This window comes from Nitrospira lenta, assembly GCF_900403705.1.
Classification (GTDB): Bacteria; Nitrospirota; Nitrospiria; order Nitrospirales; family Nitrospiraceae; genus Nitrospira_D; species Nitrospira_D lenta.
Genome location: NZ_OUNR01000003.1, coordinates 1 through 57,671 on the forward strand (window position 1 = coordinate 1; position 57,671 = coordinate 57,671).

Sequence of the window (57,671 nt, forward strand, 5' to 3'; positions counted from 1 at the left end):
CATGATCTCGTGGTTATGTCGTACACACATCTGCGACTTCTAGTGCTGTGTTCAGAGCTCTACTGCCTGAGGGTGTTCCGGGTATCCGGATCCAGAGTAGCACACTCAGGACCCGGGTGGCCCGGCCTCCACATCGAACTCTACACCTTGATCTTAATGTGCTCGCCTTTGAGCCACTTGATCATGAACTCGTTTTCCTGACCCGGCGTGAAGCCGGTCCGAACCGGTTCCCACGGACCGCGTGCCCCGATGCCGCCGTCTTCCGCCTTGGTGATGCGGATGAGACATTCCTTCGGGACCGTGTTGATCGCGTGGTGGTCGACCTGATAGCCCCACTTAAACTTCCAGGCAATCGCGTGCTTGCCCGGGAGTGAGTCGGTTTGGTGCATCGGCATCAACCAGTTCCGGGTAAAGGACTGTTGGGCCCCATACCGGAAGTTGGATTGATAGCCGGTGTCCACCGCGATGGCGCGTCCGTCCGGACGTGTCTCGTGGCCCTTCACCGACTTCGGCGTCGACACGTACGGGGCATGCTTTGCCATCGTGACGTGGTACGGATAGGAGGGGTTGTACTTCGCCCGGATCATCAACCGCGCCACCTTGTAGTACGGATCCGAGGGCTTCCAGCCGCGATACGGCCGGTCCACCGGGTTCCCGTCCACATAGACGTAGTCGCCGTCGTTGATGCCGCGGTCTTTCGCGGCCTGCGGGTTGATGTGCAACTGGTGTTCGCCGACCCCTGGCGTCCGCTTGTCCATGCGGTACGGATCGCCGAAGTTCGACTCATAGATCTGCACCCAGTCATTCACCGACCACTGGCTGTGCACCCGATGCCGGGTCTTCGGGGTGACGCAGTAGAACTGGTACCCTTTTTCCCACAACGGGTTGCTGTGCCGCTTGATCTCATCCCACGACAACTTGATGTTCCGAACGGTCTTGTCATCGTGATGTTGCGCCGTGATCGGAATCCCGTAGTCATCCGGACGAACATAGGGGTTCGTCGTAAAGATGGCGTTGGGCAAGTACGCGGTCGCTTCCGGTCCCTCACGGTGAGAGATGAAGTTTTCGCCGTACTCGATGGCTTCCGGTTCCACCCGGTAATTTTCATACCGGCCAGACCTCGTCCACATCGGCTTGCTTTCGTTCGTCTCCTCCCAGAACGGATGTCTGGGATAAGTACGAACCATGACCATCCAGCCCTTTTCCGACTTCAGCATGACGTCTGCTGAATAGCCGTAGAAGGTCGAGGAGGCATCGAGCATCCGCTGCGCATAGACGTCCACGCGGTTGGTATAGACCATCGCGAAGTAGTCCTTCATGCGCTTGTCGCCGGTCATCTCCGACAATTTCGCCGCCACGCCTGCGAAGGTATCGAGGTCGTTGCGCGTGTCGTACAAGGGACGAATCCCGCCCTTCCAAATCTGCACCCACGGATTGGACACCGTCACGGTCATTTCCGGATAGGTGAACTCCATCCAGGAGTTACAGGCAAAGGCGATATCGTTGTGGTTGACGTCCGAGGTCATCTCGATATCCTGCGTGATCAGGGTCTCGATGTTCGGATCCACGTTGCGCACCATGTCGTAATGGTGCTTGGCGTTGTTCAAGACGTTCACGTTCACGACCCAACGGAATTTGCTGGGCGTGGGCATGTGCGTCTTGCCCGTGAACACTTTCCGGCCATACTTCGGCGTATTGACGATCAAGGCGGTGTCGCCGTGGTTCCAATAGCCGACCTCTTCGCCGTAGTAGTACGACTTGGTCTTGATTTCCTTCCCGTGCGCGTTCGGATCCGTCGTGATGTTGAACGGATCTTCTCCGGTGTGCACGGCCAGACCCGCGCCGGACCAGGGGGTGGCGGTCCATGTTCCGGCTTTGTAGTTACCGGCCCATGTATGCTGTCCCGTTCCGAACTTACCGACGTTCCCGGTGATGATGAGCACCATCGCGGCTGCACGTCCGGTCGAAGTCATGTGGAAGTAGTGACAGACACCTTCACCGTTGTGGATCGCGGCCGGCTTGATCGTGCCTGAGTCGCGGGCCCACCGGACGATGAGGTCCTTCGGGGTCCGGCAAATCTGATGCGTGGTATCCAGGTCGTAGTCCTGGAAGTGCACCAGATACATCTGCCACACCGGCATCACGTCGATCTCACGACCGTTGAGCAGCTTCACACGGAACGTGCCGTTGAGGGCTGCGTCGATACCGCTGTTCGTATAGTGCCATCCCACCTGCTCACGATGGAGAGGTATCGCCGCCTTTTTATTGAGATCCCAGACCATCATGCCGCCGAGCCGTTCGATCTGCTCCGGCTTCAACGATTGCATGCGGCCCGAGTAGCTCTTCGAGAAGTCGGGGAAGGCATAGTCCTTCACCACATCCCGCGGATCCAGATACTGCAACGTATCCGTGCGAATAAGGATCGGAGCATCGGTAAAGGACTTCAGGAAGTCCATGTCGTGCATGTTTTCATCGACGATGATCTTCATCGCCCCGATGAACAAAGCACCGTCTGACTCCGGACGCAGCGGCATCCAGTAGTCGGCACGATAGGCGGTCGGATTGTATTCGGGCGTGATGACGACCACACGGGCGCCGCGCTCGATACATTCCAACTTCCAGTGCGCTTCCGGCATCTTGTTTTCGACGAAGTTCTTACCCCAGCTGGTGTTCAGCTTGGAGAAGCGCATGTCGGACAGGTCGATGTCGGACCCCTGCGCCCCGGACCACCAGGGCTGGGCGGGGTTCTGGTCGCCGTGCCAGGTGTAGTTCGACCAATACCGGCCGCCCTGCGCCTGTTCCGGGCTCACCTTCCGAATCCAGGTGTCCAACAACGCGTTGATACCACCGTTCATGCGGGTGTTGCCCATCTTACCGAGAATACCGAGCACCGGCATACCAGCGCGATGCTTGAAGCACCGGGTCCCTGCGCCCTTCATCATTTCGATCATTTCCGGAGCATAGCCCTGCTCGCGGAGACGACGCGCACCGGCCTCACCGCTATACCGCGTGGCAATGATCACCATCGCCTTGGCCGCATAGGTGAAGGCCGTATCCCAGGACACGCGGAGCATGTCGTCTAGGAAGCGACTGTCAAACTTGTATTTCCGCTTGGTGTCTGGCGTCAGCTCGGGGGAACCGTCGTCCACCCACGCCTTCCAGCCTTTCCGCATCAACGGACCCTTCAAACGATAGGGGCCGTACACGCGGCGATGGAAGGTGAACCCCTTCAAGCACATGCGCGGATTGTGCGCGAACGTGCCGCGGTTGCCGTAGAGGTCTTCATAGGTTTGGTGGTCGTAGTTCTGCTCGACGCGCATCACCACACCGTTCCGGACGAAGGCCCGAATACGGCAGGCATGCGTATCGTTCGGCGAACAACACCACGTAAAGGATGAATCGTACCGGTATTGGTCGTGATAGACACGCTCCCACGACCGATCCGGGTAGTCACCCAGCGGGTTCCCGACTTCGATGACCGGCTGCAGCGCGGTCAACGCCAGGACCTTGTCGGCCACCGCCACCGCGGCAACCGTTCCCGCAGAGACTTTCAAAAACTGTCTGCGTGATAAAAACATGAAGGATTTCCTCCTTGCCAAAATGAATAAGTCGGATGAGCGCTTATAAGCTCGCCGCATGGGCTTTTTGCACCTCCTTTCATGCACCACGCCCGACTAGTCCTTATATGGCATGGTGACCATGCGGCCCTATCGAAGCGCGCAAATTCCATGCCGATTGGCCACTAGCAACCAGTGCCGTCAACGTCTTGAATTTAAAGAACAGCGCTTGAATATCACCTCAACGACGTCGCGAACTGTCGCGATAAATCGCGAAGACGCCGCGAGAATTGAGTGTGCGCGATGCTTGGGATTGCCCGGCGCATAAAAAGAACGGCCGCAGAACCAACCCACAGCACAGACGCCTGGCTCGCAATCTCCCAGTGCCGATGCAGGGAGAGACGGCGGTCATTCGACCCCAGTTCTACGCCAACCTTTCGGGCGCCAGGCACTCTGTCCTTTGGATCGAACATACGGCTGCCAATCGGCCAAGTCGGCAATGATGCAGGACATTCGGTTTGCGCGTATCACGGGATCGTCCATGAATCCGCAGTTGATACACCGATATCCCTGGAGTGATGACCAAGCCTTCTCCTTGTCGAGTTCGGCTACGATTTCGTTGTCAGGGATCAGCAATCCGCCGCATCGAGGACATGCCATGAGAGGCCTCCTTTCCTGCCGTCGATAGCCAGTTCCTTCTGCTGCACCTCGCGATTCATCTCGGCTTGCATCTACGTGTCAGGGCACGAGCTTCAGAAGACTGGGCGGCGCGACCCCGCTGTCAGATTTCTGCACGAAGTCACGCTGTCAGTGATGGGGTCATTGCCACGCGATGCTCCGAACTCGCGCACAGGCAGATGCGATGCGGTTCTGCACACACGAGACATAGTCTTATCGCTATGACCGCAAGCCACGTGCCAGTCTTCCCAAGCATGCGTCCGAGTGAAAACTTTCCGCGACTTTCAAGGGATCGAGCCAAGTTCTGCGTGAACTTGCATCGGAGGATCCACTGCTGATGCAGCTCGAATCGTGACCGCTCACGGTTTTTCGCGAGCGGCCGACGGTGTGACGATCGGAGGATTAATTATGAGGGGAAGACTTGATCAGGCGGAGAGGACACGGAGGGACGGGATAGCCCTAACTTCTTCATTCGACTACGCAGCGTACTAGGATTCACGCCCAATCGGGCAGCGGCACCCAACGGACCATAAATCCGCCAAGCCGCCCATTGGAGAGCATCGAGAATGTGCCGGCGTTCTGAATCTTGCAACGTCACCGGCCGTTCAGGAACGACCGTCTGCTTGAGGCTGGGAGCCAGCACGCGTTCGTCGATTTCCACGACATGCGTCGTCGCAAGAATGGCCGCACGCTCAACCACATTCTGCAATTCACGAATATTCCCAGGCCAGTCATACCGCGCCAATCGTGGGATCGCCGCCCCATCAAACATAAGGTTGCTGCGGGTCAGCTTGGTCTTGCAAAGTTGAAGAAAATGTTCAGCTAAAAGCGGAATGTCCTCTCTGCGATCGCGCAACGGGGGAATCACAAGAGGAAACACCGTCAGCCGGTAGTATAAATCTGCTCGAAACCGTCCCTCGGAGACGGCTTGCGCAAGATCGACGTTGGTTGCGGCAATCAGGCGGACATCCACCCGGATCGATTGCGTGCTCCCGACCCGATCGACTAATTGATCTTCCAACACCCGCAACAGCTTGGCTTGGACCGACAACGGCATTTCTCCGATTTCATCGAGAAAAAGCGTCCCTTCATGCGCCAGCTCAAACCGGCCGTGATGCCGCTGCACGGCACCGGTAAAAGCGCCCCGTTCATGTCCGAATAATTCACTTTCGACCAGACCGCTCGGCAGCGTCGCGCAATTGAGTCGCACAAACGGTTTCTTCCGCCGCAAACTGCCCTCGTGAATAGCGTGTGCGACCAACTCTTTTCCTGTGCCGGTCTCGCCCATGATCAGCACCGTCGAAGGAGTCGCGGCGACGGCCTCAATCTGGGTCAGTACCGTACGAAACTCGTCGCTTTTGCCGACCAGGAGTCCGAAATTGCATTTCTGCTTAATTTCTTCGGTGAGATAGGCGTTCTGCTTGGTCAGTTGCAGGCTCAACCGTGTCAGCTGCTCGTAGGCTTGAACATTCTCAATCGCGAGACCGACCTGAATCGCGATCTGGCGTAAAAACTCCAAAGTCACGGCATCCGGCTGGCCCGATGCGATACTCCCGATGTTGAGAGTGCCCAGACACCCTCCGCGCACAAGCAGCGGAAGATTCACCATCCGTCCAAGCCCCTCCTTGGCGTAGAACTGATCCTCTAAGAAGACTTGTTCCTGCTGGAGATTCGGTCGAACATGAACCTCACGGTTGTCATAGACCCATCCCACCGCACTGCCGCTTCGTGGAATAACGATGTCCTGTTTGAGAAACCGTTTCGGCAAACTGGTCTCCAGTGCATGGAACCGAAAGCCGTCATCCTCCGAGGCGTATAACATGATCCCGGCTCGTTCCCACGCCACAACCTCTTTGATATGCTGCGTGCATACTTGCCAGAGACTATCCAGTTTGCGCTGGGAGTTCAGCACGTTCGTGACTTCCAGCAATGCGTGATACCGGCGATCAACGGGAATCATAGCTGCCGACTCTTGCATGAGAACTCCGTCATGACAGAGAATTGTAAGAACAACCCATTGGGTTATCGTACAGTGAATCAGAGAACACTATAGTAACACGATATTTATCCGCAACCTTCGCCGGCAATTTCTGCACTCCTACGTGACCCTCACCTGCTCCAGAATGCGTAACAGACACCCCTATTAGAGGAACACCCTCTTAATAAGAGCGGTGGCTTCGGTTGTTCATCATGTGGAATGTATCCTTGCGACGCCCTCTTTCCCAACACGATGCCCCTCATGATGGATTTCCGGTGAGCGCAGGGAGCGCAGAATAAAGATGCCGAGAGTACCACGCAATGGATTTCTGGCACATCGGGAGCAAAGCCGAACCCATCAGGAATCTCGGCAAAAGGAATGAGGCGCACAAGCCAGCAGGGGGAAGATAGGGACACGCCTTCCCTCATCGCGAGACAAGGCGCGTCCCACTTCCGCTAGAACTTTGCGGGGAACTGCTGGGCCAAGGCACCGGTCAAGGTATCTGCCACAACATAGATGTGCTTCTTCATGCCGGTCCAGGTCTCTGCCTCCTGAGCATACTCACCGGTTTTCAACTGCTGAAACTGTTGGATGTGGTGTGCCGCATGAGCCATCAAGAGTCCCATCACGGCGTCTTTCGGCAGATAGGGATTGGCGCTGCTCAGGAACGCGGAAATCTCTCCGGCATTGGCGGTGAGCGCCTTGACCGCCGCCTCCTGCTGCGCGGCATTACCCGCCACAACTGCGTCAAGATCGTCGCGGATCGCCCCGTAGTGCCCGGCCAACAGACTGAATAACTTGTCCGCTGCCGGCTTCCCGTAAAATGGTTCGATGGATTGGGCTATCTGCTGGGCATTCGCCACCACGGATTTTTCAGCACTTTCACGGGCCGCGACATTCTTATCCATCGTGGCGACGGCCACGTTGCGGATGCCGAGAATATGACCGAGCCAGAGATCGCGCAACACCGCCTTCGTATCGGCGATCTTGGCCGGCGACGCGGAGACTACGGGAGCCTGAGGCGTCGTGCAGGCGACCGAGATGAGGATGACACCGAGGACGAACAAGGCACGAAACGAGCGAACCATACGAAACCTCCTGGTTGGAAACCCTAGAATGCCTGACCGGGCCCGAGACTACTGACCCATGAGATAGTTTGTCAATATATATATGTTACAAGCATATCAATAGCCAATTTGGCTAGTTTTCTGTATACTTCACTCGGAGGTTTGCACGATGCGGACACAGGGTTCCCGGCGAGACCAGCTCCTGCGATTACTCCTGGAGAAAAAGACCGGTCGCACGATCGATGAGCTCGCGCGCGGGCTCCACGTGTCGCGCAATGCCGTTCGCCAGCATCTCACCTCCCTCACCGCAGAAGGGCTCGTCACGAAAGGCCCGGTGCAAGCGACCGGAGGCCGGCCGGAACAACTCTACATACTCAGCGCGGAAGGCCATGAGGGATTTCCCCGCAAGTACTCGTGGTTTTCCGAGTTGCTTTTAGACTCGCTGAAATCTGAAAAGGGAGAGGCCGCGTTGATCGCGCGGTTTGAAAAACTCGGAGCACAGGTCGGCGCGCAGTTACACCATGCTCACCATCTTCCGGGCCCTGCCGCTGAACGGATTACCCGCCTGGCGACGGCGATGCACGAACTCGGCTATGAGGCGTCATCAACGGCGGCCACCGGCCGGCAGCTCCCGATGATCGAGGCATCCAATTGCGTGTTTCACCACCTCGCCACCCGCTTTCCTGAAGTCTGTCATTTCGATCTGGCCCTGCTTTCGACCTTCGTCGGACGCCCGGTCGAGCATGATGAATGTATTGTCCGTGGCGGCCATCTCTGTCGATTCAAATTCAAGCCCGCATGAGCCGCGTTCATTACTTCTGCGCTGCAAGTTTGACCGCAAGATTCGGATAGTCCCCGGCCCTGGTCAGGCGGTATCATGATCCATGACGTTCGATCTCACAGGAGACCTGGCTGCCGTGGATCCTCTCGCAGCCTGGCACGCGGTACTGAATCGTGACCGCCAATTCGATGGACGCTTCGTCTATGCCGTTTCCTCCACTCAGGTCTACTGTCGCCCTTCCTGCCCATCTCGCCGTCCGGCCCGCCACCGCGTGAGCTTCTTTCCATCGCCGCAACAGGCAGAAGCCGCGGGCTTCCGTGCCTGCCGGCGTTGCCGACCTCAATCTACTCAGGGCTCCTTGCCGGACCAGCGAATCGAACAGGCCCGTCAATACCTGGACGACCATGCAGATGAGACGGTCACGCTCCGTCGATTAGCCGATCACGTCACACTCAGCCCGTTTCACTTACAGCGAGCCTTTCAACGCACACTGGGCCTCTCACCCAAGGCCTATCAGGATGCTAAGCGCATCGAACGATTTACCGCCTTACTGAACCAGGGCGCCAGTGTCACGCATGCGACCTACGCCGCAGGCTTCGGTTCCAGCAGTCGCGTTGCGGAACGCGTGTCGGACACACTCGGAATGACACCGTCCGCCTATCGATCGGGCGGCAAAGGTGTGACCCTGCGCTATACCACGGCACGCACAGCGGTCGGACGAGTGTTGATGGCCGGAACGGAACGAGGGGTTGTCTCGGTGAGTCTGGGAAAAAGTGACGCAAGCCTGCTTGCCTTACTCCACGATGCGTACCCACAGGCCACGCTCTCCCGCGATCAGAACGGATTGAAGCGACAGATGCAGGCCCTGCTCCAGTGCCTCAACGGCAGGCCACTCTCAGATGCGCTGTCACTGGATATGCAAGGAACGGCTTTTCAGCGGAAAGTCTGGAAGGCGCTTCAGGATATTCCTCGCGGATCGACCCGAACCTATCGTGAGATCGCACGGGAAATCGGGCAACCGACGGCCGCCCGCGCCGTAGCCAGAGCCTGCGCAACCAATCCAGTTGCCATCGTCATCCCCTGCCATCGTGTTGTGCGGGAAGGCGGCAACTTGGCTGGCTATCGTTGGGGGCTTGAAAGGAAGAAACAGCTCCTGGCGCTCGAACGAGAGCGCCAGGATATCTGACGAGACAGGCATCCGATCAACCTGAGCTGAACACGGGATGAGTCGAGCGACTCACACCGTAGATTCAAAGCACCTCGCCGTACTACGAGTCACAACAACCGGCTCCTATTGACAGGCGACGGTCAGCGCCTGTTTGCTGGCAGCCGCCAGTTGCTCCAGGTCGCGAGCCTTTGCCCGATAGGTTTGCGCCGCCGTCAGCAGTCCACTCTTCACAAACCCTTTCGGGTCAACGTATTCACTCTGTACTGCGGCTCGTCGTTCATACGTGGCCGCTTCCGCATAGTTGGCTTCAGCCTGATCGCAATACGACTGTGCCGTCTCATGATGCGCCTGCGCCCCGACCGCTTCCTGAGCACCGGCGATCGCCTGGGACGCGATTCCGGAACAGCCGAACAAGACAGCGCTGAATAGCATGACGCCACCCATCACCGTAGACCGCCGATTGTCCAACTTCATGTTGTTGCTCATCACATACCTCCGTAGGTTACGTCCGCCTTTGAGCTGAACCCTTAAGTGCAGCATACCGCCACGTCGGTACTGGCACTAGACGGTAGATACCGTATGGAAGCGCGAGCATTTTCCTTGGGTGGCACCAAGGGATTCCCTTGGTATGTGAGAAAGAAGAACCGTAGAAAGAGAGGGGGAGTGCCTTAGGAATCTACCGCAACCAGACCGCTGCGAATCGCATAGCGAACGAGCCCGGCGACATCGTGAATCTCCAATCGCCGCATCAATTCTGCGCGGTGCCCTTCTACCGTTTTGACGCTCAAATCGAGCTTGCCCGCAATTTCCTTCGTGGACCCGCCTTCGGCGATCAACTTCAACACTTCACACTGCCGCGGAGATAACACCGCGCCTTTGTTCTGCGCCGTCCCCTGCCTGAGATAGTCGTCCACTACCTTCTTGGACACACTAGGCGCCAGATAGGTCTCTCCCCGCATGACCGCCTTGAGAGCCAACTCCAACTCAGGCGGCTCGGCTCCTTTCAAAAGGTACCCGGAAGCACCGGCCCGGAGCGCTTGGCGGACATACTCTTCGTTGGAATGCATGGAGAGAATGATGACCCGCACCTGTGGCCACGATGCCGTGATGCGGGCAGCCGCCTCGATGCCCGAAAGACCGGGAAGGGCGATGTCCATCAACACTAGATTGGGTCGATCTCGCTCGACCAGCTTGATCGCGTCAGGCCCGCTTCCGGCTTCGGCAACAACCTGTACCCCCTCAAAGCTCTGGAGCAGCGCGCACAGTCCGGCTCGAAAGAGGGCATGATCGTCAACCAACAGAATCCGCACCGCCTTTGAGGTGGCTCGCATACTCCCCCCTCTCCTTCAAACGGCTTCGTCGAACGGAATCATCGCCGACAGCTTCGTGCCCTTCCGCTTTTCCGAACTGATCTCAAATTGCCCGTTAAACGCCCTGATTCGTTCTTGAATTCCGATTAATCCCAGATGCGACCGTTCTCCGGAAACCCGCAACACTTCGTTGGGAGAAAATCCGATGCCATCGTCTTCGATGACCAGCTTGACGCCTTTCTTGATAGGCCGCAGCGTGACGGCCATCCGGCTCGCCTTGGCATGCCTCAGGATATTGGTCACGCCTTCTTGGACAATCCTAAAGCAGGCCACCAACGCATCAGGAGACAACCCCCGAGGGATGGCCACGGAATCGACCTCCGTTCGAATCCCGGCCCGCTCGCCCTGCTTGCCGACATACCACCGCACGGCGGAGGCCAATCCAAAATCGTCAAGCATGGACGGACGCAAATCGAGCGCCATGTCGCGCACGCGCGCGACCGTCTGATCGATGATCATAAAGCTGTCGTTGAGAGAGGCGGTTTGGCGTGTCGAATCCGTGGTTCTCTGAATCGCCTGCAAATTCACTTTGAGCGTCGTAAAGGCTTGGCCGATTTCATCATGCAGATCGAGCGCCAACTGCCGCCGCTCTTGCTCCTGCAAGCGCATCGACTGTTTGGACAGCGCTTGCAGCCGCTCATGAGCCACCAACAGCTCCTCTTCCGCCCGGCGTCTGGTCAAATAGGAGGCACAACTGTCGGCCAATGAATTGATCAGATCCCGCTCCTCTGCGAGAAAGGGCCCTTCGCTTTCCGGCGGACGTTTCGCCCGATAGACCACCTCAAGCTTCCCGCGGCGTCCGTCGGGCGTCGTAAAATCAGCCCGCTGTATCCACGCCGTCCGTCTGAACCCGGCGGTAGGGAACCGCATCCCGTCAACCGTCAAGCAGGCTTCGGTCACCTCGGGATACTGCCACGCAGGAGGAATCAGCGAGACAATTTCACGCAACACGCTCGATACTGGCTTGACGTTGTCCTGCATCAAGCGAACGGTGCGATGCAGGGCGCTGAGCTCCTTCACCCGTTCAACGAGCAAGTGCGCCACCCCCCCGCGCGTCGAGTGGATGGTCTCAGCCTTCTCCGTGCGCGGTTTCTTCAACCCTGCGCCGGCGGCGGAACGAGCGCCTCTTTCAACCGGTCGCGGCAGTCGTTTCGATCTGCGCTTCGATGAATTCATGCTCCCCTTTCAAGCACGTCAGATCGACGCCGACGGCAAGCGTATTCGCAGGGCGGCCCCACATCTCGTCCTACGTTACGCTCACGGCCTCTCCGGAGCTCCACAGGTTGTCGGGCTTCAGAAAAGTGAGCATGCGCGCGGCAATGACCGGATAGCCAATGCGACTCGGCTACGGCGTGGCATCCTGGAATGCGCGCACTAAGTCAGAGACCGACAGCACGCCGATGACGGTACCGTCGGCAGTCACCGGTAAATGCCGGATCCCTTGTTTTTTCATCAAGGCCATCGCCTCGGATAGGGGTTCGTCTTCCTCGATCGTGACGAACGATTTGCTCATGCAGGCTGATACCGCCGTCGTATTTGGATCGAGCCCTTTCGCGACGGCTTTGCGGCTGAGATCGGCGTCGGTGATGATCCCGATGTAGCGGGAGCCGTCATCCACCATCAACGAGCCTACTTTATGCTTCAGCAACAGCTTCCCGGCTTCCTTTATCGTCGCCGCGCGATGGATACTCCGCACGTCATGCGACATATAGGCCTCCACGGTCGCGCGCAACCCTCCCTTCCCGTGACGGCTGCTTTCCCGCGTCGCCTGCACCCGGCGACGCAACTCCAAATCAGCCAGACAACTGGCGAGCACTTGGCGGCGCTGCTGAAGCGTTTCCCGCTCCACATCGTGCATCCCGCTCTCTTGGGCCTCTTCCGGGAGCATGATCGACTCCCCGCTCTTCGCGTAAAAGTAGGCTTCGGATTCTTCCGATGCGGCGCCGAACACCTGTCCGATCAGATCCTCGGCGGCTTCGTCAAAGTCTTCCAATGACGCGGTTCCTCGCTTGCGCGAGAGAAACGGCTGGAACTTCACGAGCATCTGTTTGACGCGCTCAATATATCGATCAAGAATATCGCTGCGTGTTAAGCCTGTACGAACTCGCTTTGGCATAAGGTCCCTCCTGCGTGATACGCGAGGATATCCCATGCGCGGCACAGCCTCAAGCCTTCCCCTACGCCGCGGGCGAAATATTCGTTTCTTTACCCGCCAGCACTTTCCTGGCGCCTCCGCCGCGGACGCGGTGCATTTTCTCTCGCGTGTGATACGGCAACAGGCCTTCGAGCACTGCCGGAAGCTTGTCGCAGGGTACATCTTCCATAATCTTGAGGGCCAGCTTCGGATCGGGCCCCGAGCGGCCGCCGATGTAAATATCGACGGCCTCGACGACCTTTCCGTCGATTTTTGCTTTTTTCCCCAATAACCCCACATCGGCGACCAAGTGATTGCCGCAGCTCGCGGGACAGCCGGACCAGTGCATGGTAATCGGCTTGAGCGAAGCGCCTAGCCGTCCTTCAAGCGCCTTGGCCACCGCAACTGCCCGCCCTTTGCTTTCGATCACCGCCAGATTGCAGTAGTCACTGCCGACACAACTGACCAGGCCTTTATAGAGGGCGGAAGGATTGTAGGCGAATTGTTTCAAGAGCGGCTCATCCGCCAGATCTCCGACGGTTCGGTCGCTGATATTGGGGATGATCAATGCTTGACTCGGGGTAATCCTGATCTCCCCGTTGCCATACTTCTCCGCCAAGCTTAGGATTTTCACGAGGTCCGCCGCTTTGACCCGCCCGACCAACACCTTCAGTCCCGCATAATTCATCCCCTGTTGCCGTTGACGGAAAATCCCGACATGGTCCTGCTCACCCGCCTTCCGGGCATCTATTCCGGCAGACGCGAGTCGTTTTCCCACACGGGCTTCCACTTCGGCACGGAATCGGGCTTCGCCCCATTCCTCGATCAGGAACGCGAGACGGGCTTGAGTGCGGCTCTCCCTCGGCCCATGATCGCGGTAAATTCCCAGAATCGCGCGGCAGACATCCAGCGCCTCGGAGGGATTGACGAACACGTCCAGCGGCGTGGCGATCCGGTACCCGCCCGATCCCAGCTTGCCACCTACGAGCACATTGAATCCCACGCAGCGATCATGTCCCAAATCGTAGTGCGCCGGTACGAGCGCCAGATCCTGCGTTTCCATATGCACGCAGTTATGCGGGCAGCCGGTCACCGCGACATTCAGTTTGCGCGGCAAATTAGAGTAGGCCGGCTTGCCGAGAATCTCCTCGTTGATCGCCCGCACCAGCGCCATGGTCTCGACAACCTCATCCGGGTTGAGGCCGGAAATGGCACAGGTCATAACGTTGCGAACATTGTCCATCCCGGTTTGCATGGAGGTCAGCCCGACCCCGTCCATCTTGGCAAAGACCGCCGGCACGTCTTCGATCTTGATGTTCCGGAGCTGCACTTGTTGTCTGGTCGTCAAGTCCAAGACGCCATTGCCATACGTCGAGGCAATCTCCGCCAGAGCCCGCAATTGATACGATGTGGTCTGACCTCCGGGAATCCGCACCCGCACCATGAAGAACCCAGGCGTCGGGTTGCGCAAAAAGAGGCCGCACCATTTGAGCCGCTGGATATCGGCCTCAGGAATCGCTTCCCACCCAGTCGTCGCGTAGTGAGCGATCATCTCCCGCACCGTTAATCCATCGCGCTCCGTCTTGATCGCCTCGATCTTGTTCATCCCGTCCTCCTCACGGCCTAGTGAATTAACTCTACGCGGTATCCGGTGACCTCTCGTACCAATCGCACGATCCCCGCCCGGCTCCATCGATCGACGGCGAGAAACACCTGCGCCTCACAATCGCTCCCCAGCACGCCGGCAATATCGTCGAGCCTCAGCGTGCGTCGGGCGCGGAGTAGATCGCCGAGGGTCTGTTCCAGTCCCACGTGTGTCCGATCGCCGGTTCGTTCCATGTTCATCGCCGCCTCCTTTCCTTCGTTCCGTCCACACCATAACGCCGGCACCCCGGCGTCGCTCCTACTAGAAGGTCTTATATTCAAGCCACTTCCCGTTCAGCGTAATCTTGCAGCGGGCTTCGCCCTGACTGCCGGTCACCTTTTCCATATCAAGCGTGAAGTCGATCGCGCTCATGATGCCGTCACCAAACATCTCGTTCGCTTGCTCACGCATCGAATCTCCATAGACTCCGATGATTTCCAGCAGTCGGTACTTAAAAGGATCGGTCGCATTCGGGAAATCGGCCCGCACCGGAAACTTGCTGAGCGACGCGGTCAGATCGGCATCCAGGCCGATGAGATCACCGATCTTCTTGGCTTCATCGGCCGTGAACTTATGATTCCCGTTCAACGCCGCCGAGACAAACGTCGGATTCTTCCCCACCGTTTTGGCGATGTCGGCAATCGTCACCTTCTTGGCCAACCGCTTCTCCTTGATCGCCTTTCTGATTTCATCCTTCGACATGGTCACCATCTCCTTTTTAAAATTAAAAAGTTTACGCCCCAAGAATCCTGACTCTCCCGCTCTACGACTGCGCCGCCACCGACACGGCCGGCACCGGAACGGCGACCGGCTCCGCGGCTTCGACCCGATAGGGACTCACAAGCCAATAGAGTCCTCCGACGAACAGTCCGCCGCCGACTACATTGCCCAGCACGACAAAAAACTGGTTATACCAAAAACCCGCCCAGGTCACGGCAGCCTCATGCGGCATGAACAGCGCCATGCCCAGGAACGATTGATTGGCAATGCTGTGCTCAAACCCAATCCCGATAAAAGCGAACAGACACCAGAAAATCAACATGATCTTCGCCGCGTCACTGCTGGTCCGCCCCGCCGTCCAGACCGCCAGACAGATGAGCCAGTTACACAGGATGCCGCGCACAAACAACTCCCAGGGTCCCAGCGACATCTTCACACCGGCCACGCGTTGAATCATCTCAGCCGCCGGCCCCTTGGCAAACACGCCCGATTCCACTACCAGCCACGCCAGCGCCAGCGAACCCGCCAGATTCCCCAGCCATGCCCAGAAATTGATCCGAAACACTTGCCCCCAGGTGACGCTGCCCGAAAGCCCGCCGATCACCCCGATCATGTTGTTGCCGGTGAATAGCTCTGAGCCGGCGAAGATCACCAGCGTCAACGCAATCCCGAACGAGGCGCCCATGACGAGTTTCACCGCCGGCGATCCGGCGGCAGCCAGCGGCGCGCCCAGGCTAACGATCAGCGCGATCCCGAATCCCAGATAGATGCCGGCCATGGCCGACAGAACGAGATAGCCCATCGGCGATGAATCGAGAAACCCGAGCTTCTTCTTCGCGACTCCCGCAATCCGTTCATGATCTGCATGATGCATGGTGCCCTCCAGGTTAAGCCGGCCGCCGCCTGTCCGAAAAACACAAAAGGCGTCCCCCTCCCTCACGGGAGAAGGACGCCTTTGTCCACCTCACGACAGGTCTGCCGCGACCTGCCTCTATACGCAAGGCTTCGACGAAGAAGCCTCACTGGCTCAGAAATTAAAAAGGCGTCCGCCACTCTTTGCAGAATGACGGACGCCTTTGTCCGTTGCCTTATGTCGAAAACTTTGACCGAGGCGCCTTTGCCTCAATCAACTCAAGGCCGATTTGTATCACGCCCCAGGTCCACCCGTCAACCTATCTGTTCGAATAGGCCGCGGCAATGCTCTAGATGTCGTAGTACAAGTAGAACTCGTACGGATGCGGACGCAACCGCATCGTATCGACTTCCTTCGTGCGCTTGTACCCGATCCAGGCCTCGATCAGATCCTCCGTAAAGACTCCGCCCTTGAGCAAGAATTGATGATCCTTCTCGAGGTTGTTGAGCGCCTCATCCAGGCTGCCTGGCATGGTCTTGATCTTGGCCGCTTCCTTCGCCTCAAGATCGTAGAGATCCTTCTCGGCCGGTTCGCCCGGATTGATCTTGTTCTCGATGCCGTCCAATCCCGCCATCAACATGGCTGCAAACGCCAGATACGGGTTGGCGCCGGGATCCGGGAACCGCACTTCGATCCGCTTCGCCTTGGGGCTCGGTGAATACATCGGGATGCGGATACCCGCCGACCGGTTCCGGCTGGAGTAGGCCAACAACACCGGCGCTTCAAATCCTGGGGTCAACCGCTTGTACGAATTCGTCGTCGGGTTCGTGAACGCCGCCAACGCCGGCGCGTGCTTGAGGATGCCGCCGATGTAGTGGAGACACATCTGCGACACGCCCGCGTATTCCTTGCCCGCGAACAACGGCTTGCCGTCTTTCCAGATGCTCTGGTGCGTGTGCATGCCCGAACCGTTGTCGCCGAAAATCGGCTTCGGCATGAAGGTCGCCGTTTTGCCGTGACGACGCGCGACGTTCTTGACGATGTACTTGTACATCATCATTTTGTCGGCCGTCTTGACCAGCGAATCGAAGCGGATGTCGATTTCCGCCTGACCGGCCGTGGCCACTTCGTGATGATGCTTTTCAACTGAGATGCCGGCCTTCTCCATCTCCAGAATCATCTCAGTCCGGATATCCTGCTGTGTGTCGGTTGGCGCCACCGGGAAATAGCCTTCCTTGGAGCGAATCTTTCCGCCCAAGTTGACGCCCTCTTGCCCCATGTTCCAGACGCCTTCTTCGGAATCGATGAAGTAGTAACCGCTGTGATTCGTCTGGTCATAACGGGCTTGATCGAAAATGAAGAACTCGGCTTCGGGCCCCCAGTAAGACGTGTCGCCGATCTTGGTGCTCTGGAGGTACTTCTCCGCCTTCTGCGCGATGAAGCGGGGGTCGCGATTGTAGGTCTCGCGGGTGATCGGATCGACGACGTTGCCGATCAGACTCAGCGTCGGGACGGCGCAGAACGGGTCCATGCAGGCGGTCGAAGGATCGGGCACCACCAACATGTCGCTGTTGTTGATCGCCTTCCAGCCGCGGATCGACGAACCATCGAGGCCTGACCCATCCTTGAACAGGTCTTCCGTCAACTCCCCGAGCGGAATGGTAAAATGCTGCCACGTCCCGATCAGGTCCACGAACTTCAGATCGACTACTTGCACCTTGTTCTTCTTCGCATACTCCAACACTTCACGAACGTTCATCCCCTCCTCCTTTCAGGCTCTCCACAACAAGCTGCGTGAGACCTTTTCGACGGTTATGCTGCCTTCACACCCAGAAACTCTTCGATTTCCTTCCAGATCCCCTGCCTCACCAGCTCAATCTGTTCCGCGTGCTCGACCTTTTTCCCCTGGGCATCGGTCACGTAAAAGACATCGGCCACTTGATCCAGCCGCGTCGAGATCCGCGCGGCATGCACCGACAAACCCTGCCTGAAAATCGCATGGGTAATCACATACAACAATCCCTGCCGGTCGTCGGCGAATATGTCGACAATGGTATACCGCTCTGACGTTTCATTGTCGATCCGTACTTCCGTCGCCTGCCGAGCCGGGCGGATCAGCCGTGACGCGGACATCCGGGTGCCCCGCTGCACGACGGCCTCCACCGCTTCCTTCCCCTGCAACACCGACCGAATCATCGCCCCGATCGACTCCAGCCGGTCTTGTGGAGGCGCTCCCTTATAGTCGGGATCCGTCACCTGGAACGTATCGACCACCACGCCGTCCAATCGGGTCAGAATCTGGGCATCGAGAATCTGCAACCCGTTCGCCGCCATGACCCCGGCAATCTTGGAAAAGATTCCCGGAATGACATCGTTGAACGCCACGACCGCATACTCACACGTTCCAAGCCCCTCGTTGAATTCCGAATCAGCCAGGACTTCGCCGGCCGTCAAGCGGCGAATCGTCGACAGGTGTGACGCAATTCGCCGAGGCGATGTGCCATAGGCATAGCGCAAGGGAAACTGGCGCAGCTGCCCCTCTACCCACTGCGATGAAATATCCGTCTGGCCGGCGAACGCCGGTTGCCGCATCACCTCGGAGACAATGCTCTTCAGCCGCTCCGGAGCGTCAGCCGCTTCCCGCTCACCAGACACCTCCTGCATGGTCCGGACATAGAGCTCGATCAGCAACGACTCTTTCCACTTCGTCAAGACGCCGGGCCCGACGGCCGCAATATCAGCCGCGGTCAACACCAACAGTTTGCGCAGCACCTCCGGCGTGCCGACTTCACGCGCGAACGGCATGACGACTTTTTCGTCATTGGGGTCTCGGCGGAATGCGGTATGCGCCATCAGGAGATGGCGGTGCACGAGAAACGCCACGGTCCGCCGCTCGGCCTCATCCAAGCCCAAACGCGTCGCCATCTCCTCGGCAATCCGCCGCCCGACTTCGCTATGATCTTCCTCCTGCCCCTTCCCCATATCATGAAGAAAGACCGCGAGGTGCAGCAGATCTCTGCGCTTCACTTCCCGATAGACTTCGCCCAACATCCCTTGATCCTGCGCAAACGATTCGACCTTCGCAACCGCCAGCAGGCTATGCTCATCCACGGTGTACTTATGGTACTGATTGAACTGCATCAGTCCCCGCACGGACGAGCACACGGGTATCAACTTCTCCAGCAAGTGCGCGCGGTGCATCGCCTCTAGCGTGGCGGCGGTGCCGGGCCCAGCCAGAATGCTCATGAAAATCCGGCTCACGTCAGGAGTGCGAAATCCTTCGTCCGCGAGCCCTTCCATATGGCGGTGAATCTCTTCCACCAGAGCCGGCTCTATCGCGACACGCTTGGACCGCGCCAGATCGAACAGCCGCATCAGCAAGGCCGGGCTTTCAATCACCCGCGGTCGTAGCTCGATCGGCACGGTCAAAACCTCGCCGCTCAGCACAAAATATTTCTCCAGCTTGGCCGTCGGCAGCCAGCCGGCGAGTCGCGCCCAGAGCGACCGCGACTTGCACCGCTGGACAAACCTCGTCGTAGCTTCGTGCAGTCCCATCGTGTGGCGATAGTACTGCTGCATGAACTGTTCGACCGCCAAAAGATGCGGACGGTCTTCAAATCCGAACCGCGCCGCCAGCCAGACCTGCTCCTCAAACGAGAGGATCTCCTGCGCCATCCCGGCATGCACGTGCAACAGCCCGCGCACACGAAGCAAAAACTCCCGGGCTTCACTTACCACCACATAATCCTGGCGCGACAACATGCCGCGATCCGACAACTCGCGAATCGTCGGCGCTTGATAGCGGGCAATGCCCGCCCATTGCAACAGATGCAGATCGCGCAAGCCTCCCTGGCTTTTCTTCACATTCGGCTCGAGAAGATAGACGGTCTCGCCGAACTTCTCATATTCCCGACGCCGCTCGGCCAGCTTCTGATCGAGATACTTGTCGACCGCCACTGTAGCGACCTTGCGGAAATAGGCAGCGTGAAATTCCTGGAAGAGTTGCGCATTCCCGGTCAGGAATCGGGCTTCCATCATCGACGTCCGCACCGTCGCATCGCTGAGCCCAAGGCTGAGGCAGTCCGCAATCGTGCGCACGCTATGCCCCACCTGAAAGCCGACGTCCCAGAGAGGATGCAGCACCTGCCGGACAAACTCAGGCACAACCTTCGCCGCCTCAGGACGGAACAACACCATCAGATCAATATCCGAGTAGGGCGAGAGTTCCCGGCGTCCATACCCGCCGATCGCCACCAGGCAACAGTGCTGAAAGCCCGCCGTCATCATGGCATCGCCGCCCTGCCGCGCGGCATTGCGATACCGGCCGATAATCAGCGCATCGACGAGATCGGTTTGCGCGACGACCACCTCTGCGCCCGACACACCATCCAGCAGGCGCTGGGCGATCATCTGGCGCTGCTCCGCCAGTACGGCCCCGACGGCGACGCCGTCGAGGCCAGACAAGGACTCCGCCCGTTGGTCGGAACTGGAACTCACAACGCGGTGTCTCCGGTTTCTCCGGTCCTGATCCGGACGGCCATCGCCAGATCGCGGACGAAGATCTTTCCGTCCCCGATGCTGCCGGTCTTGGCGGTGCGTGTAATCGTATCGAGCACCCGCTGAACCTGGCTATCCTGCACCGCGACTTCGATTTTCACTTTTGGCACGAATTCGATCGTGTATTCCTGCCCACGATAGGTTTCTTTGTGCCCCTTCTGACGGCCGAACCCTTTGACCTCTGTCACGGTCATACCCTGGATACCGATTTCCAGCAACGCATCCTTCACTTCATCCAACTTGAACGGCTTGACGATCGCCTCAATCATTTTCATGGTGCAGCCTCCTCACCGACAGTCTTGCGAATCGACGGCCCGCTCTCGACGCCGCCGCCCCAAGCTCCGGCATGATCGTGTAGAATAGTGTCATCCACAATTTATGAATAGGCGCGCTCATCGTGTTGACTCAAGTCCAACCCCGTGGATTCGTCCTCGGGAGAGACCCGCAATCCGACGCTCGCATCCACTACTTTCAGAATTAACCAGGTCCCCACGACAGAAAACGCCGCGACGGCGACGACCATGACCGCCTGAATACCGAACTGGGCCGCGTTGCCATAGAACAACCCGTCCGCCCCGGCGGCGTTGATGGCCTTCGACGCAAAGAGCCCCGTCGCCAGAACGCCGAACACGCCGCCAACACCATGAATTCCCACGACATCAAGGGAGTCATCATAGCCCATCCTCCCCTTCCAAACAACGGCGAAATAGCACGAAACCCCTGCAAATACGCCGATTGCAATCGCCGACATCGGTCCGACATACCCGGCGCTCGGGGTCACGGTCGCCAACCCGGCCACGGCTCCGCTCGCCACGCCCAGAACGGTCGGCTTCCCTCGATGCATCCATTCCGTACACATCCACACGAGCGCGCCGGTCGCACCCGCTGCATGCGTCGCCAGAAAGGCGCTGCCGGCCAATCCATTGGCGCCTAACGCGCTGCCTGCATTGAAGCCGAACCAGCCGAACCATAAGAGGCCGGTTCCCAACAGCGTAAAGGGAAGGTTGTGGGGCGCCATGTAATCCGTCCCGTATCCCTTCCGTTTTCCGAGGACGATCGCACACACCAGCGCGCTGACGCCGGAGCTGATGTGCACCACGGCGCCCCCTGCAAAATCCAGAGCGCCCATTTTGCCCAGCCAGCCGCCCCCCCAAATCCAGTGGGCGACCGGCGCATAAATCACCACGGACCAGAGCGCCGCGAACAACAGCAATGCGGAAAACCGCATGCGCTCCGCAAACGCGCCCGTAATCAACGCCGGAGTGATGGCGGCAAACATCAGTTGGAACAGCATGAACACTTGATGCGGAATCGTCGGCCCGTACACCGGATGCGGATCGCTGCCGACGCCGTTGAGCCCGACCCAGTCCAGCCCTCCGATCACTCCCCCCTTATCGGGGCCGAAGGCCAGACTGTATCCGAAGAAAATCCAGATAAGACTGACCAACGAGAGAATAATCAGACTCTGCATGATCGTACCCAGAATGTTCTTGCTCCGGACCAACCCACCATAGAACAACGCCAGCCCCGGTATCGTCATTGCCAAGACCAGCGCGGAGGACATGAGCACCCAGGCCGTATCTCCCGTATCGATTTTCAGCACGGGAGCGGCGCTCCCGACAACGGCCGCGGTATCCTGAGCCGATACCACCGACCCGGCACCGGCCGCCAACGCGCCCAGCATCACGGCCGCAATAGTCCAGGCAACCATCTTGTGGCTCCTGCGACTCCGGCCTGCGCCATCACGCTCACGATTCTGGTCAGCCACCTGCTCCCTCCTTCTCTCCGGTCGCTCGTCGCATTACGAATAGGCCCGCTCATCGTGCTGACTGAGATCCAACCCCATTCGCTCTTCCTCTTCTTTCACGCACAAGGGCATCATCATTCCAATCAGTTTCAAAATCGCAACCGTCCCCACAAACGCAAATCCCGCCGAGATCAAGACCGTGACCGCCTGAATACCGAACTGGGCCGGATTGCCGTAGAACAGCCCGTCCGCCCCGGCGGCGTTGATGGCCTTCGACGCAAAAAGCCCTGTCGCCAGTGCGCCCCAGATCCCGCCGACTCCATGAATCCCGACGACGTCGAGCGCGTCATCGTACCCGCATTTGGCTTTCCAGACTACGGCCAGATAACACAGTCCTCCTGCCACCAATCCGATCATGACTGCCGATAGTGGACCGACAAACCCGGAGGCCGGCGTAATGGCGACCAATCCTGCCACAGCACCGCTCGCCGCGCCAAGCACCGTGGGCTTGCCGCGATAGATCCATTCCACGGCCATCCACGCCAGCGCCGCCGCCGATGCCGCCACATGGGTGACCACAAAGGCACTGGTTGCCAATGCCCCCGACGCGACCGCACTGCCGGCATTGAAACCGAACCACCCGAACCAGAGCAATGACGCACCTAAAACCGTCATCGGCAGATTGTGCGGCACCATATGCTCTTTCCCATATCCCAGTCGTTTCCGTAACACGAAGGCGCAGGCCAGGGCGGACGCGCCGGAACTGATATGGACAACCGTGCCGCCGGCAAAATCCAACGCCCCCATGTTTCGCATCCAGCCGCCGACCGCCCACACCCAATGGGCCAGCGGATCATAAATGAGCGTCGACCACAGCAGCGTAAAGACGAGAAAGCTGCTGAACTTCATCCGTTCGGCGAACGCACCCGTAATAAGGGCCGGCGTAATGACAGCAAACATCATCTGGAAGATCATGAACGCCTGATGCGGAATAGTGGCCGCATAATCGGCATTGGGCTCAAGCCCCACACCGTTCAGTCCCAACCATTCGAGTCCTCCGATCAGATGCCCTTTGTCGGGCCCAAACGCGAGCGAATAGCCCAGGAGCACCCACTGGACACTGATCAGGCAGAGAATAATGAAGCTCTGCATGATCGTACCCAACGCATTTTTCCCTCGGACCATCCCGCCATAGAACAAGGCCAGCCCTGGAGCGGTCATGGCCAGCACCAAGGCGGTCGACACCAGCACCCACGTGGTATCTCCGGTATCGATCTTCGGTGGAGCCGGAACGGCCGCCGGAACTTCGGACGCAGCGGCAACTGGCGCGGACGCCGCCGGGGCGCCGCCTTCTTGGGCGAGTCCCTCTGTCGTCCCCGCCATCAGGGCAAGACAGGCCAGAATCGGTAGCATCGCGGTCATGAGACGGCATAGTGGCTTCATGATGGCTCCTTCTTCCTTGCTCAGAATAGGTACACGAGTTGGACCGACAACGTTTCTTGGTTGTTGGCCGGCCGGCTTCCATGCAAGAACACATTCTTGTTGGAGTGGTCATACCGGAATTCCGCCCGCGTGATGAGAGAAGGAAACGGCTTGTATTGAAGCGTGTACGTATTCTCCCAGAGTGTCTGAGGGATACCGCCCGCTCCCGCGTTCGTCACCCCTACCGCCGAACTGCCGCTGGCGCAGGTATTGGCGCCTCCCGCGAAACTGATTCCTCCGGTACATGTCCGGGTGCCCCCCGCATCCTCAAAAATCTCTCCTCGGAACCTGACACTCCACTCTTCGTCAAAATCATGGATCAGATACCCCGCGATTCCGTTCCATCGCGCATTCTGAGATTGACTGACTGTGCTGGCGTTGCCCTCATTCACATAATAGGGTTCCAGGACCACGGTATCCTTGGCCGTCGGCTTCAGTGTAATGATCGAACCGACGACGAAGCGTTTTGCACGGGGATCGTTTCCTGTCGTATACGGCGTGCAGGTCGGGCTTCCACCTTGACAGTTTGCTTGCTCGGCTCCATAGGAGCCATAGAAACTGATCCCGGCTTTCTCATGCGGGGTCAGTGCGACCAGCCACTCAAGGGTCTTCCCCCTGTTATTGTCGTCGACATTGTCCCAACCGTTGATCAAGCCGAGCGACGCGGTCACGACCGGATTGAACGTATAGGTGAACCGGATGCCGGTCGTCGTGAAGGCCTGGCCCACACCGAACATAAAGCTGCGCGAGAAGTTCGCATTCTCAAAACTATTGATGACCTCGTATCCGATCAGTGTATTGATCTTGCCGGCTTGAACCTTCAGACCATTGCCGATCGGAACGACGTACTCGCCGTAAACCTCTTGGAAATCGAGCTCATTGTTGCTGGTATTCGGCGCAAAATTCGTTCGCGCCTTCGTCACCCTGGCATCCAAGCCGAAGTTCAGCCGGGCGCGGAACCCGAGCCGGTCCATGCCGCTTCCGGCTCCGTCCGCGGGCCGCTCCAGCATGAGTTGCGCCATGTGAGTCGAAAAAGAATTCGCGTCGGTATCGAAGATGTGCAGCTGATTGAGATTGGTGTTGGGATTGTTGAAATTGTGGGTATAGGCCACATCCAGAAACCCGGACGCCTTGAACCCCAATGCTTTCCAGAGTGAGGGGGCTTCTACTTTCTTTTCAAGCGCATCCAACCGCTCGTGCAGGGTCGGCGGCGCGTCGGGAGCCGGCGCAGGCGGCGCGGAGACTTCTCCCCACGCAGATGGGCTGCCTACGAAGACGATGGCGAGCAAACCGATGGTCAGGAACCGCAGGGTCCTCTTCACGACATACATGACGATCTCCTCAATCGAGTGGTGATGATGATCCAGTGGTCGCTCGCACACTACCGTGACATCATCGTCGTCACGCACGCCGTTGTGCCCATTCTTCACACACCGACAGGGCAAAAAAAAGTCCTCAGGTCTCTTTCGGTGAAAGAGGCCGGAGGACGTCATTGTCCTTGCCAGGCACGTAAAGCGGCCGTTAGAGAAACGCCATTGTCCCTCTAAACAGGCACGGCTTGTACCATGGCCGTCAAACCGCTGTCAACTTGGCCCTTGGCGGCGCTGATCTCAGGTCTCCCGCTGTCCGGAAGAATCAACCCTGTACCGATGACACGCCCCGTTGCTTGCCCCGGCATATCCCCCGCAAAGAATTGCGCGCGGCTCCCCACGTGTTCCGGCTCAACCTGACGCCACCCCGTCACCTGTGGTAGATTCGCGCTCACTCATGAATGCCTTACGCCATCAACCGACTAGAAATACGCCCTTGCGCCGCCTCCTCTTGCTCACCCTCATCCTGTTAGGTCTGGCGGGAGCAGGCTGCAATACGGCCCCGGCAGTCGGCACAGTTCTCTTTGAAAGCCCGCAGGGGACCGTGTACCTTCAGCACCTGCCCGATCGGGCCTTCCAGGCCAGTCACCCCATCACACTTGAACCGGCCCTCCTTGCCAGAATACTGCAAGGCCTGCAAATTCAAGAACGGGAGCGCGTGCTCCAGAGCCTCCTGGCAGGATCGCCCTCTCCGGTCTCGGTCTTCTCAGAAGACCAGATTCGCTTCCTCGCGCCATTGATTGCTGAAGGGTTACGGACGGCGACGCCTGATCAGCGTGTCGAGTATCGCCTTCGTGCGCAACGCAACACGTTGGCATCGGAATCCTCGAGCGTCGAAACCACGGCAGGGTCGGTATACGCCTACGGCCCAGCGCTCTACGTTTCACTCTCTCAATATCGCTATGAGCCGAGCCTGACTAACACCGACGATATTGCTCACCGACGTCTCCCCGACGCCTCCGGCATGGCGAATCGCACGCTCGTCTTCACTCCACTTGCGGCCGTACTGCCGGGAACCGGCCGGTCAGGTGAACGGCTGGTTGCAATCGACCTTCGACTGTTGCAGGAATCGGCCCCTTCGGCGAAAGCACCGGCCCAGGCCACCCCGCAAGCTGAACCTCTTGGAAAGCCGGTTCCCGCGCCGCAGGCTGCCGTTCGCCCATCCGCCCCTCCGGCTGTCTCGGCAGAACTTCTGGAAGCAAAAGATGCAGAAATCCGCTCGCTTAAGGACCTGGTCATCAAGAAGGACTTGGAGTTGGATGCGCTGAAGAACGAATTGCAATCGAGTAAACGGCAGCCCAGCAACCGGGCCACTACACCGCAGGATAGCTCGGCCCGTAAAAATAAACGGCCTCCGAGCCGGCAGGAACCAACCCCCTAGTAACGCGCTGGCGAGCAGTACCGGCTAAGAAATGCGGTACCCACTCGTGATCGGCATCCGCCGGTCTTTCCCGAACGCCCGATGCGTAATCTTGATCCCGATCGGCGCCTGTCGCCGTTTGTATTCGCTGCGATCCACCAAACCAATCACTCTGGCCGCCACGGCCCGATCGAATCCCATCGCAACGATTTCCTCCAGCGATCGGTCCTCCTCCACATACGCCTTGAGGATCGGATCCAACACGGGATACGGCGGCAGACTGTCTTCGTCTTTCTGATTTGGCCGCAACTCGGCGGTCGGTGCGCGATCGAGAACGCGCTTTGGAATCACCGGCGACTTGCCGGCCGCATTGCGCAGATGCGACAGCTCATAGACCATCGTCTTCGGCACATCCTTGATGACGGCAAACCCACCGGCCATATCGCCATAGAGTGTCGCATAGCCCACGCTCATCTCGCTCTTGTTGCCGGTGGTCAATACAAGATGGCCGAACTTGTTCGAGTAGGCCATCAACAGATTTCCTCGAATCCGTGCCTGGAGATTCTCCTCCGTGACATCGACAGGCCGTCCGGCAAACGCCGTGGAGAGGGCGTGGCGATAGACGTCGAACATCGCGGTGATCGCAATCGTGTCGCAGGCAATTCCCAGCCGCCGGGCCAACTCCGCCACATCCTCGCCGCTTTCCTGTGACGTATAGGGCGAGGGCATGAAGAGACCGAGCACGTTGTCCGCGCCCAGCGCATCGACCGCGATCGCAGCGGTGATGGCCGAATCGATCCCGCCGCTCAATCCAATGACAGCCTTCTTAAATCCGTTTTTCCGCACGTAGTCCCGCACCCCGAGCACCAACGCGGCATATACCTCGTCCAGCTCATCCCACAGCGGCTCCAGCGCAGAAACGACGAACGTGCGTTTCGGCGCGGCGGGCAGCCGGACCGTCATCCGCTCGACCGCACCCGCCTGCTTGGCGCTCAGCGCCTTCGTCCGCCGCTGCACCATGCGGTGACGCGCCACAGCATCGACGTTCAAATCCGCCACCAGGAAATCTTCCTGGAATGATTTGGCCCGCGCAACGACCGCGCCGGTCTGATCGAGGACCAGACTGTTGCCGTCAAACACCAGTTCATCCTGCCCGCCTACGGTATTCGTGTACGTCACAATCACACCGTTCTCGCGGGCGCGCGTGGCCAGCATCTGTTCGCGAATCCGGCTCTTGCCGATCTGGAAGGGGGACGCATTGATGTTGATGATGACATCCGCTCCGGCAGCGGCCTGCAACCGCGTCGGACCGTCCGGGAACCAGATGTCTTCGCAGACCGTGAGGCCGACGGTCGCGCCGCGAAGGGTGATAATCGGCAGGGTTCTCCCGGGATGAAAATACCGGCTCTCGTCGAAGACCCCGTAGTTCGGCAGGAGCCACTTGCTGTACCGGCACAACACGCCGCGCTCGCCGATGAGCGCCGCGGCATTGGTCAGTTCATGCTGTCCCGCGGCGACCACCGACTGCCTGAACGTCCCGTTGGCCGCCGGCCCCTGGCCGACATGGCCGACCACCGCCAACACGCCGATACAGGCTTTCGCGATGTCGTCCAACGCCCGCAGATTGTCCGCGACAAAGCGCGGCTTCAGCAACAAATCTTCAGGAGGATACCCGGTGACCGCCAGCTCAGGAAACGCGACCACATCGGCCTTGGCCTTCCGGGCCTCCTTGATCCAGCGCTTGATCGCACGGCTATTCCCGGCAATATCGCCGACCGTAGGGTTCATCTGAGCCATCGCCACTCGAAGTATACGCATGCACTACCCGTTTCTATGAGAATGCTCAACACAGTCGCCGGCAAGGCCGCAGCGACGAGAGGAACCGAGGCGTACAAGTCCGGTACGCCAAGGTTCCGAGCGAGCGAGAACGAAGCCGGCGGCTGTGTTCAGCATTCACCACAAAAAAAAACGTCCTCTGGCGTTTCATCCCATCACCGTGGGGGAAATGCCGGAGAACGTCATTGTTCGCCTAGTTCGATCAGTGCGCCAGGAGACGCGGTTGTCGCCCGAAATGTACCGGGCGATTTATAGCAATCGCCCTTCTCATCTGTCAATGGCAAACCACGGCGAGGCTCAAAAACCAACAAGCGATTCCGATCGGATACCTCTGCCAGGCTGTCCTCACTCCAGGCAGAGCCCCCGTTCGCTACAGCGCTCCGCTCACAACGTTGACGCCCTCCCTGATCGAGCCGTCGGATCCGTCAGAGCTTGAAGCGCCCGATGAGGGTCTGGAGATTGACCGTGAGGCCATCCAATTCGCTGGCCGCGCCGGCGATCCGCTGTGTTTCTTCCCCCGTGGTGGCGATCACGCGCGAGATCACCTCCATGTTCATCCCGATCTGCCCGCTGGCCACCGTCTGCTCTTCCGTCGCCAGGGCAATCTGCACAATCATGTCGGTCACATGTTGCGAATTTGTCACGATCTCCTTCAGTGCGAAACCCGCCAGATCGGCCAACTCCACGCCGCTCTCCATTTCCTTGGTCCCGGCGTCCATCGCGCTAATCGCGCCGGAAGTCTCCCCCTGAATCTGCTTAATCATGGACGCAATTTCTTTCGTCGCTTTGGACGTCCGCTCAGCCAGCTTCCGAACCTCATCAGCCACGACCGCGAACCCGCGCCCCTGCTCTCCTGCTCGCGCGGCTTCAATCGCCGCGTTGAGAGCCAGCAGGTTCGTCTGATCCGCGATATCGTCGATCACAAGGATAATTTCGCCGATTTGATCGCTGGACCGGCCCAAGGTCTGCACCGTACTGGCCGACTGGTTCACGACATCGGAGATGCGCCGGATGCCGGCGATCGTAGCATTGACGCCGTGACCGCCTTTTTCCGCCGCAGCCTTCGCCGCCTTGGCCGCATCGGCCGTCTCGGTCGCGTTGTGCGAGGTTTCCGATATCGTCTTCGACATTTCCTGCACAGCCGCGGCGGCGCCGCTGGCCTGTAGCGTTTGCTCTTGGGCTCCGCGAGCCAAATGATCGGCGCTCTGCGAAATGCGGGCGCTGGCGTCGGCCACATTGTGCGACATCTCCGCCACCTGACGGAGGGTTTCGCGCAAATCCATCACCATTTTATTGAACGACTGTGTCAGCTGCCCGATTTCATCGCTCGGCCTCGACGAGGTTGCGGAGATGTCGATGGTGAGATCGCCCTGCGCCACCTGCACCGTCACATCGCGCAACCGGGCGACCGGCTTTGTCACCTTATGCCGGATGATCAGGAAAGACGCCAACTGCAAGACCCACAGCAACATCAGCATGACGATGATCGACTGAAGATATTCATAGCTTTGCGCGGAGGCCTCCTCAACCTCCCGCTTGGTGCGCGTATCGAGCATACTCACAAATTCGGCCACCGGGGCCATGATCGTCGCTTTATCCTGATGGTACTTGTCGTCGAACATGATGCGGCGAGCCTGCTCGAAGTCCGGCGCCGCCTTCCGCGTATACCCGCCTTGCCCATCGCTGAACTGTCCTTTGACGGCATTCATGGCGATCGTTTCGGTCGTCACCAACGAGTTGGAATTGTCTTCCGCTTCCTTCAGCTTGCGGAACTCGTCTTCGGTGAATCCCGCCTGCTGCATCAAGGTGCGCAACGCCACCTTCTGCCCGTCCAGACGAGTCGCCACGCCGTTGCGGACGGCCAGAATATTAAAGTATTCCGCTTCGTGCTTCTCGTTGCCGGTGATCACATAGGTGCGTGCCAGGCGCGTCAAATCATCCGACCCTTGACGGAGCTCATCGGCCAGCAGGTAGGACTCATAGCGGTTCACTTGAGCGGCCTCCAAGGTACGCTGGCCCTGCAACATGAGCACGGCCGCCACGCATAGGCCGGCCAGCAGTAATACCGTGACCGCAAAAATGGCCGTGACTATCTTTTGTAATGACATACGACGCTCCCTCTCTTGCCCAATGGACGCGCAACCGCTCTTACGCCACGACATCGGTAGGTAAACTCTCAGACTTGAGGCCCTATCGGCCGAATTCCATAAGAAATCGCAATTTAGATCAGTTGGCGGGCCGCACGTCGGGAAAGGCGGTTAACAGGCCGCTCTCAGGATAGGCCTGTCACGCACCCATCAGAAGGCATCGGAACAGAAGACATCAGAAACAGATCGTTACAGGCAGGCTCGGTCAATACCGCCGCAACAACGGAGCGGGCAGATCCCAAAGGATCAGCCGCAGATGGCTCCAAGCGGCTTCTACAAATGCGGTGAGGGCCGGGGCCGATCGCGCCACGACTTTTACCACGAGTCCAGGCACAGCCGGCTTGGATACTCCCCCGAGTAACTGCTCCGGCTGCTGCCCACACAATTCAACCAGTTCATCCTCCAACGCGGCCAGTCTCTCCGGCCCGACCGCATCCCCGATCACAAAGAGCGACCCGACATAGTCCCAGCTCTTCACCAGGCCGCCGACGGAATCGGGCGTCACCGACAGCCGCTCGACGACCGAGCGTCCGGAAGCCATCCGAATGACAATCTCATTCTCATAGCTTGCAAATGCCCACCGCTCCGCTCTTGCCACGCGCCCGGAAGCCATCGCATCCCACAGCACCACCGTCGCTCCCGGCGCCAGCTCGACATGGATCGATTGGCGAAATCGAGAACCGGCAAAAGGAATCGTCACTTCCGGCAGCCATTCCAGCCGCGCACCGGCACCGGCCGTCACACGGATCTCTTGCACGGCCGGCTCGCCTTCGCTCCGGTACACCCGAGTAGCCGAGGGACTCGTCATCAACACATGCGTATCTGCCTCCAGTCGCGCCGCCACCGTCACATGATCGCCGCCGACCAGACCGCCGGACGGATTCACCAGCCAGGTGTAGGCGCACCCGCTGTCATCGAGGAAGGAAGGAGGAAAGTAGTGCCACGGGCTTGAACAGGACGACTGGGTAAGGACCGTACGCGGCCCCTGCCGCTCAAACACATAACTCAGCGCACCCCGCCGTCCAACAGCATCCAGAACCGGATCATGTGCACTCATTGAACGCACCGCAGGCCTTTCGTCAATGATGGTGGGAGTGGCCTGGAATGAACGGCTCGATCCAGGCGACGACATCATTGAGGCCCTGGCCGGTCTTCAGGTTGGTGAAGATAAACGGCAACTCGCCGCGCATCTTACGACTGTCGCGATCCATGACAGTAAGATCAGCGCCGACATGCGGAGCGAGGTCGATCTTATTGATCACGAGCAGGTCGGAACGTGTGATGCCGGGACCGCCTTTACGCGGGATCTTGTCTCCGGCAGCGACATCGATGACATAGATGACTTTGTCCGCCAGTTCGGGGCTGAAGGTCGCAGCCAGATTATCGCCGCCACTCTCGACAAACATCAGTTCGACTTCGGGATGCCGCTTCAGCAAATCGTCCAGCGCCTCCTGATTGTGCGAGGCATCTTCGCGGATCGCCGTGTGTGGACAGCCGCCGGTTTCAACGCCGAGGATCCGGTCTTGCGGGAGCGCACCGCGTTTGGTGAGAAACTCGGCGTCTTCCTTCGTGAAAATATCGTTGGTGACCACCGCGAGGCTATAGCGATCCCGCAGCGCCAGGCAGAGCGCCTCCACCAACGCCGTCTTGCCGGATCCCACCGGACCGCCGACACCGATGACCGGAATGCGCCGCGCCCGCGCCGCCGTTACTCGTCCTGTGCCACAAAAATGCTCGTCTTCCCGATGCATGGTTCGATCCCTCTGTTACGACCGAAACAACCGCGACTCCAATCGACTATGCCGCATCGCATAGATATCCTGAACCGGCGACCAGGAGCGCATCGCGCATGGCTCCGCCGCCTGCCGGCTCACACGTTCGATGACTTCCAGCCAGCCGTCCAGCAACCGTTGGCCTTCGCGTTGCCCTACCGGGATCAGCTTCATGGCGGCAGCGACATACCCCGTCGCGACTTGATAGAGAAAGGCGGCAATCGAATCAGTTTTCGACCACCCGGCGGCCGCCAGCGTGAGCCCCATAGCAACGGCAATATGTCCCGGCGTCTCATCCGCCTCGACCGCAGCCTGATAATCCTCGATCAATAGAGACCTGTCATTCTGTTCCGCCGCCAAGCGAATCACCTGCCGCCCCATCTGGCGGCTTGCCATTCGGCCTTCATACCCAAGCTTCATCGCATCCAGTTCATGATCGGCGGTCATCGCCGGTTCAAGGATTCCTGAAATGAATGCGCGATGCGCCATCCCCACGGCCACCGCTTCACGCTCGCCGATCCCGGCCGTCAACGATTCCGTGACAAAGCGAGCAAGGTCATCTGATGTCTTGACCGCCCCACCCTGCACCGCCGCCTCGAGGCCGGATGAATAGGCATAGCCTCCGGACGGAAAGAAGCTATCGACGAAGCGGAGACCTGTGAGCAGTGATCGCGTGTTCATTCGTCTGGCTGATCCTTCGGACCGCTCCTTCGAATAAGGCTGCTCAAAACGTTGTCCAGCAAGGCCGCAGCCGACGAACGCACCGGAGGCGTACCCTCTCGGGTACGTTGAGGATGCGTTCAAGGCAAGAACGCCGCTGGGCGACGTTTTCAGCAGCCGTCAAAACAGGAAATACCGCTGCGCCATGGGCAACACCGCGAGCGGATCACAGGTGAGGATTTGCCCGTCGGCCTTCACGACATACGTTTCCGGATCGACTTCAATATGCGGCAGCGCATCGTTCAGCTTCATATCCCGCTTGCCGATCCCGCGGCATTTCTTCACGGTGGCCACGCGCTTCTGCAAGCCAAGTTTCGTATGGACCTCTTGCTCCATGGCTGACTTCGAGAGAAAGGTCAGACTCGTGGCAAAGGGCGCCCGGCCAAAGCTGCCGAACATCGGCCTGGTCAAGACAGGCTGGGGCGTCGGAATCGATGCGTTCGGATCGCCCATCGCCGCCGACATCGGGAACCCGCCCTTCAACACGATGTCAGGCTTGACGCCGAAGAAGGCCGGTTTCCACAACACGAGGTCGGCGAGTTTCCCGACTTCAATCGATCCGACTTCATGCGCGATTCCGTGCGCAATCGCGGGATTGATCGTGTACTTGGCCACATACCGCCGCACGCGGAAATTATCGTTGCTGCCGGACAGCTTCTCCGCCGCCGTCTGCGACAGATGCCCGCGTTGCACTTTCATCTTATGCGCCGTCTGCCAGGTGCGGATGATCACTTCGCCCACCCGCCCCATCGCCTGCGAATCGGAGGACATGATGCTGATCGCACCCATGTCGTGCAGAATATCTTCGGCGGCAATCGTTTCGCGGCGGATGCGCGACTCCGCGAAGGCAATATCCTCGGGCACGCGCGGATTCAAATGGTGACAGACCATGAGCATGTCGAGATGCTCGTCCATCGTATTGACGGTGAAGGGCATCGTCGGGTTGGTGGACGACGGCAGGACATTGGCCTCGCCGCATACTTTGATGATATCCGGCGCATGCCCTCCGCCCGCTCCTTCCGTGTGGAAGGAATGGATGGTGCGCCCCTTGAACGCCTTGATGGTGTCTTCGACAAACCCGGCTTCATTCAACGTGTCGGTATGGATCGCCACCTGCACGTCATAGTCTTCCGCGACATCGAGACAGGTCGAAATCGCCGCCGGTGTCGTCCCCCAATCTTCGTGCAGCTTGAGGCCGATCGCGCCGGCTTCGATCTGTTCCCGCAATCCCTCCGGCAACGACGAATTGCCTTTCCCTAAAAATCCGAGATTGACCGGAAACCCGTCAGCCGCTTCCAGCATGCGATGCAGATTCCACGCGCCCGGCGTACAGGTCGTCGCATTCGTCCCCGTCGCGGGACCGGTCCCTCCACCGATCAACGTCGTCAGTCCGTTCGCAATCGCTTCCGTAATGATTTGCGGACAGATGAAATGGATGTGCGTGTCGATCCCCCCCGCCGTGATGATCTTTCCCTCGGCGGACAGGACTTCAGTCCCCGGTCCGATTTCCATGCCCTTCGTGACTCCGTCCATGAGATCGGGATTGCCCGCCTTGCCGATGCCGACAATACGGCCATCGCGAATCCCGATGTCGGCCTTCACGATCCCCCACCAATCGATAATGATCGCATTGGTGATGACGAGATCGAGCGCGCCTTTGGCGCGAGTGGCGGAAGGCGATTGTCCCATGCCGTCGCGGATGACTTTGCCTCCGCCGAATTTGGCTTCTTCGCCTGGCACCGTCAGGTCGCGGGTGATTTCGATCAGGAGCTCCGTATCCGCCAGACGCACGCGATCGCCGGCTGTCGGCCCGTAGAGATCGTTGTATTGGCGTCGGGTGAGTTTCATAGTCCCGTCCCCTTCCCGATAAAGCCCGACTCCTTGGCCCTGGCTATCGCCTGTTGCTTTACGTTCGGATCATCCAGCCGGCCATTCACCAGGCCATTGATCCCGTACACCACCCGATTGCCACCGAATGCCACCAACGTCACGCGCTTGTCTTCGCCCGGCTCAAATCGCACCGCCGTTCCGGCCGGCACTTGCAAGCGGAAGCCATACGCCTTCTCGCGATCGAACCGCAACGCCCGATTGGCTTCGAAGAAGTGACAGTGCGACCCCACCTGAATCGGCCGGTCACCGGTGTTTGCGACGGTCAGCTCGACAAGCGGCCGGCCGTTGAGCGCAATGATGTCGCCTTCGCCGAGGATGACCTCACCGGGAATCACCGCGGCAGGCTGGAGAGACACTTTCTTCACCACCTTCACAGCGGCTGCCCGCTTGGCCGGCTTTTTCTTGACCGTCGAGGACTTCTTCATATGACACCACCTATCGAATCGGTTCGTGAACGGTCACGAGTTTTGTCCCATCCGGAAATGTGCCCTCTACTTGAAGCTCGGGAATCATCTCCGCCACGCCGGACATGACGTCGCTTTTCTTCAACAGCGTCGCGCCATAGCTCATCAAATCCGACACCGCGCGGCCGTCGCGAATCCCTTCTAGAATCGCCGCGGTGATGTAGGCCATCGCTTCCGGGTGATTCAACTTCAACCCGCGCGCCTTCCGCTCCTTCGCCAGATTGGCCGCGACATAAATCAGGAGCTTTTCTTGTTCTCTCGGCGTCAGATGCATGAGATCCTCACTCCGATGGCAGTACACCAAAGTCTTTGGCAATCGCACGAACGAGTGGATTGAGTGCAAATGGATTGAGGTTGGGAACGAAGATCGTCACTTTCATCCAAACCTTCTCCCCCTTCACAATCCAGAGGCCATTCACCATCGGCGGTTTCAAAAGGCAGTTCCCTCTGACGAGAACATCGACGAAGCCGGTATCGTCCTTCAGCGTGACGAAGTAACTTCCGATACAAGGGCTTACTAATCGCCAATCGTCGAAATTCTCTTCAGTAATTGGTTCAACGGCCTCGACGACACCCGACAGAATCAGATCGCGCCCGATCAGAGCACTCGTTCGTTCCCGCAACTCCTTAATCGGCAGCTGCCGGCCGGCTGGAAGATCCGCCGCAGCAACGGAACCGGATAACGTACTGACAACGACCATCACACCCATACAGACAGTCAGTATACCCGGCCACTTCAATCGCGCACCCCTTAGTACCCACTCTCAACCGTCCCCACTGCCCGGACAGCTACTCTATACCACCAGATGCCGCTTCACCTCTTCGGCGCTCAATTCGCTCGTCTTGCCGGCGGCCACGACCGCTCCTTTCGCCATGATGACGTAGGCGTCGGCCAACCGCGCGGCAAAGTGCAGCCCCTGTTCGACCAGGAGAATAGCGAAACGCCTGGAGTTTTTGAAGCCGATTATCACGTCTTCGATCTGATCGACGACGGAGGGCTGAATCCCTTCAGTCGGTTCGTCGAGCAAAAGAACTTTAGGATCGGAGAGGATCGCCCGGCCGATTGCTAATTGCTGCTGCTCACCGCCGCTCAAGACGCCGCCCGGCCGCTCCAGAATTTGCGTCAGCTTGGGAAAAAGTCGATACACCTCATCGAACGCCGTTTTCTCCGTCGCGCTATCGCCCTTCGTGGCCCGCGCCCAGAAGCCGAGCTGTAAATTCTCGCGCACGGTGAGATGCGGGATGATCTCACGCCCTTGGGGGACATAGGCCAGTCCCTTCCTCGCCCGCCGGTCTGTCGCCTCGTTCGTAATATCCATCCCGTTCAGCGCGATCTGCCCGGACCGCACCGGCAGCAATCCCATAATGGCCTTCAACGTGGTGGTCTTGCCCACCCCGTTGCGTCCCATGAGACAAGCAACCTGCCCCGCCTCAATCGTGAACGAGACTTCGCGCAAGATGTGACTCTCGCCGTAATAGACGTTGATGTTCTGTAGCTGCAACATCCCTAATGTCCAACCTTCTGACGGCCAAGGTAAATTTCCCGCACCCGCTCATTCGCCTGGATGACATCGACCGTGCCTTCGCAGATCACCGTCCCCTCATGCAGAACCGTGACGGTGCGGGCAATCTGCCTGACGAATTCCATGTCATGCTCAATGACAATGACCGCATGTTTCTCCGCGAGCGTCTGGAGCAACACTCCGGTCTGCTCGGTTTCTTTATCCGTCATGCCGGCAACCGGTTCATCCACAAGCAACAGCGCCGGATCCTGCAAAATGACCATGCCGATTTCCAGCCACTGTTTCTGCCCGTGCGAGAGCGAGCCGGCCCGCCGGTGCGGATGCTCCTGCAGCCCAATCGTTTCCAGCGTCGCCTCGATTCGCTCCCGTTCAGCGGGGGTTGATTTGCTCAGGAGCGTGACGAACACCCCTTTGCTGTCCCGCTTCAACGATAGATCCAGATTCTCCCAGACCGTCAGGTTGCTGTAGATCGACGGCGCTTGGAACTTGCGGCCGATCCCCAGCTTCGTAATTTCATCTTCCCGCTTCCCAATCAGATCGACATCCTTGCCGAAAATCACGCGTCCGTGAACCGGCTTCGTTTTGCCGCAGATCACGTCCAGCAATGTCGTCTTCCCGGCGCCGTTCGGTCCGATGACCACGCGCAATTCGTGATAATTAACAATGAAGTTCAGGTTGTTGAGCGCCTTGAATCCGTCGTAATCGACAATGACGCCTTCCAGATAAATGATGGAACCTTTGTCGCTCATGACGCTGCTCCTTCCGGCTCAGGCTTGGCTTTTCTGAATCGTTTCCGGATCGTGTCGATATGCATGCGCCGCATGAGGCCCACCAAGCCGTCGGGAAACAGCAGCACCACCGCAATGAAGAGACCGCCCAGAAAGAAGGGCCAGAGCTCGGGGAAATAATTCGTCAGGATGCTGCGGCCGAAGTTGACGCCGACCGCACCGATGATGGCGCCGATCAAGGTACCTCGTCCCCCGACTGCAACCCAAATCACCATTTCCAGCGAAGGCAGCACACCGATCTGCGCGGGCGTAATAATCCCCACCTGCGGCACATACAAGAGTCCGGCGAGTCCCGCGAGCCCGGCCGACACCACAAACACAAACACCTTATAATTCGACGGCGAATAACCTGAGAATAGGACCCGCTGCTCGCTGTCGCGCACCGCGACCAGCACCTTGCCCGCGCGTGACTGGATGATCCACCGGCAGAGGAAATACGCCCCGCCCAGCGCCAGAACGGTGACGACGTACAGCGTGCGTTGCGTGCCCGGATCGCTCAGTCGGAACCCCAGGAGCTGCTTGAAATCCGTCAATCCGTTGGTTCCACCCAGGTTGGTTTCGTTGCGATTGAACACCAGCCAGGCCGACAGGGCCACAGCCTGCGTGATGATCGCGAAATACACCCCCTTGATCCGGCTCCGAAACACCAGCAGGCCGAAAACCCAGGCGCAGGCCATGGGGACGAGAATGCCCAACCCCACCGCCGCCAGAAAACTGTAGAACGGCGTCCAGAACAGGGGCAATTCCTTGACCTGGTTCCACACCATGAAATCCGGCAGGGCACTGCCATAGACGCCTTCCGATCCGATCGTGAGCATCAGGTGCATGCCGATGCAGTAGGCGCCGATACCGAAAAACACCCCTTGCCCCAGACTCAGAATGCCGGTGTACCCCCAGATGAGATCCAACCCCAGGGCCAGAATGGCGAAGGCGAGAAACTTCCCGAATCGGTTCAGCGTGAAATCCGAGACGTACAGCCACGAATCTTCAGCGGGCAGGAGGTTCAACGCCGGCAGGACGACAAGGAGCACCAACCCGACGAGCCAGAAGAGAAGCCCCTCACGTTCTGGTTTCGGTTGCGTTTCGATCGAGGTCTCGTTGATCGTGTTCATGTTAGTCCGCATGCCGCCCCTTAATGGCGAAAAGACCGGAAGGGCGCCGTTGCAGGAACAAGATCACCAACCCCAGAATGAAGACTTTACCGTAGACGGCGCCGAAGCTCGGTTCAAGAAATTTATTGAGGCTGCCGATGCCTAATGCCGCGACGATCGTACCAGCGAGCTTGCCGACTCCGCCGGTCACCACGACCATAAATGAATCAACGATGTAATTTTGCCCCAGGCCAGGCTCGACATTTCCCACCAGCGTGAGGGCGCACCCGGCCAATCCCGCGAGCCCGGATCCGAATGCAAAGGTGTAGGCATCGACTTTTCTCGTCGGAATGCCCAGACAAGCGCTCATGTTCCGATTTTGAGTGACCGCTCGCACCCGCAACCCGAGGCTCGATCGAAAGAGCGCCAGATAAATCCCGATGACGCAGACGATCGAGAGCGCGATGATAAACAGACGGTTGTACGGGAAATAGACGCCGGCCAGCACTTGCACGCCGCCGCTCAGCCAGGCCGGAGCGGTCACGGCGGTCACATCTCCGAACAGCACCCGCGCCAACTGAATGAGCACCAGGCTGACGCCCCAGGTCGCCAACATTGTTTCCAGGGGACGGCCATACAGAAAGCGGATCACGGTCGCTTCGATAAACAGGCCGCAAGCCCCGGCTACAAGAAACGCGACGGGAAGCGACGCCAGGAAATACGCATCGAAGATCGACGGGGGTAAGTAGGCTTTGAACAACTCCTGGGTCATGAACGTGGCATAGGCCCCCACCATCATCAGCTCGCCGTGAGCCATGTTGATGACGCCCATGAGACCGAACACGATCGCCAGGCCTAACGACATGATCAACAGAATGGAGCCGAGGCTCACGCCTCGAAACAGCGTTTCGAACACCCCGGCCCAGGTACTCCAGAGCTCGATCCGCTCAATCGCCTTTGTGACGGCAAGCCGGACCGGACCGTTGGATTCGAGCGCGCCGGCGTTGCCGGACAACTGCTGCGCCAGTTCTTTCAACGCCGGAAGCGCGTTTTGACTTTTCAACTCTCCCAGCTTTTCGGCGGCGGCAATCCGCGCGGCGGGATCCTCCTCCGCAAGCCGGAGTAAGGCCGCCCCCTCTTCCATGGCATAGCGAACCCAATACTGTGGCTCCTTAACCGCAGCGGTCTCCAGCCAGGCTCTCGCCACCGGTTGACCGGACGTCCCGAGGTCGCCGGCCGCCGCGCGCCGCACGGCCTCATCGCCGCTGGCAAGATTCAGCTTATTCTTCAACAGGGTCTTGATCGGTTTGACCGCCACCCGCGTCGCGCGATCGGCGTCGTCAAGCGCGCGCTCCAACCGGCTGAGCGTCGCGGCATCACCCGTATCGACCAGCGCATGCACCGCCTGCTGGCGCACGTCGGCATCCTCGCCGGCGAGCTGCCCAATGAGCCTGTTGATATGTTCCATCTCTGCCGCATCGGCCGCCGCTGGCGGAGAAGAAGTGACCTCGTCCAGGCCGGCTGCCCGAGCCGTCATCCCCCACGCAACAAGTACCACCACGGCAAGCACTGCGAACCCCTGGCGAATCCCCAATCCTGTTATCGTCACGCTACAACCACCATGTTCAGTGTTCATCCGCCGGGCCAGAACTCCGGCCGCCCTGAATTCCCCTCACGGCAGGGAAACAGAACGGCCGGGCTGGTTCAGCTGGAAAAGCGCCTCCCTCTCTCAGCCCTTCTTCGAGTATGTCCCCTGATGCGTAATCCAATCGCACCCCTTATCGGGACTGGTGTACTCACTCCAGGGCTCCGGTTTCACCAGCCCTTTTGAGCGTGACACGATCTTAAACTGACCGTCTTTGAGAATCTCGCCGATCAGGACCGGCTTGTGCGTGTGATGATTCCCCTGATCCATCAGGATCTCTCCGCCAGGGGCAAGAAACTTCTGGCCATAGACGGCCTTGCGCACCTTATCGACATCGATGGAGCCGGCTTTCTCAACCGCCTGCTTCCAGACATGCACGCCGAAATACGCGGCTTCGATGGGATCGTCGGTCACCCGCTTCTCGCCGTCCGGCAAATTATTCTTCTTGCAGTAGGCCTTAAAGTTCGCCACGAACTGCTTGTTCTGCGGCGTCTCCACGCTCTGATAGTAGTTCCACGCCGCCAGATGACCGACCAGCGCCGTGGTATCCATTCCACGCAATTCATCTTCTGCCACGCTGAACGCCATGATCGGCGCATCTTCGGCTCGCAACCCTTGATTGGCGAATTCTTTGTAGAACGGCACGTTACTGTCGCCGTTGATCGTGCTGATCACCGCCGCGCCGCCACCCGCCGCAAACTTCTTCACCTTTCCGACAATGGTCTGATAATCCTGATGATGAAACGGGGTGTACTCTTCCATGATGTTCGCTTCCGGCACTTTTTTCGCCAGCAGCATGGCGCGCAAGATCTTGTTCGTGGTGCGCGGATAGACGTAGTCCGTCCCGAGGAGATAGAACTTCTTAAATCCACCCCCCTCCTTGCTCATCAGATACTCCACCGCCGGCACCGCCTGTTGATTGACCGCCGCGCCGGTATAAAACACATTGCGCGAGCACTCTTCCCCCTCGTACTGAACGGGATAGAACAACAGTCCGTTGTTCTTTTCGAACACCGGCAACACCGACTTCCGGCTGACAGACGTCCAACAGCCGAACACGACTGCAACTTTATCCTGCAGCAGAAGCTGCTTGGCTTTCTCTGCAAAGAGATCCCAGTTCGAGGCCGGGTCGACGACAACCGGCTTGATCGGCCGCCCCAACACCCCGCCCTTGGCGTTGATCTCTTCGACCGCCATCAGTACGGTATCGCGGAGCGACACTTCACTGATGGCCATGGTCCCACTCAGTGAGTGCAGAATACCGATCTTGATCGGCTCCTTGTCAGCCGCATAGGACAAGGCCCAATTCCCAAGATTGCCGAGCAACGCCGCGATCCCAATGCCGGCGGTCATACGCGCCCCCTTCACTAGGAAATCCCGGCGCGAGGGGTCGGACTGATCGGTTGATGCCGTCACACCTGCTTCGACGATGGTTGAATCAGAATGGTCTTGAGCCATGATGGAACTCCTCTACTCTATATTTCGAGTTGCTATTCAATCATTGTGACTGGGGTTAGTACTGAAACTGGAAGGCGAGGACAAATCGATTGACCTTATCGCCCACCGCATTTTGCGCATAGTTGAATAACCCTTTGGTCGCAATATCGCCATACTGCCAGAAGGCGGATACGCGCGAGTTATACCCGTCGATCACATAGTTCAGACCGCCTTCCCATTCGCTTCGCTGGTTGCTTTGATCCGGCGCAATATAGGTATAGCGGCCGTACGGCTGAAAGCGGCCAATTCCGACCACTTGCGGGAAGAGATACAAGGCATACCCCGTGTAAGAATTCCCCCGAAACATGCCGAAGTTGTTCCCCCCTACGCCGACGACACCACCGACGCCGGGACTGCTAAAGGCGCGCACATCGTAATCGGCAAAGTAGCGCTTGAATTCCGCGTTGATCGTCAGGACGCCCATGTCGTTCGGGAGGAGTTTCTCAAACAGCAGATCACTCGTGAAGATAGTCATATCAGATCGAAACTGGTAGGACCCAGCGCCGTTACTCTGATGGTTGAAGCCGGCGGCTAGCGCGAGAATATCCCCTGCTTTCCCGTAGTACGTGCCACTGGTGTAATACCCCGGGTTTTTTTCTGGATTCCATAGGTTGTAGGTCAATCGACCGGCATACAGCAAGTTCCCGCTTTGATTCGGCCCGCATGGGCCGCCACAGCCAGATCCTGCCGACTGGAGACCCGTGAAGACTCCGAACGAATATTGCAGATGTCCATACCCGGGATCGACTTGTCCCCAAATCACCGCGCCGTTGTCACGGCCATAGAGTCCCGCGCCCCCCTTCCCGAAGTTCCCGCTAAAGTCTGCGGAATTGAACGGCGTCTTAAAACCGTCAAACACGGCGTGAAAATACGGACCGTTCAGCTCGCCGCGTTCTCCCGGAACGAGTAAGCGCCCCACCCACAGGTTCACATAAGAGTTGTATTCAAACTTTCCAATCGCATCAAGAATACCGATGGTGGAATTGCCCCCAAAAAAATTCGTCGCAGAGGGACTTTGCCCTCCCCCTGAACCGTTACCGCCGCCGCCGCCGTTGATTGAACTGGGGCAATTGAAGCATTCGGTATTGAATTCGAACTTGAGATACCGGTTGAGCTGCCCGTTCATATAAATACGAGCATTCTGAATGCCGAAGTTATTGCTATAGTTCTTTCCATTCGCCGACGCATCCTGGAGTGCGGAGAATTCTGCCCGCACGCCCATTCCAATGCTGATCCATTGCTGCTGGTCCGCGCTCGAAATCTTCCCGCCTGACGGAAAGATATCGGCATAGCTGTTCGGCGCGGAGAAGATACTCCCCACTAGCAGTGCCAGGCTCATCTGTATCGCTAAGAGAATTGTGCGCCCTCGAGAGTATTGCGGATTCATGCAGACCGCCTCCTTTTAACTAAGCCGTTCGCTCTCCGATACAACTGGTTTCAATCCAGTCCCTCAGAAATCAACCAACTTGCCGAGGTGCCACGCAAAAAAAAAGCCCTCAAGCCCCGTTGGGCTGGAGGACTTCATTGTCCGCCACTCTGATGTGCTCTAGATGTACTGCTGAGGAACTGCCGTATCACAAACGGGACACTACGTTGTGCCCCAAATACGTAGGCCGCAGTCTAGCCTCGAACGGAATTCCCTGTCAATAGTCTCCCCGAAGACCGCCCCTCTCTCAACACAAACTCAAGCCATCGGGACAGACATGAACGGTTGAAGCCGCCACGATATCTGCGGCGACCGTTATTCTACAGGCCTAATCGGTCGGCACCATGCGGCGGCACGGCCACTCATCACTGCGCGTACCCCGCTCATAAGATTCAGCGTGAGGCGTAAGGCAGTCCCTCATCATTTCACTGCGCCCGTTGCTGTGCTAGACTCTCCAGCGAAATTCTACGAGGACTCACGCATGCGACTCCCCATCTTGGCTTATTGCATTGTCAGTCTTTTCTTTGCCAGTGCCTGTTCTTCGACGGCATCCCTCGACATTATGCTCAAAGAAACCGATCTCGGATCCGTGTATCTTGAACGGTCCCCTGCTCGTATCCCCCCGGCCGCTCATCCGATCAGAATTCAACCGGAGGTGATGACTCAAATTCTTCGCGGGATCACTGCGCAAGAAGAATCCGGACTCTTGGGGAAATTTGCAGGCAGCAAGTCGGAACCGGTCCGAGTCTTCACCGAAGAGCAGGTGCAATTTCTCGCGCCACTCCTGACTGAAGGTCTTACGAAAGCTGCATCGGACCAACAGATTGGATTTCGCCTAGGCCCAACACGTGCCTCAACGGAAATCCAACAAGGGACGGTCTATGCCTATGGACGGTCACTCTATGTCACGTTGCCGTGGCTGTCCACGGTTGCCCGATATGGAGCCGGCGGGAGGCCACTAGCAAAAACCATCGGCTTCACCCCTGAATCCGCCAGGCGACCGGACAGCTACCGCACGGGACCCGACAGTGAGGCGCTCGTCATCATCGACTATGAGCTTCTCGCATTGCAGCCGCAAATCCCCGCCCTCATTCCGTCCCCCACTCCGACCGTAATCCCTGCTCCAGCTTCATCCGATCAAGGCAAGCAAGGAACGGACGCTCAACTGCGCGCCTTACAGGAACAGATGCGTCAAAAAAATGAGGAAGTGGATGGGCTAAAAAAGGAACTACAGGATATCCGCAGGCAACTTACTGAGCCATCAACCGGCACAAAACGAGCACTCCCCAAGTCGAAATCAACACAGGAATCACGATAGCCTCGCCAAGCCCTTTACGGCCTGGCTCCGCTGCCTGCCCGCTCTTCAATCGAACTGGCCAATAAAATCGCCTCAGCGATCTCCCGCATCGACTTCCTCAAATCCATACTCTGACGCTGGATTAGCTTGAACGCTTCATCCTCGGAGAGCTTTTTCGATCGCATCAAGCAGCCTTTCGCCCGTTCGAGCAATTTCCGCACGGCCAGCGCTTCCTGCATTTCGAATGATTTCTCTAATAACGTCGTATGCTCAATGGAGATCGCCGCTTGATTGGCGATGGCTTGCATGAGCCGCACTTCTTCCGACGTGAAGGTACGGGGAACCGACGTGTAACTATTGATCACGCCCACGCACTTTTCCCGCATCATCATCGGCACCGAAAGCAAGGAGCAGAGCCCTTCCTTCGCCGCCAAGTCCGGATACATATAGTCCCGCTCTTTCGTCACCTCGGGCACAATAATCGACCGGCGCCCCTGGACGGCCCTGCCGCTGATGCTCTGTCCGACCTTGAGATTGGGCTTTCGCCGGTACTCTTCACTCAAGCTTTGTGTCGCCACAATTCGCAGTTCTCCGCTGGCTTCGTCCAGCAGCATGATCGAACAGATTTTCGACCCCAACATCTGCGCGGTCATGGTCACGATGAGCTGCAACACATCCTCGGTGATCCGGTTCGAGGCAACCGTCTCGGAGACTTGCGAGAGCGTCTCCAACTGCAGCGCCTTCCGGCGCATCTGGTCGTAGAGTCGCGCATTCTCGATCGCCCCGCCGACCTGATTGGCAATGGTCGTGAGCAGCGCAAGTTCATCCTCTCGATACCTGCGCGAGCGTTTATGCTGCACATTGATAACGCCGCTGACTACTTTCTTGGCAAGAATCGGCACGGATACAAACGCTTGATAGCGATCTTCCGGAAGGTTGTTGAAAAACTTGAACCGAGGATCCTCACTGGCGTTGCTGGGAATCACCACACGAGTCCGCTCGCGGGCCACCCAGCCGGTGATGCCTTCGCCTAATCCGATCGTAATGCGCCCAATCAATCTGGGGTGCGGATTCTTTGATGCCCGCAGGATGAGCTCATCCCGTCCATCGGACAGCAGATATAGCAGACAGGCGTCCGCTTTCGTCACCTCGACCACGACATCCACAATGTGCCGAAGCACGGACTCAAGATCGAGGGTGTTACTAATCGATTCACTGATCCGATGCAAGACATCTACTTCACGAATTTTTTCCCGCAATGCTCGCTCTAGGTGTGCCGCTGAAAGCTTTTTTGATTCCATACCCATAGATCCCACGAGAGAACGTCTCTCACTGCCCCCGTTTCGCTGTGTACCGTGATCGTCCGCTTCCCCCAACCGAAACCGTTTTAAACCACTCCGCAAACGTGCCTCGCTCAATCGGGACAATCCGAACTCGACCGATCGCGTTCGGCCACACGCCTACGACTTTCCCTTGCGAGACCTTCTTGTCATGCTGCATGGCCGACCACACCTTCTCCAGAGAAGGACTAGTCAGACGATCGGACAAACCGGCAGCACGGACGACCGACCTGATTCGATCAACCGTCTTGGAATTGCAATATCCCTGATGCCTGGCTAAATCGGCTTCAAGCACCAGTCCAATGCCGACAGCCTCTCCATGAATCAACGATTGATAGCCGCCTAAGGCCTCCAGCGCGTGTCCGATTGTATGCCCATAATTCAAAATTCTTCGACGATCAGACTCCTGCTCATCCGCCGCCACCACCTGAGCCTTAATCTCACAGGAGCGCTTCACAATCTGCATGACAGCCCGAGGCTCAAGCTTCAAAATGGCTGGCATCGTTCGTTCGAGATATACAAAGAACCTCTTGTCGGCAATGATGCCGTACTTAATCACTTCGGCCAGACCTGCGATCCATTCCCGCTTCGGAAGTGTGCCCAGAAACTTCGTATCAATCCATACGGCCTTGGGCTGATGAAATGCTCCGATAAGATTCTTTCCCAACCGATGATCGACGCCGGTTTTCCCGCCGACACTCGAATCTACTTGCGCGACCAGTGTAGTCGGCACTTGGACGAACGGAATCCCTCGCTGGTAAATCGCGGCAGCAAACCCTGTCATATCTCCGACAACCCCACCCCCCAAGGCCATCAGCAACGACTTCCGTTCGAAGCGCTCCCTCGCCAGGACATCGAGAATCTTCTCAACGGTCGCAAGCGTCTTATTCTTTTCCCCTGGTGGCAATACGATTGAGACCGGATGGAGGCCGGCTTGTTTACATTGCGAGACCACTGCGGAGAGGTAGTGCCGAGCGACATGGCGATCTGTCACAATACCGACACGTTCCGTCGAGGCAAGCGACTGAAGGCGCACCCCAAGCTCGTCGATCAAGCCTGGTTTGATGACAATGTCGTAGCTTCGCGACTTAAGCGACACAGACACTCGCTGTTCTATTTTCCCCATAGTTCTCAACACTCCTCAGAAATCTCCTCAGGCCATACGACGGCTCTTCAGGATCCACACACTACAGAATATGCGCCAGCGGTGAGGTTGCTCCCAAGGAAAAACCGCGTGGATCGTAGCATAGGTTCGGACGAACTAAAAGGTGATCACTTCACTAGTCACCAGAAGCGCTACCATCAGCCGCTGCATAACGCAGACAACTCCTCCAAAATGAATCAGCCCGTACTCGTTGCCAGCTGCAACAAGTACGGGCTGATTCAAAGCCGCATTGCTATCCGACTATGTCGTGCGAATAATCGTCGGAGTCATGAATATCAACAATTCCTGTTTCGACACGCTCTCCGATTTATTCTTAAACAGCCATCCCAGGACGGGAATTCGTGACAGGTATGGGACTCCCTGCACGTTGTTATTCTGAGTATCAACAAACACACCACCGATTACCATCGTCTCGCCATCTCGGACAATAACCTGGGTCGTCGCTTCACGACGATCAATACTCGGACCAGCGGGGTTGCTTCGAGCACCGACCGCATTTCGAGTGGCACGAACCTTCATGAGAATCTGCTTCCCTACTTCCTTCGGGTCGCGCGACGTAATCTGCGGAGTGACGTTAAGCTCAAGGTTGGCATCCACAAACGTAGTCTGCGTTCCCTGGAGCGACGTAGTTTGGAACGGAATCGATTCACCCTGCGAAATCTTTGCTTCACGTTTATCCAGTGTGGTGATCTTGGGGGCCGCGATCACTTTGCTCAATCCCAACAACTCTCCGGCAGACAGCCGTAAATCTAAGGCAAAGCCAGGAGCTAACTTGCCAAACTGATACCCGATGGCCGGAACCGCTGGAAGTCCGCCGACCTGCGCGGGAAGATTGACGATAAAGTCTCGAGGGATTGTGGTTGTGCCAGTACCTCCGGTTGGAGCAAATGCGCCCGTCGAATTCCCAAAGAAGTTGAATGAGTTGGAACCAAAGTCACCGTTTTGAATGCCCCATTGAATACCCATACCACGAGCGTACACCGTATCAGCTTGAACGATGCGCGCTTCGATTTGAACCTGAGGAACCTGGAGATCCAAGCCATCTACCAATTGTTTCATCACTGCAAGCTTGGTTTCGGTATCTCTCACAATTAGCGCGTTGCTTCCTGCGCTGATATTCATGACTCCGCGAGGACTCAAATACTGCCGCAAAGCCGTTTGAAGCTCCTGCGCCTGGAGGTTCCTGATATAGAACACTCGGTCAACCAGCTCCTCGGCTTTGGTCTTCGCTTCTTTTGCGCGGGCTTCTTCATCCTGCTGCTTGGCAATGTTCGTCAGCGTATCAACCCACACAATCGTTCCCTGGCGAATCATGCCCAGCCCATTCATCTTGAGCAGCATGTCCAGGGCTTGATCCCATGGTACACTGACAAGCTTCATGGTTACCTTAGCCTTAACCCCCTCGCCCACCACGATATTAAATCCACTAACCTCAGCAATGAGCCGAAGAATGTTGGTGATATCAGCCTGCTGAAAATCTAACGAGATCCGGCGGCCGGCAAAGCGTGTCTGCCCGGCAACCAGATCATCTCCTCGGGGATCGCTTTCAGGAACGGTACTCTCCGTAGCCATCTGAACGGTTCGGATCTTAAACTTCCCTTGAGCAGACCCTATGATCTGTCCCTTCTTGACTCGCGTCTCCCTCGGCATCACCTGTCCAGGATCTGCAAAACCACCACCGCCAATTCCAACAGGATCGGCAATACTCCCCGCGATTGAAGTGGCCCCATTCACTGGAGCAACACTTGCCTCCACCGCTCTCGGTTTTAGCGAAACCAGAATGTCATGTCCAACGGGAGTGACCGAAAATGAGGGGCGTCCAAGCAGTTCGAGAACAAGGCGAACTTTATCCGCATGATATCCAACTCTGACTTTCTTAAGAAGCTGATGCTGGCCTGACACAAGGGGTGATTTGAGCGCCGACGACACCGAGATAAGATCGACGATCAGCCGATTCTCGTCTAACAATCGAGCGGAAGAGAATAATTTCCCATCGCCCTTCACAAGAACTGTCACCTCATCCCCTTCCGGACGGACTTCAATCTTGGTCACCATTTGAGCTGGAACATCGATCGCATTCGGCGCGATGGGTGCCTGGCTATACGCCCGTTCCTCAAGACCAGCCGCTTGAGGAGACAAGGCCTCGGCTTGAATATTCTGAGCACTCAGCAAAACGCCTATCATGCCCAACCACCATGCCCGGCGAAACGAAGTATCTGCCACTAGTGTTTTCATTCTGCGCCCTCTTTCGGGTGAAGAAGCTTCACGTATTCTCGCTCCTGTTTCTTCCCATAGACATCGGTAAACCGTTCTTGCACGATAATTCCTCGCTCCGTAATGGCACTCACGACACCATTATTCTGCCCTAAGCGGGTCCCTCGTCTAACCGCATATCCATACCCCTCAGGAGTCTGAACCATCGCGGTGTACCCATACGCCCCCCACACAATGGCGATCAAATTCAGCTCCGTCAAATTGACGCGTTGCAGTGGAGGAAGGTTGACATCCATTTTCCCCGGCTGCAGTTGCTGCACAACCGGCGCAAACGGATCTCGACGACCTGATGGATCATATCCAAATCCGCTCCCACCTTCAGAAAAAGAGGACGGAGATGAGAGCACTGCCTCTCCTTCAACCGAAGGATTGGCCATCAACGTCGGAGCTATGGTTTGTCGTTGGACTTCGGGAACGGCAGGCAACTTGATCGAATCTTGTCGTAGCGGGTTGATTTGACTTGGTGGACTCAACGTCCCTGCACCGACTTCCTCGCCTACTCCCACAAGGACACATAGCATCATTCCGCTAAGGAAGATAGTGCCCACTGAAATCCTGGATACACTGACTATCCGTGCCACACTAGACATTTGCATAGCTCCTCAATCGCTATTTGCCCACCGGAGCTGGCGTCCCAACATTTGCCGCCGAAATTGCGGCAACCTGCTTTTCCGGGGGAGCCGCATATGCCACAAGATCAAAATGCGCCTGAGACACGATTCTCCCCTGCTCCATCTTCGGCGTTCCCATCTTGAGACCAGAGACCGTAATGATTCTGGGCAACCGATTAATACGATCAAAAAAAAGTGCGGTTGTATGATAGGCTCCGCTGGCTTCGACCGCGACAGGCATCTTCACGAAAAGCTTCGACGCGTCTTCGATCTGAGCTCCCGGCCTCCACAACTTAATATCAAGCCCCAGACGGACACCGAGATCAGATACTTGCTTCAGCAGCATGACCGCTTCTTCTTCCGGAGGAAGTCGCTCCTTCTTCTTAGCCAATTCGATTTCAAGCTGCTTGTTAGCAGCGAGCAGTTCGTCGAGATGCTTCGCCTTGATCGTGAGGGTCTGAACTTCTCCATCCAATCGCGCATTATCCGCTTGAAGCATGTCAATCGAAGCAGCTTTTGGCTCTGCAATATAGAAGTAAAACCCGGCCAGCAGCACCCCCACGAGCAGCCCCAGCAAGGCCAGCTTCTGTGGAGCAGGGATACTGCGGAGCGTCTCCAAATTGATAGAAGGCAACGCCATACTCAGCCTTTCAGGCGAAATGCCAGTTTGAACTGATAAATATTGATCTGGTTTTCTACTGCAGCCTTACTTTCTTGTAGACTGATGTTTGCAAAAAAATCGGTCCTGCGTAGATTATTGACGAACTCGACCACATCGTCATTCGTCAACGCCTTCCCTTCCACCTCTACATTTTCAGCGGATAGCTTCAAATTGGTGAGCCAGACTTTCAAAGGCTCGATGCTTTGGCTCACAAAGTCCAAAACCTTGACCGGCCCAACTCGTGCCGAATCAAGCTGATCAATCACGCGATTCTTATCCTCTAGCAGTTTCTTCTTCTGCTCAAAGTCCTGAACCTGCTTCACCTGCTCTTTGAGCTGTACCACTTGTTTCTCTTTAGCAAGCTTCTCCTCCTGCCGAGCCTCGATTGTTTCGTCAAGAGAAGACGAATACCACCAACAACCTGCAATCGTGATCAGAAGCACACCGACACCCAGGAGAGCCTGCGCTCGAACATCATACTGAGGTTTGGCGGTGCGCCCTTTAGGCCCAGGCAGTAGATTAATGCGAATCATCGGTCCCCCACTGATCTCAAGGCCAGCCCCACCGCAACAGAAGCGAGCGGCGCTATTTCAGCCAGGGCATCCTGATCAAAGTCACTTCCCGATGTATCAATTTCACCAAACGGATTGGCAACTTCGACCGGCGTTTGCATGCGGTCGCTCAACTGCTGCACGAGCCCACTGACACGCGCAACCCCGCCGCATACTAAGACGCGATCCAGTCCCACGTTTGAAGCAGAGGTCTTGAAATAATCAACTGTTCGGGCAATCTCTGACGCCACTTCTCCATTAACGCTGTCAATCACACTGTCAAGAGAACCCCCAGCAGCCATCCCACTTCGCTCGCCCTTCTTGGTCTCTTCGGCCTCTTCATAGGACAGGCCCATCTCTCGCTGAATCGCTTCAGTATAACGATTCCCACCCAACGGGATATCTCGGGTAAATAAGGACACGCCACCGCGAATAATATTGACATTCATCACACTGGCACCCAAATTTACCAGAGCCGTCGTCTCATCCTGGGCCAGGGGATAGTTAATCGCGTGCATGTTTTCAATTGCAAAGGCATCGACATCCATAACCATCGGCGTCAATCCGGCACCCTTGACCAACTCGGTCAACTCATTAATCTTATCTTTCTTTGCCGCCACAAGAATAACCGACATCTCCCCGGACCCCTCGCCTGAGGCATCAACAGGGAGTACATGGAAATCAATATTCACTTCATTAATATCGAACGGGATGTATTGCTCCGCCGCCAATCTCACTTGCCCCTCCAGCTCCTCATCGGGCATGGGAGGCAAACTGATTTTCTTCACAATGACGGCATGACCTGATATGGATACCGCGACCTGCTTGTTCTTGACGTTCGATTCCTCGAACAGCTCGCGAATTGCTGAGACAACCCGTCCTTCGTCCATGACCGTCCCATCCACGATCACTTCTGGCTCCAACGGCTTCATGCCAAACTTCTGGAGATAGTATCGCCCCTTACTTTCTCTCAGCTGCACCAATTTAATTGCGCTCGACCCGATGTCGAGCCCAACCAACTGACGCTTGGGGGTCAGTAAGGACACAATGTCGGTTTCAAACATGTTTTTAAAAGTGCTTAACATATCCCTCACCCGCTACTCTACAGGACAAACTTTCGAGCGCGAATCATTTTCTGAATTTCAGCCACATTCTCCCGCGTATACAGCCGCCAGTTTCGCCAGTCGCGAGGAGGCCCAGAAATCAACCCCTCGCGCTCCCACCGAAACAACGTGGCTTTGGATATATCGAACAAGTCGCACACCTGATTCGTCTTATACCCTGAGATCTTGCGAATCGCGTTTCGTTTCTTCACGTGAGAAAGTGCCTGAGGGAAGCTGGGTTCTGCAGGTACAGGGTAAGTATAGTCAATATGCTCGACCTGTCAAGCAACGCGACCAAACTGGCAGGAAGTAGCTCAAGCTCCAACGGCTCAGAATCCTACTTAAGACTTCTGCAGATCTCGATGCTTAAGAATCACTTCGTGGCCGATTGCGCCAAGGCTTTCCCGAAGCCGGCCGGCAATCGCTACCGATCGATGACGCCCGCCGGTGCACCCAATAGCAATGGTGAGATAGCTGCGCTGTTCACGTTCGTAGAGAGGGATCAAGAACTTCAACATACTCTCCAACTGCGCCAAGAGATCAATGGCGTCAGGATCGGACAACACAAAGGCGCGAACCCGCGGGTCATCTCCGGGAAGAGGCTTGAGGTCGGGAACGAAAAATGGATTCTTCAAAAACCGAACGTCAAACAGCAAGTCAATATCGTAGGGAACACCAAATTTGTATCCAAACGTCAGCAACGTCACCGTCAACCGCCTAGTGACGGGGCCACGAGAAAACTCCTTCGTCAAAACGTCACGAAGTTCGTGCACAGTCAGATCAGACGTATCGATAATCCGATCAGCATGGCGGCGCAACTCCGCAACCCGTTCCTTCTCAAACCGAACTCCCTCTAAAACTGGCAAATGTGGCAACAACGGATGCGGGCGACGCGACTCAGAAAATCGCCTAACAAGAACTTCATCCCGGGCTTCCAGAAAGAGCAGACGAATCGCATACCCGAGAGCTCTCACCCGCTCAAGCGTCCCGACTAAATCAGCAAAGAAGACTCGTTCGCGAACATCGACACCCAGTGCGACGTTCGAGATCTCCCCGCCTTGCTGATTGCATAATTCCACGAACGTCGGGATCAACGCAGGAGGGAGATTATCGATACAGAAATAGCCGGCATCCTCGAACGCCTTCAGTGCGTGCGACTTGCCGGATCCTGAAAGGCCACTGACGATGACGAGGTTCAGCTGTGCCATACGACTCTAGTGGAGACCACGCACGGTGCTTGGGAAGAGAACCAAACAATACACACTGATAATACCCGCAGTTTTCCGTTCGCCTGAACCGAAGCTAGGAGTTGCCGCCTTCAAGGCGAACCATCACTCTCCGGCTCCCGGGAAGGAATGCCCCCGTCGCCCCTCTGCGAAAGGCTCAATCAACACTACCCGCCCGCTGACACTCCGCTGAAGCACGTGAAGACTCCCAGTCTCCACATTTGCAAACAATAGAAAGGCCTCACTGTGACCGCCAAATCGGTCATGCGCCTCTGAGAAGGAGAGAACCGGCACTGCTCTTCGTTCCACCTTGAAGACTGGGACTTCTTGCCACTCAGCAGCCAACGCGCGCACCGATCGGACTCGGGTCGCCTTGGCAGGCTTATGACTGACCAAGCGCTCTTTCAGTTTTCTGAGTTGCCCGTCAATGCGATCCACCAACGCGTCAATCGTCGCATACATTTCTCGCGTCGAGGTTTTCGCTTGCACGCGCTTCCCGTGGACCATACAAACGGCTTCCGCCTTATGCTGAAGCTTCTCCACGCTCAAGACAACCTGAATCATCCCCGCTTTCACTTCGTACCGATCAAGCCGATCGAAACGTGTCTCAAGATACCGGCGAAGTGCCGACGTCACATCCATGTGGCGACCAGTAATTCGTAGCTTCATACGTAATGTCTCCTTACGTGAACTATCTCTGCCCCACACTCACCGGGTGCAGACTAAAAATGGCGTTTCCTCTGACTGGCAGAAGGAATGTTGTCCTCGGCGCGATATTTCGCCACCGTGCGCCGCGCGATCAGCACTTGCTGAAGTTTCAAACGCGCCGCGATTTCCTCATCCTTCAGTGGACGCTGCGTATCCTCTTCGGCAATCATCTTCCGGATCATTTCTCGGACCGATACGGACGACATCATGTCAGACGGTTGATCCGCCCGCTGAAGTCCCGCGTTAAAGAAGAACTTCAGTTCAAGCATCCCTTGCGGACAATACATATACTTATTGGCGGTAACACGACTGATCGTCGATTCGTGCATTCCGATATCTTCCGCCACCTGCTTGAGAACCAACGGCTTCAGATGCTCAATCCCTTGCTCGAAAAACTGCTCCTGAAATTTCACAATACTCGTCACAACTTTGACGATCGTCTTATTCCGCTGATCGATGCTCCGAATCACCCATTGGGCGGCTCTGAGCTTTTCATCGAGATACGACTTGGTTTCAGCAGTCCCTCCGTCTCCAGCCGTGATCAGTTGCTTATAGTACGGACTGATCCGCATACGGGGCAGGCCGTCATCATTCAGTAATACGACCCATTCCCCTTCGTTCTTGACGACAAACACATCCGGCACAATGACGTAATTCTGAGTATTCGTGAATGGACGGCCGGGCTTGGGTTCAAGATCTCCGATCAACTTCGTCGCTTCGAAGACTTCCTCAACAGTGACACTCAAGGCTTTGGCGATCTTGGCATACTGTTTTTTTTCAAGATCCTTGAGGTGATGCTGGATAATACTTTCGACCACGGCCCCCTTCAGTGCACCCGGCCTTGCGCCGAGCGACCCCATCGGGTTTTTGCCCAGGTGGCCGAGTTGAAGCAGGAGGCACTCTGGCAAGTCCCGCGCTCCGACGCCAGTGGGATCAAAGGTCTGAATATCTTTGAGAACCGATTCAGCCTCTGTTTCCGCAAACTCGCTTCCATTCACGACTTCAGCCAGAGTGATTCTCAAATAGCCATCGTCATCTAAATTTCCGATGAGTAGACGTCCAACCGCCTTCTCTCGCTCTGAAAGACCTGAGAGTGAGAGCTGCCATAGCAAATGCTCTTCCAGCGACGTCGCTTTGGCCACCGTCTGCTCATAGGAGGGAAACTCATCTTGAGAAGAGGAGGGATATTCCGAATCCCCGGCGCGACGATCAGAACCAAAGTATTCTTCCCAACCCGAAGCCGAAAACTCTTCGGGCGAACCTCGCTCTTCCGGCGTTCCCGCCTCTTCCGCGTTATCCTGTGTAGCCGCTGTGGCGGGGTCTTCCGTTTTTCCCTCCGCTGCCGCCGCTTCAGCCTCCTCAACTTCAGCCTGCACTTCGTCGAGAAGCGGATTTTCGAGCAGGTGCTGAGTCAGGCTTTGCTGCAACTCAAGCCGAGAGAGCTGCAACAGCTTAATCGCCTGCTGCAACTGCGGCGTCATAATCAGCTTCTGGCTCAACCTCAAATCGAGACGAAGTTTCATAACTGGATAGCAACCCTTCTACAGCTTGAATCGCTCCCCGAGATACACGGCCCGAGCGGTTTCACTCTTTACAATAGCCTCCGGAGAACCGGATTCCAGGATCAATCCTTCATTAATAATGTAGGCACGATCGGTAATCGATAACGTTTCTTGAACATTATGATCCGTAATGAGAATCCCAATCCCCTTGTCCTTCAGACGAAGGATAATCTGCTGAATATCGGCTACCGCAATCGGATCAATTCCGGCAAACGGTTCATCCAAGAGCATGAAAGATGGGCTTGTCGCTAAGGCTCTGGTGATTTCCAATCGACGCCGTTCTCCCCCTGACAGTGCGTATGCCATACTGCCACGAATATGCAGGAGATCGAGATCCTTGAGCAACTCATCGACCCGCGCCATCCGCTCACCACGAGGATAGCCTAGGATTTCCAAAATCGCCAAGACATTCTTCTCTACGGAGAGGCGGCGAAAGACCGACGATTCCTGCGGGAGATACCCGATCCCTCGCCTGGCCCGTTGATACATCGGTAGGTCCGTGATGGACTCGCCGTTAAACGTAATTTCCCCCTCATCCGGCTGGCAGAGGCCCACGACCATATCGAAGATCGTGGTTTTCCCGGCACCGTTCGGACCGAGAAGCCCGACCACTTCACCGGCACGCACTTCAATAGCCACGCCCTTCACGACTTTTCGCCCGCGAAAACTTTTCTCTAACCCGCGCGCACGCAAGCACGATGTGTGTGGACCGGCTACCGAATCCGGCATCTCGACTAATTTCGATTCAGTTCCCTGACTCATTTCACTCCGCCATGTTCGCCATCGATCAGGAGATGCGACCCTCCCTCAACAACACTGCGATCTTCATCAAGATATATAACAATCTTCTCTCCACTGACTCGTGTTCCCTTCTCCCAAGCCACCGGATCCCCAGTCAAGGTCACCACCCGACGACTATTGTCGAACACCGCCTTGTTAGACGTCGCATTTCCGGTCTCTTTTTCGATGCGCACATGGCCAGTCGCTTCAATCTGCTTGACGGATCGCCCTGAGGCTCCCGGCATCACATCGGCGCCCTTGCCCATTGGCTTGGTTGCAACAGAGGGTTCATTCTTTTTGATGTCACCGGGCTCCCCTTTCTTGGCATCCTCGGACTGAGGGGAAAACGAGACGACCATCTTGTCAGAATAGACCATCAATGTCCCTTGAGTCAGAATGACGGACCCTTCAAAAACGGCCTGACTATCCTGATTGCGCACAGTCATTTTTTTTGCGGTAATGGTTGTCGGCGCCTGGGTTGGGGTTGGGGTTGGGGTTGGAGCTGGGCCTGCCCCTTTAGCAACAGCGGCACCCGCTGTTGCGACAGATTCGGCTGTGACTGGAGCCAAGAAGCTAAGAACCAGAAACGAGATCCACATGAACATCATCAAGTACCTCAAACTCTTCTGACTCCGTCCGTCCCAACAATCCGATCCCGGTAATCTCCAATCCATTGCCGACAATGCGGACAGGATCACCGGTCTGAATAATCTTGGTGGCATCGGTCCAGGCCAGGTGATTGGTATAGATTGTATATCCACTTCCGGTTGCAATAATCAGCGGATCCGTTCGATTCGCCAACACAAAGTTTTTCGTCGCTGTATCGAGGGCGCCCTCGTCTCCAAGAACAGTCACCTCTTTTCCGGCTTGCCCATACAATGTCACTTCAACATCGCTCAGAACTGCGCGCTTCTCTTGTTCAAACAAGCGTGCCTGCTTGGCCTGCACTCGCCATTGCACCACATCGCCCTTGGTCTGCGTGAAGGTAAAGTCCGAGATCTTTGCGTCTGCACTTTCAATAGCGCCTGGCGCAGCAGACTGATTTGTGGGAGCCGAATCAGCGTTTACAAACAACAGATAAACCAGGAATGCCGCCAGCGCTCCACTCACAGTAAGGAGGCTTCGCC

At 57.4% G+C, this 57,671-nt stretch carries 51 protein-coding genes (1 of these 51 running past the window's edge); 4 read left to right on the forward strand and 47 right to left on the reverse strand.

The annotated features are described in order from the left end of the window. Positions 1-140 precede the first annotated feature (140 nt). The 3 genes from NITLEN_RS05770 to NITLEN_RS05785 form a co-directional block, all read right to left on the reverse strand. Complete coding sequence (locus NITLEN_RS05770) at positions 141-3,578, reverse strand: molybdopterin-dependent oxidoreductase (RefSeq protein ID WP_121988656.1); 3,438 nt, start codon at positions 3,576-3,578, stop codon at positions 141-143. A gap of 1,063 nt (positions 3,579-4,641) precedes the next feature. Then, positions 4,642-6,213: a sigma-54-dependent Fis family transcriptional regulator gene (locus NITLEN_RS05780; RefSeq protein ID WP_245924390.1), complete on the reverse strand. Its 1,572-nt coding sequence runs from the start codon at positions 6,211-6,213 to the stop codon at positions 4,642-4,644. Between the two features lie 455 nt (positions 6,214-6,668). Further along, positions 6,669-7,301, reverse strand: coding sequence for a hypothetical protein (locus NITLEN_RS05785; protein ID WP_121988658.1), 633 nt, complete (start codon positions 7,299-7,301; stop codon positions 6,669-6,671). Between the two features lie 148 nt (positions 7,302-7,449). Between NITLEN_RS05785 and NITLEN_RS05790 the strand changes: the two genes are divergently transcribed. Together NITLEN_RS05790 and ada are read left to right on the forward strand one after the other, a co-directional pair. Continuing rightward, complete coding sequence (locus tag NITLEN_RS05790; protein ID WP_121988659.1) at positions 7,450-8,082, forward strand: helix-turn-helix transcriptional regulator; 633 nt, start codon at positions 7,450-7,452, stop codon at positions 8,080-8,082. Positions 8,083-8,164: 82 nt separating this feature from the next. Beyond that, positions 8,165-9,247, forward strand: a complete 1,083-nt coding sequence (gene ada, locus NITLEN_RS05795; RefSeq protein ID WP_121988660.1) for a bifunctional DNA-binding transcriptional regulator/O6-methylguanine-DNA methyltransferase Ada — start codon at positions 8,165-8,167, stop codon at positions 9,245-9,247. Positions 9,248-9,352: 105 nt separating this feature from the next. On the opposite strand, the gene NITLEN_RS05800 is transcribed toward ada, so the two are convergent. The 15 genes from NITLEN_RS05800 to NITLEN_RS05870 form a co-directional block, all read right to left on the reverse strand. Then, positions 9,353-9,715 (reverse strand): hypothetical protein, encoded by a 363-nt coding sequence (locus tag NITLEN_RS05800; RefSeq protein WP_121988661.1) that lies wholly within the window; start codon positions 9,713-9,715, stop codon positions 9,353-9,355. A gap of 182 nt (positions 9,716-9,897) precedes the next feature. After that, positions 9,898-10,560 (reverse strand): response regulator, encoded by a 663-nt coding sequence (locus NITLEN_RS05805; RefSeq protein WP_121988662.1) that lies wholly within the window; start codon positions 10,558-10,560, stop codon positions 9,898-9,900. A gap of 15 nt (positions 10,561-10,575) precedes the next feature. Beyond that, positions 10,576-11,775 (reverse strand): sensor histidine kinase, encoded by a 1,200-nt coding sequence (locus NITLEN_RS05810; protein WP_121988663.1) that lies wholly within the window; start codon positions 11,773-11,775, stop codon positions 10,576-10,578. 169 nt (positions 11,776-11,944) lie between these two features. Next, positions 11,945-12,715, reverse strand: a complete 771-nt coding sequence (locus tag NITLEN_RS05815) for a CBS domain-containing protein (RefSeq protein ID WP_181416665.1) — start codon at positions 12,713-12,715, stop codon at positions 11,945-11,947. Positions 12,716-12,776: 61 nt separating this feature from the next. Beyond that, positions 12,777-14,339 (reverse strand): ferredoxin--nitrite reductase, encoded by a 1,563-nt coding sequence (locus NITLEN_RS05820; protein ID WP_121988665.1) that lies wholly within the window; start codon positions 14,337-14,339, stop codon positions 12,777-12,779. Positions 14,340-14,356: 17 nt separating this feature from the next. Further along, positions 14,357-14,578 (reverse strand): hypothetical protein, encoded by a 222-nt coding sequence (locus NITLEN_RS05825; RefSeq protein ID WP_121988666.1) that lies wholly within the window; start codon positions 14,576-14,578, stop codon positions 14,357-14,359. Positions 14,579-14,639: 61 nt separating this feature from the next. Beyond that, positions 14,640-15,080, reverse strand: coding sequence for a cyanase (gene cynS / locus NITLEN_RS05830; protein ID WP_121988667.1), 441 nt, complete (start codon positions 15,078-15,080; stop codon positions 14,640-14,642). 61 nt (positions 15,081-15,141) lie between these two features. Continuing rightward, positions 15,142-15,972: a formate/nitrite transporter family protein gene (locus NITLEN_RS05835; protein WP_121988668.1), complete on the reverse strand. Its 831-nt coding sequence runs from the start codon at positions 15,970-15,972 to the stop codon at positions 15,142-15,144. A 328-nt stretch (positions 15,973-16,300) separates the two neighbouring features. Beyond that, complete coding sequence (glnA, locus tag NITLEN_RS05840) at positions 16,301-17,710, reverse strand: type I glutamate--ammonia ligase (RefSeq protein ID WP_121988669.1); 1,410 nt, start codon at positions 17,708-17,710, stop codon at positions 16,301-16,303. A 53-nt stretch (positions 17,711-17,763) separates the two neighbouring features. Continuing rightward, complete coding sequence (gene glnD / locus NITLEN_RS05845) at positions 17,764-20,448, reverse strand: [protein-PII] uridylyltransferase (RefSeq protein ID WP_245924391.1); 2,685 nt, start codon at positions 20,446-20,448, stop codon at positions 17,764-17,766. Next, positions 20,445-20,783 (reverse strand): P-II family nitrogen regulator, encoded by a 339-nt coding sequence (locus NITLEN_RS05850; RefSeq protein WP_121988670.1) that lies wholly within the window; start codon positions 20,781-20,783, stop codon positions 20,445-20,447. The genes glnD and NITLEN_RS05850 overlap by 4 nt, the downstream gene beginning before the upstream one ends. A 101-nt stretch (positions 20,784-20,884) precedes the next feature. Further along, positions 20,885-22,219 carry an ammonium transporter gene (locus NITLEN_RS05855; RefSeq protein WP_121988671.1) on the reverse strand — a complete coding sequence of 445 codons (1,335 nt, stop codon included), beginning with the start codon at positions 22,217-22,219 and terminating at the stop codon, positions 20,885-20,887. Between the two features lie 90 nt (positions 22,220-22,309). Next, positions 22,310-23,677 carry an ammonium transporter gene (locus NITLEN_RS05860; protein WP_425464138.1) on the reverse strand — a complete coding sequence of 456 codons (1,368 nt, stop codon included), beginning with the start codon at positions 23,675-23,677 and terminating at the stop codon, positions 22,310-22,312. Between the two features lie 41 nt (positions 23,678-23,718). Continuing rightward, a complete protein-coding gene (locus tag NITLEN_RS05865) occupies positions 23,719-25,146 on the reverse strand; it encodes an outer membrane beta-barrel protein (protein ID WP_181416666.1) in 1,428 nt (475 codons plus the stop codon). Between the two features lie 134 nt (positions 25,147-25,280). Next, positions 25,281-25,502 carry a hypothetical protein gene (locus NITLEN_RS05870; RefSeq protein WP_121988673.1) on the reverse strand — a complete coding sequence of 74 codons (222 nt, stop codon included), beginning with the start codon at positions 25,500-25,502 and terminating at the stop codon, positions 25,281-25,283. A 2-nt stretch (positions 25,503-25,504) separates the two neighbouring features. Between NITLEN_RS05870 and NITLEN_RS05875 the strand changes: the two genes are divergently transcribed. Then, entirely contained in the window at positions 25,505-26,488 is a 984-nt protein-coding gene (locus NITLEN_RS05875) for a hypothetical protein (protein WP_121988674.1), read from the forward strand. A 24-nt stretch (positions 26,489-26,512) separates the two neighbouring features. Here NITLEN_RS05875 and NITLEN_RS05880 read toward each other — a convergent pair whose 3' ends face one another. From NITLEN_RS05880 to NITLEN_RS05950, 15 genes are all read right to left on the reverse strand, one after another. After that, entirely contained in the window at positions 26,513-28,285 is a 1,773-nt protein-coding gene (locus tag NITLEN_RS05880) for an NAD+ synthase (protein WP_121988675.1), read from the reverse strand. A gap of 443 nt (positions 28,286-28,728) precedes the next feature. Next, positions 28,729-30,411: a methyl-accepting chemotaxis protein gene (locus NITLEN_RS05885; protein ID WP_181416667.1), complete on the reverse strand. Its 1,683-nt coding sequence runs from the start codon at positions 30,409-30,411 to the stop codon at positions 28,729-28,731. A 244-nt stretch (positions 30,412-30,655) separates the two neighbouring features. Continuing rightward, the gene (locus NITLEN_RS05890) at positions 30,656-31,507 is read right to left on the reverse strand and encodes an urease accessory protein UreD (protein ID WP_181416668.1); all 852 of its coding nucleotides are present in this window, start codon (positions 31,505-31,507) and stop codon (positions 30,656-30,658) included. Between the two features lie 22 nt (positions 31,508-31,529). Next, positions 31,530-32,201 (reverse strand): urease accessory protein UreG, encoded by a 672-nt coding sequence (gene ureG / locus NITLEN_RS05895; protein ID WP_121988678.1) that lies wholly within the window; start codon positions 32,199-32,201, stop codon positions 31,530-31,532. A 15-nt stretch (positions 32,202-32,216) separates the two neighbouring features. Further along, positions 32,217-32,903 carry an urease accessory protein UreF gene (locus tag NITLEN_RS05900; RefSeq protein WP_121988679.1) on the reverse strand — a complete coding sequence of 229 codons (687 nt, stop codon included), beginning with the start codon at positions 32,901-32,903 and terminating at the stop codon, positions 32,217-32,219. A 159-nt stretch (positions 32,904-33,062) separates the two neighbouring features. Then, a complete protein-coding gene (gene ureC, locus NITLEN_RS05905) occupies positions 33,063-34,790 on the reverse strand; it encodes an urease subunit alpha (protein ID WP_121988680.1) in 1,728 nt (575 codons plus the stop codon). Beyond that, on the reverse strand, positions 34,787-35,200 hold the full coding sequence (gene ureB / locus NITLEN_RS05910; protein WP_121988734.1) for an urease subunit beta: 414 nt from the start codon (positions 35,198-35,200) through the stop codon (positions 34,787-34,789). Before ureB ends, ureC begins: the two co-directional genes overlap by 4 nt. 67 nt (positions 35,201-35,267) lie before the next feature. Continuing rightward, entirely contained in the window at positions 35,268-35,570 is a 303-nt protein-coding gene (ureA, locus tag NITLEN_RS05915) for an urease subunit gamma (protein ID WP_121988681.1), read from the reverse strand. Positions 35,571-35,577: 7 nt separating this feature from the next. Beyond that, a complete protein-coding gene (locus tag NITLEN_RS05920) occupies positions 35,578-36,006 on the reverse strand; it encodes a hypothetical protein (protein ID WP_121988682.1) in 429 nt (142 codons plus the stop codon). 84 nt (positions 36,007-36,090) lie between these two features. After that, entirely contained in the window at positions 36,091-36,801 is a 711-nt protein-coding gene (gene urtE / locus NITLEN_RS05925; RefSeq protein WP_121988683.1) for an urea ABC transporter ATP-binding subunit UrtE, read from the reverse strand. 2 nt (positions 36,802-36,803) lie between these two features. Then, positions 36,804-37,568 carry an urea ABC transporter ATP-binding protein UrtD gene (gene urtD, locus NITLEN_RS05930; RefSeq protein ID WP_121988684.1) on the reverse strand — a complete coding sequence of 255 codons (765 nt, stop codon included), beginning with the start codon at positions 37,566-37,568 and terminating at the stop codon, positions 36,804-36,806. Beyond that, positions 37,565-38,731 (reverse strand): urea ABC transporter permease subunit UrtC, encoded by a 1,167-nt coding sequence (urtC, locus tag NITLEN_RS05935; RefSeq protein WP_219999397.1) that lies wholly within the window; start codon positions 38,729-38,731, stop codon positions 37,565-37,567. Before urtC ends, urtD begins: the two co-directional genes overlap by 4 nt. Continuing rightward, entirely contained in the window at positions 38,721-40,307 is a 1,587-nt protein-coding gene (gene urtB, locus NITLEN_RS05940) for an urea ABC transporter permease subunit UrtB (protein ID WP_181416670.1), read from the reverse strand. The genes urtC and urtB overlap by 11 nt, the downstream gene beginning before the upstream one ends. Before the next feature lie 120 nt (positions 40,308-40,427). Further along, a complete protein-coding gene (gene urtA / locus NITLEN_RS05945; RefSeq protein ID WP_121988735.1) occupies positions 40,428-41,696 on the reverse strand; it encodes an urea ABC transporter substrate-binding protein in 1,269 nt (422 codons plus the stop codon). Positions 41,697-41,856: 160 nt separating this feature from the next. After that, entirely contained in the window at positions 41,857-43,227 is a 1,371-nt protein-coding gene (locus NITLEN_RS05950; RefSeq protein WP_121988687.1) for a hypothetical protein, read from the reverse strand. Between the two features lie 520 nt (positions 43,228-43,747). Between NITLEN_RS05950 and NITLEN_RS05955 the strand changes: the two genes are divergently transcribed. After that, positions 43,748-44,584, forward strand: coding sequence for a hypothetical protein (locus NITLEN_RS05955; RefSeq protein WP_121988688.1), 837 nt, complete (start codon positions 43,748-43,750; stop codon positions 44,582-44,584). Between the two features lie 14 nt (positions 44,585-44,598). Here the strand turns inward: NITLEN_RS05955 and NITLEN_RS05960 are convergent, their stop codons facing one another. The 14 genes from NITLEN_RS05960 to lptC all read right to left on the reverse strand — a co-directional run. Further along, positions 44,599-45,864, reverse strand: coding sequence for a GAF and ANTAR domain-containing protein (locus NITLEN_RS05960; protein WP_181416671.1), 1,266 nt, complete (start codon positions 45,862-45,864; stop codon positions 44,599-44,601). 28 nt (positions 45,865-45,892) lie between these two features. Next, positions 45,893-47,029 (reverse strand): 3-dehydroquinate synthase, encoded by a 1,137-nt coding sequence (gene aroB / locus NITLEN_RS05965; RefSeq protein WP_121988690.1) that lies wholly within the window; start codon positions 47,027-47,029, stop codon positions 45,893-45,895. 279 nt (positions 47,030-47,308) lie between these two features. After that, positions 47,309-49,303, reverse strand: coding sequence for a type IV pilus secretin PilQ (locus tag NITLEN_RS05970; RefSeq protein WP_121988691.1), 1,995 nt, complete (start codon positions 49,301-49,303; stop codon positions 47,309-47,311). Beyond that, a complete protein-coding gene (locus NITLEN_RS18060; RefSeq protein WP_181416672.1) occupies positions 49,300-49,689 on the reverse strand; it encodes a pilus assembly protein PilP in 390 nt (129 codons plus the stop codon). The genes NITLEN_RS05970 and NITLEN_RS18060 overlap by 4 nt, the downstream gene beginning before the upstream one ends. 262 nt (positions 49,690-49,951) lie before the next feature. Continuing rightward, on the reverse strand, positions 49,952-50,530 hold the full coding sequence (locus NITLEN_RS05980) for a type IV pilus inner membrane component PilO (protein WP_181416673.1): 579 nt from the start codon (positions 50,528-50,530) through the stop codon (positions 49,952-49,954). A gap of 65 nt (positions 50,531-50,595) precedes the next feature. Beyond that, complete coding sequence (locus tag NITLEN_RS05985; protein ID WP_121988694.1) at positions 50,596-51,147, reverse strand: PilN domain-containing protein; 552 nt, start codon at positions 51,145-51,147, stop codon at positions 50,596-50,598. Next, complete coding sequence (pilM, locus tag NITLEN_RS05990; RefSeq protein WP_181416674.1) at positions 51,144-52,229, reverse strand: type IV pilus assembly protein PilM; 1,086 nt, start codon at positions 52,227-52,229, stop codon at positions 51,144-51,146. The genes NITLEN_RS05985 and pilM overlap by 4 nt, the downstream gene beginning before the upstream one ends. A gap of 38 nt (positions 52,230-52,267) precedes the next feature. Beyond that, the gene (locus NITLEN_RS05995; protein ID WP_181416675.1) at positions 52,268-52,480 is read right to left on the reverse strand and encodes a MerR family transcriptional regulator; all 213 of its coding nucleotides are present in this window, start codon (positions 52,478-52,480) and stop codon (positions 52,268-52,270) included. A gap of 129 nt (positions 52,481-52,609) precedes the next feature. Continuing rightward, positions 52,610-53,476 carry an RNase adapter RapZ gene (rapZ, locus tag NITLEN_RS06000; RefSeq protein WP_121988697.1) on the reverse strand — a complete coding sequence of 289 codons (867 nt, stop codon included), beginning with the start codon at positions 53,474-53,476 and terminating at the stop codon, positions 52,610-52,612. 123 nt (positions 53,477-53,599) lie between these two features. Next, entirely contained in the window at positions 53,600-54,163 is a 564-nt protein-coding gene (hpf, locus tag NITLEN_RS06005; RefSeq protein WP_121988698.1) for a ribosome hibernation-promoting factor, HPF/YfiA family, read from the reverse strand. A gap of 53 nt (positions 54,164-54,216) precedes the next feature. Next, on the reverse strand, positions 54,217-55,725 hold the full coding sequence (rpoN, locus tag NITLEN_RS06010) for an RNA polymerase factor sigma-54 (RefSeq protein ID WP_121988699.1): 1,509 nt from the start codon (positions 55,723-55,725) through the stop codon (positions 54,217-54,219). Between the two features lie 18 nt (positions 55,726-55,743). After that, entirely contained in the window at positions 55,744-56,493 is a 750-nt protein-coding gene (gene lptB, locus NITLEN_RS06015) for an LPS export ABC transporter ATP-binding protein (RefSeq protein WP_181416677.1), read from the reverse strand. Positions 56,494-56,522: 29 nt separating this feature from the next. Then, complete coding sequence (locus NITLEN_RS06020) at positions 56,523-57,218, reverse strand: LptA/OstA family protein (protein WP_121988701.1); 696 nt, start codon at positions 57,216-57,218, stop codon at positions 56,523-56,525. Continuing rightward, positions 57,118-57,671: the 3' portion of an LPS export ABC transporter periplasmic protein LptC gene (gene lptC / locus NITLEN_RS06025; protein ID WP_121988702.1), read on the reverse strand. The gene runs 19 nt beyond the window's last position; 554 of the gene's 573 nt are visible here — the last part of the coding sequence; its start codon lies beyond the right edge, outside the window — the gene reads right to left on this strand; it ends in the stop codon at positions 57,118-57,120. Before lptC ends, NITLEN_RS06020 begins: the two co-directional genes overlap by 101 nt.

Coding starts and splice junctions, on each gene's coding strand:
- NITLEN_RS05860 (WP_425464138.1), bottom strand. CDS start 23,677: ATGACCGCGATGCTACCGATTCTGGCCTGTCTTGCCCTGATGGCGGGG.
- NITLEN_RS05875 (WP_121988674.1), top strand. CDS start 25,505: ATGAATGCCTTACGCCATCAACCGACTAGAAATACGCCCTTGCGCCGC.
- ureG (WP_121988678.1), bottom strand. CDS start 32,201: ATGCATCGGGAAGACGAGCATTTTTGTGGCACAGGACGAGTAACGGCG.
- NITLEN_RS05785 (WP_121988658.1), bottom strand. CDS start 7,301: ATGGTTCGCTCGTTTCGTGCCTTGTTCGTCCTCGGTGTCATCCTCATC.
- NITLEN_RS05835 (WP_121988668.1), bottom strand. CDS start 15,972: ATGCATCATGCAGATCATGAACGGATTGCGGGAGTCGCGAAGAAGAAG.
- NITLEN_RS05850 (WP_121988670.1), bottom strand. CDS start 20,783: ATGAAAATGATTGAGGCGATCGTCAAGCCGTTCAAGTTGGATGAAGTG.
- lptB (WP_181416677.1), bottom strand. CDS start 56,493: ATGCCGGATTCGGTAGCCGGTCCACACACATCGTGCTTGCGTGCGCGC.
- NITLEN_RS05920 (WP_121988682.1), bottom strand. CDS start 36,006: ATGGGTGTGATGGTCGTTGTCAGTACGTTATCCGGTTCCGTTGCTGCG.
- ureC (WP_121988680.1), bottom strand. CDS start 34,790: ATGAAACTCACCCGACGCCAATACAACGATCTCTACGGGCCGACAGCC.
- NITLEN_RS05790 (WP_121988659.1), top strand. CDS start 7,450: ATGCGGACACAGGGTTCCCGGCGAGACCAGCTCCTGCGATTACTCCTG.
- NITLEN_RS05815 (WP_181416665.1), bottom strand. CDS start 12,715: ATGCCAAAGCGAGTTCGTACAGGCTTAACACGCAGCGATATTCTTGAT.
- NITLEN_RS05770 (WP_121988656.1), bottom strand. CDS start 3,578: ATGTTTTTATCACGCAGACAGTTTTTGAAAGTCTCTGCGGGAACGGTT.
- NITLEN_RS05900 (WP_121988679.1), bottom strand. CDS start 32,903: ATGAACACGCGATCACTGCTCACAGGTCTCCGCTTCGTCGATAGCTTC.
- NITLEN_RS05890 (WP_181416668.1), bottom strand. CDS start 31,507: ATGAGTGCACATGATCCGGTTCTGGATGCTGTTGGACGGCGGGGTGCG.
- urtE (WP_121988683.1), bottom strand. CDS start 36,801: ATGTTGCAGCTACAGAACATCAACGTCTATTACGGCGAGAGTCACATC.
- NITLEN_RS05885 (WP_181416667.1), bottom strand. CDS start 30,411: ATGTCATTACAAAAGATAGTCACGGCCATTTTTGCGGTCACGGTATTA.
- NITLEN_RS05880 (WP_121988675.1), bottom strand. CDS start 28,285: ATGCGTATACTTCGAGTGGCGATGGCTCAGATGAACCCTACGGTCGGC.
- NITLEN_RS05855 (WP_121988671.1), bottom strand. CDS start 22,219: ATGGTTGCCTGGACTATTGCGGCCGTGATGCTGGGCGCGTTGGCGGCC.
- ureA (WP_121988681.1), bottom strand. CDS start 35,570: ATGCATCTGACGCCGAGAGAACAAGAAAAGCTCCTGATTTATGTCGCG.
- urtA (WP_121988735.1), bottom strand. CDS start 41,696: ATGACCGCCGGCATTGGGATCGCGGCGTTGCTCGGCAATCTTGGGAAT.
- NITLEN_RS05805 (WP_121988662.1), bottom strand. CDS start 10,560: ATGCGAGCCACCTCAAAGGCGGTGCGGATTCTGTTGGTTGACGATCAT.
- NITLEN_RS05810 (WP_121988663.1), bottom strand. CDS start 11,775: ATGAATTCATCGAAGCGCAGATCGAAACGACTGCCGCGACCGGTTGAA.
- NITLEN_RS05985 (WP_121988694.1), bottom strand. CDS start 51,147: ATGATTCGCATTAATCTACTGCCTGGGCCTAAAGGGCGCACCGCCAAA.
- glnA (WP_121988669.1), bottom strand. CDS start 17,710: ATGAACGTTCGTGAAGTGTTGGAGTATGCGAAGAAGAACAAGGTGCAA.
- rpoN (WP_121988699.1), bottom strand. CDS start 55,725: ATGAAACTTCGTCTCGATTTGAGGTTGAGCCAGAAGCTGATTATGACG.
- urtD (WP_121988684.1), bottom strand. CDS start 37,568: ATGAGCGACAAAGGTTCCATCATTTATCTGGAAGGCGTCATTGTCGAT.
- NITLEN_RS05960 (WP_181416671.1), bottom strand. CDS start 45,864: ATGGAATCAAAAAAGCTTTCAGCGGCACACCTAGAGCGAGCATTGCGG.
- rapZ (WP_121988697.1), bottom strand. CDS start 53,476: ATGGCACAGCTGAACCTCGTCATCGTCAGTGGCCTTTCAGGATCCGGC.
- NITLEN_RS05950 (WP_121988687.1), bottom strand. CDS start 43,227: ATGAATCCGCAATACTCTCGAGGGCGCACAATTCTCTTAGCGATACAG.
- NITLEN_RS05825 (WP_121988666.1), bottom strand. CDS start 14,578: ATGAACATGGAACGAACCGGCGATCGGACACACGTGGGACTGGAACAG.
- aroB (WP_121988690.1), bottom strand. CDS start 47,029: ATGGGGAAAATAGAACAGCGAGTGTCTGTGTCGCTTAAGTCGCGAAGC.
- NITLEN_RS05780 (WP_245924390.1), bottom strand. CDS start 6,213: ATGCAAGAGTCGGCAGCTATGATTCCCGTTGATCGCCGGTATCACGCA.
- urtC (WP_219999397.1), bottom strand. CDS start 38,731: ATGCGGACTAACATGAACACGATCAACGAGACCTCGATCGAAACGCAA.
- NITLEN_RS05820 (WP_121988665.1), bottom strand. CDS start 14,339: ATGAACAAGATCGAGGCGATCAAGACGGAGCGCGATGGATTAACGGTG.
- NITLEN_RS05955 (WP_121988688.1), top strand. CDS start 43,748: ATGCGACTCCCCATCTTGGCTTATTGCATTGTCAGTCTTTTCTTTGCC.
- pilM (WP_181416674.1), bottom strand. CDS start 52,229: ATGTTTGAAACCGACATTGTGTCCTTACTGACCCCCAAGCGTCAGTTG.
- NITLEN_RS06020 (WP_121988701.1), bottom strand. CDS start 57,218: ATGGATTGGAGATTACCGGGATCGGATTGTTGGGACGGACGGAGTCAG.
- ada (WP_121988660.1), top strand. CDS start 8,165: ATGACGTTCGATCTCACAGGAGACCTGGCTGCCGTGGATCCTCTCGCA.
- hpf (WP_121988698.1), bottom strand. CDS start 54,163: ATGAAGCTACGAATTACTGGTCGCCACATGGATGTGACGTCGGCACTT.
- NITLEN_RS05970 (WP_121988691.1), bottom strand. CDS start 49,303: ATGAAAACACTAGTGGCAGATACTTCGTTTCGCCGGGCATGGTGGTTG.
- NITLEN_RS05800 (WP_121988661.1), bottom strand. CDS start 9,715: ATGAGCAACAACATGAAGTTGGACAATCGGCGGTCTACGGTGATGGGT.
- cynS (WP_121988667.1), bottom strand. CDS start 15,080: ATGTCGAAGGATGAAATCAGAAAGGCGATCAAGGAGAAGCGGTTGGCC.